Annotated in this window: 48 protein-coding genes and 4 pseudogenes (1 of these 52 running past the window's edge); 28 read left to right on the top strand and 24 right to left on the bottom strand. The window is 51.0% G+C overall.

The window, feature by feature from the left end; all coding sequences use genetic code 11:
- Positions 1-137 precede the first annotated feature (137 nt).
- Entirely contained in the window at positions 138-1,112 is a 975-nt protein-coding gene (locus AAFJ72_RS20870) for a siderophore ABC transporter substrate-binding protein (RefSeq protein ID WP_432775567.1), read from the top strand.
- Positions 1,113-1,246: 134 nt separating this feature from the next.
- Here AAFJ72_RS20870 and AAFJ72_RS20865 read toward each other — a convergent pair whose 3' ends face one another.
- The 3 genes from AAFJ72_RS20865 to AAFJ72_RS20855 all read right to left on the bottom strand — a co-directional run bounded on the left by AAFJ72_RS20865 (position 1,247) and on the right by AAFJ72_RS20855 (position 3,043).
- Entirely contained in the window at positions 1,247-2,128 is an 882-nt protein-coding gene (locus AAFJ72_RS20865; RefSeq protein WP_432775565.1) for an ABC transporter ATP-binding protein, read from the bottom strand.
- Between the two features lie 187 nt (positions 2,129-2,315).
- Complete coding sequence (locus AAFJ72_RS20860; RefSeq protein ID WP_122904737.1) at positions 2,316-2,615, bottom strand: YxcD family protein; 300 nt, start codon at positions 2,613-2,615, stop codon at positions 2,316-2,318.
- Complete coding sequence (locus tag AAFJ72_RS20855; protein WP_432775564.1) at positions 2,603-3,043, bottom strand: hypothetical protein; 441 nt, start codon at positions 3,041-3,043, stop codon at positions 2,603-2,605. The genes AAFJ72_RS20860 and AAFJ72_RS20855 overlap by 13 nt, the downstream gene beginning before the upstream one ends.
- A 202-nt stretch (positions 3,044-3,245) precedes the next feature.
- On the opposite strand from AAFJ72_RS20855, the pseudogene AAFJ72_RS20850 reads away from it, so the two are divergent.
- Positions 3,246-3,551, top strand: a pseudogene (locus AAFJ72_RS20850) (nucleoside hydrolase); the annotation flags it as partial.
- A 6-nt stretch (positions 3,552-3,557) separates the two neighbouring features.
- Here the strand turns inward: AAFJ72_RS20850 and AAFJ72_RS20845 are convergent.
- The 6 genes from AAFJ72_RS20845 to AAFJ72_RS20820 form a co-directional block, all read right to left on the bottom strand.
- Positions 3,558-4,943 carry an MmgE/PrpD family protein gene (locus AAFJ72_RS20845; RefSeq protein WP_432775562.1) on the bottom strand — a complete coding sequence of 462 codons (1,386 nt, stop codon included), beginning with the start codon at positions 4,941-4,943 and terminating at the stop codon, positions 3,558-3,560.
- Between the two features lie 24 nt (positions 4,944-4,967).
- On the bottom strand, positions 4,968-5,720 hold the full coding sequence (locus AAFJ72_RS20840; RefSeq protein WP_122904734.1) for an amino acid ABC transporter ATP-binding protein: 753 nt from the start codon (positions 5,718-5,720) through the stop codon (positions 4,968-4,970).
- 12 nt (positions 5,721-5,732) lie between these two features.
- Entirely contained in the window at positions 5,733-6,404 is a 672-nt protein-coding gene (locus AAFJ72_RS20835) for an amino acid ABC transporter permease (protein WP_122904733.1), read from the bottom strand.
- Between the two features lie 14 nt (positions 6,405-6,418).
- A complete protein-coding gene (locus AAFJ72_RS20830; RefSeq protein ID WP_432775560.1) occupies positions 6,419-7,222 on the bottom strand; it encodes a transporter substrate-binding domain-containing protein in 804 nt (267 codons plus the stop codon).
- A gap of 49 nt (positions 7,223-7,271) precedes the next feature.
- Positions 7,272-7,772, bottom strand: a complete 501-nt coding sequence (locus AAFJ72_RS20825; RefSeq protein WP_432775559.1) for a GNAT family N-acetyltransferase — start codon at positions 7,770-7,772, stop codon at positions 7,272-7,274.
- 78 nt (positions 7,773-7,850) lie between these two features.
- Entirely contained in the window at positions 7,851-9,206 is a 1,356-nt protein-coding gene (locus AAFJ72_RS20820) for an LLM class flavin-dependent oxidoreductase (RefSeq protein WP_432775558.1), read from the bottom strand.
- Positions 9,207-9,489: 283 nt separating this feature from the next.
- On the opposite strand from AAFJ72_RS20820, the gene AAFJ72_RS20815 reads away from it, so the two are divergent.
- The 5 genes from AAFJ72_RS20815 to AAFJ72_RS20795 all read left to right on the top strand — a co-directional run bounded on the left by AAFJ72_RS20815 (position 9,490) and on the right by AAFJ72_RS20795 (position 14,983).
- Positions 9,490-10,845 (top strand): MATE family efflux transporter, encoded by a 1,356-nt coding sequence (locus AAFJ72_RS20815; RefSeq protein ID WP_432775556.1) that lies wholly within the window; start codon positions 9,490-9,492, stop codon positions 10,843-10,845.
- Between the two features lie 190 nt (positions 10,846-11,035).
- A complete protein-coding gene (locus AAFJ72_RS20810; RefSeq protein ID WP_122904728.1) occupies positions 11,036-11,713 on the top strand; it encodes an MgtC/SapB family protein in 678 nt (225 codons plus the stop codon).
- Between the two features lie 347 nt (positions 11,714-12,060).
- Positions 12,061-12,756, top strand: coding sequence for a hypothetical protein (locus tag AAFJ72_RS20805; RefSeq protein WP_432775554.1), 696 nt, complete (start codon positions 12,061-12,063; stop codon positions 12,754-12,756).
- Between the two features lie 18 nt (positions 12,757-12,774).
- Positions 12,775-13,548, top strand: a complete 774-nt coding sequence (locus AAFJ72_RS20800) for a hypothetical protein (protein ID WP_432775552.1) — start codon at positions 12,775-12,777, stop codon at positions 13,546-13,548.
- Positions 13,549-14,149: 601 nt separating this feature from the next.
- The gene (locus AAFJ72_RS20795; protein ID WP_432775551.1) at positions 14,150-14,983 is read left to right on the top strand and encodes a stalk domain-containing protein; all 834 of its coding nucleotides are present in this window, start codon (positions 14,150-14,152) and stop codon (positions 14,981-14,983) included.
- Between the two features lie 399 nt (positions 14,984-15,382).
- On the opposite strand, the gene AAFJ72_RS20790 is transcribed toward AAFJ72_RS20795, so the two are convergent.
- Positions 15,383-16,600 (bottom strand): IS256 family transposase, encoded by a 1,218-nt coding sequence (locus AAFJ72_RS20790; RefSeq protein WP_003842338.1) that lies wholly within the window; start codon positions 16,598-16,600, stop codon positions 15,383-15,385.
- Positions 16,601-16,626: 26 nt separating this feature from the next.
- Positions 16,627-16,977 carry a cell wall hydrolase gene (locus AAFJ72_RS20785; RefSeq protein ID WP_432775550.1) on the bottom strand — a complete coding sequence of 117 codons (351 nt, stop codon included), beginning with the start codon at positions 16,975-16,977 and terminating at the stop codon, positions 16,627-16,629.
- Between the two features lie 412 nt (positions 16,978-17,389).
- Here AAFJ72_RS20785 and fumC point away from each other — a divergent pair, with 412 nt between their 5' ends.
- Both fumC and AAFJ72_RS20775 read left to right on the top strand, forming a co-directional pair.
- Complete coding sequence (fumC, locus tag AAFJ72_RS20780; RefSeq protein WP_432775548.1) at positions 17,390-18,778, top strand: class II fumarate hydratase; 1,389 nt, start codon at positions 17,390-17,392, stop codon at positions 18,776-18,778.
- A gap of 134 nt (positions 18,779-18,912) precedes the next feature.
- Positions 18,913-20,133, top strand: a complete 1,221-nt coding sequence (locus tag AAFJ72_RS20775) for an IS256 family transposase (protein WP_432775547.1) — start codon at positions 18,913-18,915, stop codon at positions 20,131-20,133.
- 247 nt (positions 20,134-20,380) lie between these two features.
- On the opposite strand, the gene AAFJ72_RS20770 is transcribed toward AAFJ72_RS20775, so the two are convergent.
- The gene (locus AAFJ72_RS20770) at positions 20,381-21,214 is read right to left on the bottom strand and encodes a MerR family transcriptional regulator (protein WP_432775546.1); all 834 of its coding nucleotides are present in this window, start codon (positions 21,212-21,214) and stop codon (positions 20,381-20,383) included.
- Between the two features lie 285 nt (positions 21,215-21,499).
- On the opposite strand from AAFJ72_RS20770, the gene AAFJ72_RS20765 reads away from it, so the two are divergent.
- The 5 genes from AAFJ72_RS20765 (at position 21,500) to AAFJ72_RS20745 (ending at position 25,556) form a co-directional block, all read left to right on the top strand.
- Positions 21,500-22,066 (top strand): GNAT family N-acetyltransferase, encoded by a 567-nt coding sequence (locus AAFJ72_RS20765; RefSeq protein ID WP_432775545.1) that lies wholly within the window; start codon positions 21,500-21,502, stop codon positions 22,064-22,066.
- A 124-nt stretch (positions 22,067-22,190) separates the two neighbouring features.
- Positions 22,191-22,874, top strand: a complete 684-nt coding sequence (locus AAFJ72_RS20760) for a response regulator transcription factor (protein ID WP_432775543.1) — start codon at positions 22,191-22,193, stop codon at positions 22,872-22,874.
- A complete protein-coding gene (locus AAFJ72_RS20755; RefSeq protein ID WP_432775542.1) occupies positions 22,864-23,973 on the top strand; it encodes a sensor histidine kinase in 1,110 nt (369 codons plus the stop codon). Before AAFJ72_RS20760 ends, AAFJ72_RS20755 begins: the two co-directional genes overlap by 11 nt.
- Before the next feature lie 109 nt (positions 23,974-24,082).
- Positions 24,083-24,991: a D-alanyl-D-alanine carboxypeptidase family protein gene (locus AAFJ72_RS20750; RefSeq protein ID WP_432775540.1), complete on the top strand. Its 909-nt coding sequence runs from the start codon at positions 24,083-24,085 to the stop codon at positions 24,989-24,991.
- The gene (locus AAFJ72_RS20745; RefSeq protein WP_432775539.1) at positions 24,960-25,556 is read left to right on the top strand and encodes a VanZ family protein; all 597 of its coding nucleotides are present in this window, start codon (positions 24,960-24,962) and stop codon (positions 25,554-25,556) included. Before AAFJ72_RS20750 ends, AAFJ72_RS20745 begins: the two co-directional genes overlap by 32 nt.
- 106 nt (positions 25,557-25,662) lie before the next feature.
- On the opposite strand, the pseudogene AAFJ72_RS20740 reads toward AAFJ72_RS20745, so the two are convergent.
- Positions 25,663-25,785 (bottom strand): annotated as a pseudogene (locus tag AAFJ72_RS20740) (helix-turn-helix domain-containing protein); the annotation flags it as partial.
- 407 nt (positions 25,786-26,192) lie between these two features.
- On the opposite strand from AAFJ72_RS20740, the gene AAFJ72_RS20735 reads away from it, so the two are divergent.
- Complete coding sequence (locus AAFJ72_RS20735) at positions 26,193-27,512, top strand: DUF3238 domain-containing protein (protein WP_432775538.1); 1,320 nt, start codon at positions 26,193-26,195, stop codon at positions 27,510-27,512.
- A 653-nt stretch (positions 27,513-28,165) separates the two neighbouring features.
- On the opposite strand, the pseudogene AAFJ72_RS20730 reads toward AAFJ72_RS20735, so the two are convergent.
- Positions 28,166-28,321, bottom strand: a pseudogene (locus AAFJ72_RS20730) (IS256 family transposase); the annotation flags it as partial.
- Between the two features lie 287 nt (positions 28,322-28,608).
- Positions 28,609-29,064, bottom strand: a pseudogene (locus AAFJ72_RS20725) (IS256 family transposase); the annotation flags it as partial.
- A 286-nt stretch (positions 29,065-29,350) separates the two neighbouring features.
- Between AAFJ72_RS20725 and AAFJ72_RS20720 the strand changes: the two are divergent.
- Positions 29,351-29,644: a hypothetical protein gene (locus AAFJ72_RS20720; protein ID WP_432775537.1), complete on the top strand. Its 294-nt coding sequence runs from the start codon at positions 29,351-29,353 to the stop codon at positions 29,642-29,644.
- A gap of 328 nt (positions 29,645-29,972) precedes the next feature.
- A complete protein-coding gene (gene recQ, locus AAFJ72_RS20715; RefSeq protein WP_432775536.1) occupies positions 29,973-31,748 on the top strand; it encodes a DNA helicase RecQ in 1,776 nt (591 codons plus the stop codon).
- Between the two features lie 110 nt (positions 31,749-31,858).
- On the opposite strand, the gene lplT is transcribed toward recQ, so the two are convergent.
- The 4 genes from lplT to AAFJ72_RS20695 form a co-directional block, all read right to left on the bottom strand.
- Entirely contained in the window at positions 31,859-33,043 is a 1,185-nt protein-coding gene (gene lplT / locus AAFJ72_RS20710; protein ID WP_246005823.1) for a lysophospholipid transporter LplT, read from the bottom strand.
- 7 nt (positions 33,044-33,050) lie between these two features.
- The gene (locus AAFJ72_RS20705; RefSeq protein ID WP_432775535.1) at positions 33,051-35,159 is read right to left on the bottom strand and encodes an AMP-binding protein; all 2,109 of its coding nucleotides are present in this window, start codon (positions 35,157-35,159) and stop codon (positions 33,051-33,053) included.
- Positions 35,160-35,267: 108 nt separating this feature from the next.
- Positions 35,268-35,906 (bottom strand): response regulator transcription factor, encoded by a 639-nt coding sequence (locus AAFJ72_RS20700; protein ID WP_025848057.1) that lies wholly within the window; start codon positions 35,904-35,906, stop codon positions 35,268-35,270.
- A 1-nt stretch (position 35,907) separates the two neighbouring features.
- Entirely contained in the window at positions 35,908-37,296 is a 1,389-nt protein-coding gene (locus tag AAFJ72_RS20695; protein WP_432775533.1) for a sensor histidine kinase, read from the bottom strand.
- 260 nt (positions 37,297-37,556) lie between these two features.
- Between AAFJ72_RS20695 and AAFJ72_RS20690 the strand changes: the two genes are divergently transcribed.
- The 8 genes from AAFJ72_RS20690 to AAFJ72_RS20655 all read left to right on the top strand — a co-directional run bounded on the left by AAFJ72_RS20690 (position 37,557) and on the right by AAFJ72_RS20655 (position 46,813).
- Positions 37,557-39,314, top strand: a complete 1,758-nt coding sequence (locus AAFJ72_RS20690) for a methyl-accepting chemotaxis protein (protein ID WP_432775532.1) — start codon at positions 37,557-37,559, stop codon at positions 39,312-39,314.
- A 171-nt stretch (positions 39,315-39,485) separates the two neighbouring features.
- Positions 39,486-42,167, top strand: coding sequence for a sigma-54-dependent transcriptional regulator (locus AAFJ72_RS20685; RefSeq protein WP_432775531.1), 2,682 nt, complete (start codon positions 39,486-39,488; stop codon positions 42,165-42,167).
- A 205-nt stretch (positions 42,168-42,372) separates the two neighbouring features.
- Positions 42,373-42,675 carry a PTS sugar transporter subunit IIB gene (locus AAFJ72_RS20680; RefSeq protein WP_432775529.1) on the top strand — a complete coding sequence of 101 codons (303 nt, stop codon included), beginning with the start codon at positions 42,373-42,375 and terminating at the stop codon, positions 42,673-42,675.
- 12 nt (positions 42,676-42,687) lie between these two features.
- Entirely contained in the window at positions 42,688-44,031 is a 1,344-nt protein-coding gene (gene celB, locus AAFJ72_RS20675) for a PTS cellobiose transporter subunit IIC (RefSeq protein ID WP_432775528.1), read from the top strand.
- A 22-nt stretch (positions 44,032-44,053) separates the two neighbouring features.
- Positions 44,054-44,800, top strand: a complete 747-nt coding sequence (gene chbG / locus AAFJ72_RS20670) for a chitin disaccharide deacetylase (protein WP_432775526.1) — start codon at positions 44,054-44,056, stop codon at positions 44,798-44,800.
- Positions 44,801-44,812: 12 nt separating this feature from the next.
- Positions 44,813-45,139 (top strand): PTS lactose/cellobiose transporter subunit IIA, encoded by a 327-nt coding sequence (locus tag AAFJ72_RS20665; protein ID WP_122905552.1) that lies wholly within the window; start codon positions 44,813-44,815, stop codon positions 45,137-45,139.
- Positions 45,136-46,458: a 6-phospho-beta-glucosidase gene (locus AAFJ72_RS20660; RefSeq protein WP_432775524.1), complete on the top strand. Its 1,323-nt coding sequence runs from the start codon at positions 45,136-45,138 to the stop codon at positions 46,456-46,458. The genes AAFJ72_RS20665 and AAFJ72_RS20660 overlap by 4 nt, the downstream gene beginning before the upstream one ends.
- An 88-nt stretch (positions 46,459-46,546) precedes the next feature.
- Complete coding sequence (locus tag AAFJ72_RS20655; protein ID WP_432775521.1) at positions 46,547-46,813, top strand: HPr family phosphocarrier protein; 267 nt, start codon at positions 46,547-46,549, stop codon at positions 46,811-46,813.
- Positions 46,814-46,961: 148 nt separating this feature from the next.
- Here the strand turns inward: AAFJ72_RS20655 and AAFJ72_RS20650 are convergent, their stop codons facing one another.
- From AAFJ72_RS20650 to adh, 4 genes are all read right to left on the bottom strand, one after another.
- Positions 46,962-49,142 carry a sensor histidine kinase gene (locus AAFJ72_RS20650; protein ID WP_432775519.1) on the bottom strand — a complete coding sequence of 727 codons (2,181 nt, stop codon included), beginning with the start codon at positions 49,140-49,142 and terminating at the stop codon, positions 46,962-46,964.
- Complete coding sequence (locus AAFJ72_RS20645; RefSeq protein ID WP_122905548.1) at positions 49,120-49,812, bottom strand: response regulator transcription factor; 693 nt, start codon at positions 49,810-49,812, stop codon at positions 49,120-49,122. Before AAFJ72_RS20645 ends, AAFJ72_RS20650 begins: the two co-directional genes overlap by 23 nt.
- Before the next feature lie 160 nt (positions 49,813-49,972).
- Positions 49,973-50,311: a DUF779 domain-containing protein gene (locus AAFJ72_RS20640; RefSeq protein ID WP_122905547.1), complete on the bottom strand. Its 339-nt coding sequence runs from the start codon at positions 50,309-50,311 to the stop codon at positions 49,973-49,975.
- Positions 50,312-50,314: 3 nt separating this feature from the next.
- A complete protein-coding gene (gene adh, locus AAFJ72_RS20635) occupies positions 50,315-51,835 on the bottom strand; it encodes an aldehyde dehydrogenase (protein WP_122905546.1) in 1,521 nt (506 codons plus the stop codon).
- Between the two features lie 266 nt (positions 51,836-52,101).
- Between adh and AAFJ72_RS20630 the strand changes: the two genes are divergently transcribed.
- The 3 genes from AAFJ72_RS20630 to AAFJ72_RS20620 all read left to right on the top strand — a co-directional run bounded on the left by AAFJ72_RS20630 (position 52,102) and on the right by AAFJ72_RS20620 (position 57,498).
- The gene (locus AAFJ72_RS20630) at positions 52,102-53,877 is read left to right on the top strand and encodes a sigma-54-dependent Fis family transcriptional regulator (RefSeq protein ID WP_122905545.1); all 1,776 of its coding nucleotides are present in this window, start codon (positions 52,102-52,104) and stop codon (positions 53,875-53,877) included.
- 207 nt (positions 53,878-54,084) lie between these two features.
- Positions 54,085-55,713, top strand: a complete 1,629-nt coding sequence (locus AAFJ72_RS20625; RefSeq protein WP_432775517.1) for a formate--tetrahydrofolate ligase — start codon at positions 54,085-54,087, stop codon at positions 55,711-55,713.
- Between the two features lie 273 nt (positions 55,714-55,986).
- The gene (locus AAFJ72_RS20620) at positions 55,987-57,498 is read left to right on the top strand and encodes a DEAD/DEAH box helicase (RefSeq protein ID WP_122905542.1); all 1,512 of its coding nucleotides are present in this window, start codon (positions 55,987-55,989) and stop codon (positions 57,496-57,498) included.
- A gap of 132 nt (positions 57,499-57,630) precedes the next feature.
- Here AAFJ72_RS20620 and AAFJ72_RS20615 read toward each other — a convergent pair whose 3' ends face one another.
- Positions 57,631-57,671 carry the end of an IS110 family transposase gene (locus tag AAFJ72_RS20615; RefSeq protein WP_005833250.1) on the bottom strand. 1,192 nt of this gene lie beyond the right edge of the window, so the window shows 41 of its 1,233 coding nt (coding positions 1,193-1,233); its start codon lies beyond the right edge, outside the window; the stop codon is at positions 57,631-57,633.

Raw genomic sequence — 57,671 nt, 5'->3', positions numbered from 1 at the left:
CTACCTGACCTTTCCAGTGTAAAGGATTTTTTTGTTCCCTAGACAACCAAATACCAAAGATTATGTGTATTTTGAATGATGGGAAAAGATTAATGCAACGCTAGTGATATATATTAAAAATTTTAGAGGTGAGAGAAATGAACAAAAAACTCCTTATGCTGTTCATGGCCGTACTGTTGGCAGTCTTTACAGCAGCATGCGGTTCCAATAGTGCTGCTCCTTCCCAAACGCCGGAGGCTTCCAACGGCGCTGCGAATGAATCCGAAGAAATTACCGTCAAACATAAACTGGGCGAGGCCAAACTGAAAAAGAACCCGCAAAACGTAGTCGTCTTTGACTTTGGCGTGCTCGATTCCCTGGACAAACTGGGTATTGAAGTGAAAGGGGTAGCGCAAGCCAACATTCCTCCTTACCTGGAAAAATTCAAAGATGCGAAATACACCAACATCGGCAGCTTGAAAGAGCCTGACTTCGAAAAAATCAACGCGATGAAACCGGATGTCATCTTCATCTCCGGTCGTCAACAAGAGGCGTATGAAGAGCTGAACAAAATTGCCCCAACCATCTTCATGGGGGTAGATACGGCGAAGTACATGGAGTCTTTCACCGAGAACATGAAAACGCTCGGCACCATCTTCGGCAAAGAAGCGCAAGTAGAGGAAGAACTGGCAAAAATCAACGATTCCATCAAGCAACTGAATGAAAAAGCGACTGCAAGCGGCAAAAACGCGCTGATCGTTCTGGTGAACGAAGGCAAGTTGAGCGCTTACGGTCCTGGTTCCCGCTTCGGTATTCTGCATGACGTGTTTGGTTTTGCTGCCGTAGACAAAAACATTGAAGTATCTACACACGGACAAAGCGTATCGGCTGAGTACGTGGTAGAAAAAGACCCTGACTACCTGTTTGTCGTAGACCGTGGCGTAATCAATGGAAACGAGGGTGCTTCTGCTGCGGCAAAAGAAGCGGTGGAAAACGAACTGATGAAAAACACAAAAGCATTCAAAAACGGCAACATCATTTACCTGGATGCAAACTACTGGTACCTGTCCGGTGGCGGATTGGTGTCTACCGCTAACATGGCAGACGAAATCCTGCAAAAAATCAAGTGGTAATCAGCATCGTTGACGGATTGGCGACAGCCTGGGGCATAGCAAGCCTTGGGCTGTCTTTGCTTCTTCGCATAAAAAAGCCATTCTCCATTGGGGCAATCAGGAGAATGGCTTGTGTTATCTTATGAAGGTTTGAACTAACGAGTGCCGACCAGCTTGCGTTCTTCTTCCTGTTCTTGCACCGCCTGGGCGGCTGGTTGAACCGGGCTGGATGCAGGCTGCCTGTTTTCAACCGCATGGCTCAGCTCATAAGGGAGACAAAGCGGTACGCCTGTGCGCGGGTCAGTCAAAATGTCTGCTTCGATATTGAATACTTTGCGCAGCATCTCAGGGGTCATGACTTCTGCAGGAGTGCCTTCTGCCATGACGGTGCCGCGGGAGATCGCCACCATATGCTGGGCGTAGCGGGTGGCGTGGTTCAGATCGTGGACGACCATGACGATCGTGCGTTTTTCTTCCTCGTTCAGCTTTTGCAGCAGCTTGAGCACTTCCAGCTGGTGCGCCATATCGAGGAAGGTCGTCGGCTCATCCAAAAACAGGATGTCGGTTCCTTGCGCAAGTGCCATGGCGATCCAGGCGCGCTGGCGCTGACCGCCGGAGAGCTGATCGACAGGCCGGTCGTAGAAGTCGCTCATGCCCGTCATGGAAATGGCCCACTGAACGATTTCCTTGTCTTCCTTGGTCAGGGAACCGAAGCCTTTTTGATGCGGGAAGCGGCCGTAGGTAACAAGCTCAGACACAGTCAATCCGTCGGGAGCAGTAGGGTTCTGCGGAAGTATCGCCAGCTGCTTGGCGACTTCTTTTGTCGATTGCTGATGGATAGACTTCCCGTCCAAAAATACCTGTCCGCCTGACGGCTTCATGATCCGGGCCAATGTTTTGAGAATCGTCGATTTGCCCGAGCCGTTTGCGCCGACCAGCGCGGTGATTTTGCCGGAAGGGATGCTGATATTCAGGTTTTTGACAATGGAAAGTTCGCCGTAGCCGATGTCCAGATTTTGCGTGTACAAGCGTTGCACAATAGGCCAACTCCTTTGCAGGAAAGTATGTATGGTGTATATGGAAGCAAAAGCAGACAATGAGAATCATTTTCATTAAAGTATATAACGGAATGCAGGCAAATTCAATAGTTGATCGGTACCTGATCGCGTCATTCAGGCATGGAAAAAGCCAATCTGCTCGCAAATGAGCAAATTGGCTTGGCAGTCAGCCTCGGTACGTGACGTGGGCGATGATGCCTTCCTCGTCATCCAGTACCAGCTCGATCCCCGCGGAGTACGGGTTGAGCTGCATCTGTGTTTCCAGATAGAAGCGGATCGCTTCGATCAGGTTGATCTCGATAAACACTTGCTTGCGGCCGTTGGCGTATACTTCGGCGGAAAAGCCGTAGTCTTCGTCCCACATCAGTTCAACCTCTACGTCCTGCGGTTGAATTTGCTTCTTGCTCGCCACATGCAGGCAGATGGCGTTGATGAGCAATTGCTCGGAAAAAGTTATCTTTTCCATGCGTTCAGTTCCTGCTTCTTCGCGCGTTGCGTTTTGAAGTAGACGAAGATTTTGCGGATCAGGACGATCACGGCCACAATCGCCAGCATGTTAATCAGGAAGCCAAAGATCGCGCCCAAAGCTCCCATGTCGCCAAACAGGCTGCCAAACAGCAAGCCGGCCAGTCCACCGACGAGCAGGCCTTTCATGAAGCCGCCGCTGCTTTTGGTTGGAGCAGCAGTTGCTGGTGTATTGGTTGTCGTGCTTTTATTGGTAGAGGCATTTACATTCGAATCGGCTTTGGTTGGCGTTTGCGTGTTCGTTGGAGCTGTATTGGAATTGAACGATTTTTTGCCAGACTTATAGCCTTTTGCATCGGCATGATCTGCGAATCCGCCAGGAGCGAGTACGAGCATGACGGCGACCAAAAGCATGATGAATTTTTTCATGTGATGGGAGTAGCTCCTTTCTATTCATTAAGTTACATATAAGTCTACATGAATATTTGAAGCTTTTCCACCAAACATTCGGTGAACATTGCTGGATGGAAGAAGAAAACAAGACGCAGGCCCTTGACGTCCGGCAGGATTGCGCAGTCCTTTACTAAGGCGTCATGAGTGTTTAAAGTTGTAGAAAGAGGAAAAAACAGGGGGCGATACGCCCATCGGCCGCTACGTGAAGCAAAGCACGTCCGATTACATGGACCGCTCCTTGGAACGCAACGGCGTACGCGCCTGCGCCATGCACGATCCGCTGGCTGTTGCGGTCGCGCTGGACCGCTCGCTGGTAAAGACGCAAAGGCTGTACGTTGATATGGAAACGAGAAGCGAGCTATGTGACGGGCAGACGGTTTGCGACTTTCAGAACCGCCTGAAAAAAGAACCGAACATGAACGTCTGTCTGGATGTAGATACAGAAGCGTTCTTCACGCTTTTTCTCGGGGCATTGAAAGCCTGATGCTGTTCAGCCGAGCAGCGTGAGGAACGGCGTCATATCTGCCTCTGACGCAAGAGAGTCCACCGTGCTCGTCAACCGCTCGGCAAGCGTGGGAGCGGCTGTCAGCACGTCAGCGAGCTTTTGCTGCACCTCTTTTGCTGTGAGCGCATTGCCCGGAGCACCGCGCGGACGATCTACACGCTCGCGATACACTTGTCCGGCTTTTGTCGTGATCTCCACGATGGTAAAACGCCCCTTGGGCACCGCTTCCGGCACAGGCGTAATCTCGCTGTCGTAGGCCCGCTGTACGCGCGGCAAAAAGGCGAGAATGTCCGCGTCAATCGTCGCTGCCGTGAAGCTTTCCAAAGACAGTGAGCGTCTGTGCAAAGCGAGGCTGACCACGTACTCGGCGCTGAAACGCCCTTGCTCGCCCGTGCGCGGCTCTTTCTCGACGAGTGCCGCGTCTCCTTTGGGCGGAAAAATGATGCGAACCGCCGCAAGCTCATCCGGCGTGAAAGTGTGGCGTGCCGCCAGGCGAACCGCCGCGTCCGCAGCGTGATGGGCAGCGGAGCAAAACGGATAAATTTTGAACCAGAGCCCAGGCGAGACGATTCGCCAGGAGGCGCCCCAGTCTTGCAGCAGCACGGAGTTTGCCAGCTCTGGATCTCCGTAGACGGCAAAAAAGCCGTGTTTTCCATCCAGCGCCTGCGAGCTGCCGCCGAAATCTGCTTCCGCCAGTCTGACGGCAAGCAAGGCAGACTGGGCGGCGAGTCCGGCGTGCAGCGGCTTTGTTTCCGTGCCGAATTGCGCGCGCAATCCGCTCGCCTGGGTGGCGGCAAAGCCGATTGCTTTTTGCAACTGTTCGGCAGAAAAGCCTTTGGCGTAGCCTGCCGCAACGGCTGCTGCGATCACTCCGAGCGTAGACGTATTGTGCCAGCCTTTGAGGTAATGGGCGTCCCCAATCGCGCGCCCGAGCCGGGCCATGACCTCGACGCCGATGACGTAAGCGGCGAGAAACCGCTGGCCGCTGACGGAAGAGACGGCGGCAACGGAGAGCAGCGCAGGCAAAATGACTGTGCTGGGATGGCCGCGCACATCGGAATGCACGTCGTCAAAATCGAGCGCGTGCCCGATGTAGCCGTTCAGCAGGGCTGCCGCAAGAAAGCTCGCCTTGCGCTGTTGCCCGATTACAGGCACTTGGGCGCGGCCGCCTTCTGCTTCGGCAATGCTCCACAGCTTCACCAGGCCCGCATCCTCGCGCGCGGCCAAGCTGGCAGCCAGGAAGTCCAGGATTCCCAGCCGCGCTGCATCCATGGCGGCCGCGTCTTTTTCCGGGTGAGAAGAAACGACGAGATCAGCCAGCTCTTTTGTCAGCTGTCTGTCTCGTCCTGTGCTCGCATATACATGTGTCACGGGAGGGCCACTTCCTTTCCTGGCCTACGAAATGAAGGAGGCCGGGGCGCTTATTTGCTGCAAAAACCGCTGCGTGCGCGGGTTTTGCGGGCGGTCAAACAATTCATCGGGGGTTCCTTGCTCGACGATTTTGCCATCCGCCATGAAAATGATGCGGTCGGCTACCTGGCGGGCAAATGCCATCTCATGCGTGACGATCAGCATGGTCGTGCGCTTTTCCGCAATCGCCTTGATGACCTGCAAGACTTCCGCCACCAGCTCGGGGTCGAGCGCGGAGGTCGGCTCATCGAGCAAAATCGCATGCGGGTCGACAGCGAGCGCACGGGCGATGGCAACGCGCTGCTGCTGGCCCCCTGACAAGGTGATCGGGTAGCTGTCGGCTTTGTGCGCCAGACCGACCTGCTCCAGAAGCGCCCTGCCGATTTTGTCCGCTTCGCTTTGCTTCATCTTTTTCGTAATGATGAGCGATTCCGTGACGTTTTGCAGCGCTGTCCGGTTTTTGAACAGGTTGTAGTTTTGAAAAACCATCGCGGTCTGCTGGCGCAGGTGGTGCGCTTGCTTGCGCGAGTATTTCGGTGCGTCCAGTGTGGCCTGCCCGATTTCGATTCGTCCGGCGTCCGGGCTTTCCAGCAGGTTGAGGCAGCGCAAAAGCGTCGATTTTCCTGAGCCGGAAGGTCCGATGATGGCCACGACCTCGCCCTGCGCCACTTCGATGTCGATGCCGTCGAGCACGACCAGATCGTTAAACTGCTTGCGCAGATTCGTTACTTTTATCATGGCAATCCCTCGCTAGTTTTTATATGGCTTGCTCAGTCGTTTTTCCAGCCATTCCTGCAGGAGACTGTAGACAATCGTCAACGCCCAGTACACAATCGCGACGGCAAGGTAGATTTCAAAAAACTTCAATGACGCGGACGCCATCATTTTTCCTTGGGCAAACAGCTCGGCAACCCCGAGCGTAAAAGCCAGGGACGTTTCCTTCACCAGCCCGATAAACGTATTGCCCGAGGCGGGGATCGCGTTGCGCGCCGCTTGCGGAAGAATGATGCGGCGGTACGCCTGGGCCTTGGTCATGCCGACAGCCAGACACGCCTCCAGCTGTCCGTTGTCGACAGAGTCCAGGGCTGCGCGGAAAATCTCCGCCAAATAGGCCGAATTTTTGATGCTCAGGCCAATAATCGCTGCCGTCAAGGCATTCATCGCGCTAAACGACGGGAAAAGCTGCGGCAAGCCGTAGTAGATCAGAAACAGCTGAACGAGCGTAGGCGTGGCGCGAAAAAAGGAAATGTACACGTTGGCAAGCTGATAGAGCACGGGTACCCGGTTTTTCGTGACGAGAGCGAGCAAAAGCCCAATGGCGATGGCGAAAATCATTGCGACGACGGCCATCACCAAAGTGAGCGGCAAATATTTGAGCAAGGTAGGGAAAACCTCTAGCATGTATTTCCCGTCAAAATTCATCGTGCACCCACCGCCTATTTCTGGATTGGCGCCGTAACATCAGCCTTGAAGTATTTTTCCGACAGCTGTTTCAGAGTGCCGTTATCGCGCAGTTCGGTCAGCACCTTGTCAAACTCTGTGCGCAGTTGATCGTGTTTCTCGTCTTTCGGGAACGGGAAGGCCACTTCTTCATACGTGAACGGATCTCCGGCCAGCTTCAGCGGCAGCCCGGTTTTTTCGATCTGCGCCAAAAGTACGCTGCGTCCATTGATGTAGGCGTCGATCCGGCCGTAGGCGACGTCGTTGAGCGTGCCTTCTTGCGTCTCGTAGGTGCGGATGTTGATTTCGTTGTTCGGGTCTTGTTTTTGCAGGTTTTTCGTATGATTCGAGCCGAGTACCGCTCCGACGGTTTTTCCTTTCAGATCGGCGACGGAATGGATGTCGTTGTTGTCGTTTTTCACGATGATTTGTGTCCCGGCGTAGGCGTAGGTCTGGGAAAAGTTGAACTTCTGCTTGCGTTCATCGGTCACGGCTACCTGGTTGGCAACCGTGTCGATTCGGCCTGTTTCGAGATGGCCCATCACGCCGCTGAACTCGGCCAGGTGCCATTCGATTTTATAGCCGAGCTTCGCGGCGATTGTCTCTGCGACTTCGACGTCAAAGCCCTGCAGCTTTTCCCCTTCCTTGTAAGCGAACGGGTAGCTCTGTCCTGTCGCGCCTACGCGTAAAACCTTTTCCTCCTGAGCGCCTGATGCAGCCTGGTCGCCGCCATTGCCGCAGGCGGCAAGCAGCAGGGAGAGGCCGAGTGTAATCGCGAGAATGCCTTTATGTTTTTTCATGTGAATCTCTCCTATCCGTTGTTTTTTAGGGGGTGCTGTGCCGCGTGAGCTAGGGCAGTGGCGTGTGCAGCTCTTTGCGGAAAAAAATCGTTGTGTGGCCGCGCCCGAGATCAACTTCTCCGGCACGGACATAGCCTCTTCGTTCATACATGGCAGACAGCCACGGATGCTTGTCGGCCGTGCCGAGCGATACGGCAGGGGCCTTCAGCGTATCCCGGACGATGCTTTCCTCTACCCATGTCAGCAGGGCGGAGCCGACGCCTTTTTTGCCGATGTCTGGATCGACGGCAAACCACCAGATATGCGGCAGGCCGAACGGTCCGGGTTGTGGCCCCCAAGGCATGCGCAGGGAAACGGTCGCCCGAATCCGTCCGGCTTCCTCCAGAACGTAGCAGGCGTTGTTGTGAATATTTTTCTGGACAAGTGCCAGATCGGCTGTGGCTGCGGCAAAATGAATGCCCAGCTCGCGGATCGGCGCATAGGCTCGCAGCGTCAGGTCAAGCAGTTGTTCTGCATCGTCAGCGGTTGCCAGACGGTAAATGGTTGTCATGTTGTCTCCCTCGCACTTCTCGCGGCAAACGAGTCCAGGCGATGTGTTTGTCGGCATCGGCTGGCCGTTTGCGGCGTTTTAGCTGGATGCGTGTGTCCCGGTGGCTTGCCGCTTCGTATAACGATTGACGGGGCGCTTCAAGCCAAGATGCTCGCGCAGCGTATTACCTTCGTATTCGGTTCGGAACAGTCCGCGCTGCTGGAGAATCGGTACGACCTCATCGACGAACACGTCCAGGCCCTCTGGCAAAAGGGGCGGCATCAGATTGAAGCCGTCGCAACCGCCTTGCAGCAGCCATTCCTCCATCTTGTCCGCCAGCTGCTGTGGCGTTCCGACAAAGATGTGGTGGCCGCGTGAACCGGCGATGTACTGATAAAGCTGGCGAATGGTCAGCTTTTCCCGACGCGCCAGGTTCAGCACCAGCTCCAAGCGGCTTTTTACACTGTTCGTCTCGGGAATGTCGACGTCGGGCAGCGGACCGTCGAGCGGATACGGTGTCAGATCGAACCCCCCGAGATAGCTGGAGAGAATTTTCAACCCGACGGAGGGCAAAATCAGCTCTTGCAGCTCCCGGAATTTGGCCTGTGCGGCTTCCTCCGTGTCGCCGAGAACCGGGAAGATGCCCGGCATGATGTGCACCTCGTCAGGAGAGCGGCCATAGGAAACGACTTTTGCCTTCACGCTTTGGTAAAAAGCTTGGGCGTCCGGCAGGTTGTTTTGCGCCGTGAAAATGACCTCGGCGGTTTTTGCGGCCAGATGCTGACCTGGCTCGGAGGAGCCTGCCTGAATGATAACGGGATGTCCCTGCGGCGGTCGGGCTACGTTTAACGGCCCGCGAACGGAAAAGAACTCGCCGTGATGCTGCAGCTCATGCAGCTTGGCCGGATCGAAAAAAACGCCTGTTTCCTGCTCGCGAATGAGGGCGTCGTCTTCCCAGGAATCCCACAGTCCTTTCACGACCTCGACGAATTCCTCTGCACGCCGATAGCGGAGGCTGTGCTCGGGATGCTTTTCTCCGCTAAAGTTCAAGGCCGTAGATTCGATGGAGGAGGTGACGACATTCCACGCTGCACGACCGTTGCTGATATGATCGAGCGATGCGAACTGGCGGGCGATGTGAAAAGGCTCGCTGTACGTCGTGGACGCTGTGGCGGCCAGGCCGATTTTCGAAGTAACGGCCGACAGGGCGGACAGCAGCGTGAAAGGCTCAAAGCGTGCCAGCACGTTCGGATGGGAGTCCGGGCTGATCGACAGGCTGTCTGCGAGAAACAGCATATCCAGCTTCCCGCGTTCGGCTGTTTTCGCCAATTTTTGAAAGTAGGCGAGGTTCATGCTGCCATCGGTTTGCGCATGAGGGTGACGCCAGGAGGCGACATGATGACCGGTGCCGGCGAGAAAAACGCCGATTTTCAAATGTTTGGGGGCCTGTGCCATGTCCTTCTACGCTCCTTTGGTTGTCGGGTAGGAATTAATCTTATAATTCCAATTTATTTAGTCGGCATTTATAGTTTTACACTATACGCCTCTTTACGCACAATTGTCAATGTATATTAAAAATTAGTAACAGTATGTTTTCTGTCACGCTGCTTCGATTTTCTTATGTGTATACGGTCTTTTTGTGCTAAAGTGCATAGAGAAGCTTTTTGCATTGCTTTTCAAAACGTTTTTACATTATTTTTCACCTAAATATTTCTAATGTAAATGAGGAAGAACAATCATGCATGAGACCTATTCGTTAAAAGAAAAGTGGCGGCAGTTTCTGATGGTGCTGCTGCCGATCTTAATATCGCAGTTGGCGCTGTTCTCCATGACCTTTGCCGATACGATCATGTCCGGGCACGCCAGCCCGACTGACCTGGCCGGGGTGGCAATCGGGGCCAGCCTGTGGACGCCTGTGCAATCCGGCTTGACGGGCATTCTCATGGCGGTGATGCCGATGGTTGCGCAAATGATCGGGGCACAGCGCAAGGACCAGGTGCCGTACACGGTCATGCAGGCGCTGTACCTGGGCGTGGCGATTGCCATCGGGGTGATGATCGTCGGCGGCTTGGTGCTTGACCCGGTATTGAACAGCATGCAGCTCGAAAACGATGTCAGACACATCGCCCGCGGCTTCCTGCATGCGATTGCCATCGGAATTGTGCCTCTGTTCCTCAACACGGTCATTCGCTGCTTTATCGACGCGCTGGGCGAGACGAGAATCACCATGATGATTACCCTGCTCTCGCTGCCGATCAACGTCGTGCTGAACTACGCCCTGATTTTCGGCAACTTCGGCTTGCCGCGCCTGGGCGGGATTGGAGCGGGCTACGCCTCTGCCCTGACCTACTGGTGCATTTTGCTGATTAGCCTGTTTGTCGTGCGGCGCGTGCAGCCCTTCACCGAATTCGGGCTGTTCAGCAAGTTTTACCGCGTTTCCATGAGCGCCTGGAAAGAACTGCTCAAGCTCGGCTTGCCAATCGGCTTTTCGATCTTTTTTGAAGTGAGCATTTTCGCTGCTGTTACCCTGCTCATGAGCGAATACAGCACGATTACGATTGCGGCGCACCAGGCGGCCATGAACTTCGCTTCGTTCATTTACATGGTTCCGCTCAGCATCTCGATGGCTCTGACCATCGTGGTCGGATTCGAAGTAGGAGCGAAGCGGTTTCGCGACGCGAAGCAGTACAGCTATTTGGGCATCGGGATCGCCACTGGACTTGCCTTGCTGTTTGGAGTCGGCTTGCTGGTGTTCAACAGGCAGGTTGCCGGGTTTTATACGTCGGAAATCGAGGTTTTGGAGCTTACGCAGCACTTCCTGATGTACTCGATTCTGTTCCTGATCTCCGATGCGGTAGCAGCTCCGATCCAGGGAATTTTGCGCGGCTACAAGGACGTGACGGTCACGTTTATCGTCGCGCTGGTCTCGTACTGGGTCATCGGGCTGCCGCTCGGGTTCATTCTGGCGCAGTACACTTCACTGGCCGCCTTTGGCTACTGGATCGGACTGATTTCAGGCTTGGCGGCAGGCGCGATCTTCCTGTTTGGCCGCCTCTTGTCCCTGCAAAACCGCATGATACGCAGCACCCAATAACCAAACATTGGCGGGAAATCTCTGGACGAGAGGTTTCCCGTTTGTTGCATGAAGACAGGAGGGCAAGCTTACACTACACTATAGGAAGTCCATGGAAAATTTCTCTCCTATTTTTCAAGGAGAGCGTATATACTTTCTAATAGAGTGATGGAAGAAAAGCTGACATTGAAGGAAAGGGGGAGGAGAGCGCATGACGTATGGTTTTTTGCTGAAGTTGGGGATCGCCATGTTTCTGGGCTTGCTGATCGGGATGGACCGACAGCTCAAACACAAGCCGCTTGGCGTGAAAACAAGCATGGTCATCTCAGTGGCGAGCTGCCTGATTACGATTGTGTCGATTGAATCGGTGCATCGGTTCTCCTTGCCTGGCCACACCAACATGGACCCGTTGCGCCTGGCTGCGCAAATTGTGAGCGGCGTCGGTTTTCTCGGAGCGGGCGTCATTTTGCGCAGAAGCAACGACGTGATCTCCGGCCTGACCACCGCTTCCATGGTCTGGGCTGCCTCTGGACTGGGCATTGCCGTAGGCGCGGGGTATTACTTTGAGGCGGTGACAGCGACCATCCTGATTATTTTGGCGATCAACCTGTTTCCGCTCATTCTCAAATGGATCGGCCCCGAATCATTGCGGCAGCGGGATTTGTCGATCAAGATGGTGGTCGAAGCAAGCGGTGATCTGGACAGCATTTTTAAACAGATCAAGCACATCGACTTGCAGGTGAAACGGGTCAAGGTCAAAGACCTGGACAACGGCCAGCAAAAGCTGGAAATGATGATAACCGCATCGGAAAACACGTATACGACCGACATTTACAGCTTGCTGAAGGCTGTCGATCACGTGGTTTCTGTTGAGGTAGAGAGTAGATAATGGATGATCCCCTTTAGGTAGACGGTGGAAAAACCAAGTTAACGAGCTTGGATGATACACTGATACTTGAAGGGGATTTTGTTTGGCTAAAAGGGTAACTTCATGGGATTTTTGAGGCTATTCCCATTTATGACTTTTCGGTCTAAAAAGAATACGATAACTTAAAAAAGAGGCCTTTGCCTTGACCAGAAGTAATGATTTTGGTGCGCAAATTGGTCACGCCAAAAGTAAAGTTTACAGAATATTAAAATTTTATAAAAATGCATAATGCGACAAATTTTTCTTTTTGATTTTGATAAAATTTAGAAGTAAATACAAAATATGTTTATAATGAGAGGATTGAAAGAATGAAAAAAACTAAACTTCTTTCTTTAGTTTCAGCAACAGCTATTGGAACTTCTCTTGTAGCTTTTGGTGGAATAAATGCCAATGCCAATTCAGATACCATACCAAGTAATATTCAAGGCGCTTACTATTATATCAATGGTATTGAATATGAGGTTCCAAAAAGTCAGATTATAAACTTTATTAGTAACGATACAGTTACTGAATTACCAACTAATCCTCCGGAAAAGTTAAATTCACAAAAAAGTCAAAAGGTAGCTCCTAGAGCAGGATGTAGTGGAGAAGAGGGCTGGGTATTTGACGCAAAAAGAACAGCTAGCGGTTTCAAACTTGGAAATTCCGGTTCAAGGGTAATAAATGACACACCAGATCCTTTGACTGAAGTATCTCTACTTTCTACAGATACGCAAGTGAACGGTAAATTAAGTGGAAAAAGTAAAGTCAATTGGGGTGTAATTGAAGGGGAAGTAGGGTTTGAAATCGGAGGATCCGTTACATGGAAAACGCAGGAGTCAACAACCATTACAGTAAGGCCTGGCTATTGGGGATGGATTGATTACGGTGCATATACAGAGACTTGGGAAGGCGACTACTATTATGTAACGTCCACATGTAATATTAAAGATAGTGCCAAAATAAAAGTAATGGGACCCAAATATAAAGCCAAGATGGCTAGAAGCGAACCTTTTAGGAAGTGATAGGGGTAAGTTTATCCAATGCATATTAAATTACTGTTTCCTTTTTTACTCCCAATTCTTTTTGGTGTCTTGCTAGGTTGTCAAGCGGATACATCAACGAAGAAAAATAAGGAGATAATTATTGAAGATACAAAAGTTCCTGATGGACAATCTAAAGTAACGAAAGATAAAGAAGTGGAGTCAGTTACAGTACATGAGTCACCAAAAAATGTCTCTTTCCCTTCTGAAGCAGTAACATATCAATATAAAGTTACTTTTAAAGATGGGAAAAGTATATTTCCTCAAAAAAATGATGTCATTTTTGAATCGACTCTTGGTGATACCAGTATTGTGGCTATACGTTCCCCTGAAGGAGAAACGAATTATACCGTTTTTCTGTATGAGTACAATAATAATACCGAAAAATGGGTGATTGATGGTTTTTTAAGATTACAAGGTGGTACGGGGTTTAGTAATAAAGAGGGCTTAAATTTGCCAATGGATAAATTTAATGCATTAAATCTCGAAATACCGAAAAAAAACAAAAAAATTTGGGTATTTGCTAATGAAAAAGAGATAGTTACCATTGCCGTATATAATCGCTTTCCTTTTGTTGAAACAAATAATCCTGAAAAAATTACTTTAACCAATAAGAATGAAGCATATGTTTTAAATAACAATTTTTTGTATTATTTGGATTCTGGAAAACTAATAGTTGTATCCGGAAATACTAGTAAGCAAAACATTATTAATCTAGCAAATTCTTTGCCTTCTGTTAATTCTGCCTTTTTCCCTAGCCCTAAAGAAAAGTAAACAAAACAAACACTTGCAATGTTCTCCCAAAAGGCTCTCAGCTTACTTCTGAACAAATTGCAAGTGAGCTACCATTTCTGGTGGTTGGTGTTTTAAAAAAGTCTTGTAATGCCTATTAAAACTCAAAGTAGTTGCACATTTTCACAATGGAGCCAGACCAAAAATCCAGTTATCACCGTGCTAAGGTGTTGCTGGATTTTTATTTTGGAAACTTTCATCAACCAACTGTTCGTATACACTTCTTCCCTTATCCCTGATGCTCGTAACCGCGCTGAACCCGCATGTCGGCTACGAAAACGCTGCAGGCACTTGGGCCTCCAGCAGGGGGAGCCGAGACTGTCCGCCTCCGGAGAAAAAGGAAAACCGCGTCAAAAGCGGCGGATTAATTTCGAGGAAACCAAGCAAAGAGCCGCCCCAAAAATGCATCTAATGAAGTAATGACTTTTTCCACTTTCCCCCTTACAATATTTGAGAAAAAAGGAATTTGATTCGTTGGACATTTCGCAAAATGAGTGGTTCGCTGTGAATGGAGGACGAGGTTGGGCCACAGATTTTCTGTTAGATGTCGCCAGGATCGAGATTGAGTTAAGGAGGCAGCATAATGTTACCTGATAAATCAAAGCTCGTTATTGCTTTATCACTTTTCTTAATCGGTTTCTTTCATTTCTCGATGAATGATAGCAGTGCGTTACAACAAAAAATTTCTATTTATCTAAATGGCGAAGAAGAAACCGATTGGGAGCCTCAATTCCTAAATGGGCGTGTGTATATACCAGTTAGGTTAATGGAATCTTTAGGATCTAAAGTAAGCTGGGATGCCACCAAACAGACAGTTACTATTAACGCTGATATTAAAATGATTGCCTCTATTCCAGAAGAGGATGTTTACTTATATGCTTTAAATAAAGAAAACAACTTCTATAAAGATTTAGTTGTCAGCAGCAAGGGAGTGAAGAAAGTTTACGAATGGAAAACAATTGAAAAGATTACAGATTTGCCTCAATTGTATTATGTGGATTTAAATAACGATCAGAAAAAAGAATTGGTTATTGTTTTAAGTGAAGGTCATGGAACAGGCTTTTCGGTCCAAAACATTCATATTGTGAATCCTGAAAACTTTACCGAATATTCTATAGAAAATCCATTGGATATAGTGAAAAAACATGTTGCAACCAAGATAATATCTGATTCTGAAGTAGAAATAAAAATAGATGGAAAAGTTTCATCCCTAAATTTAAAGAATTCCTCTTTTCCAGAGAGAATTTCTGAAATCAGCTTTGAAAACATCATTAACTATCAGATCTTTGAAAACAAAATAATGGCCATCGTTGGTGTGGAAGGTGCTTATTTGCAGCATATAGGGTATCTAAAGATTGAATATCATTTTAAAGATGGCACGTATAAAATGAAAAATATTTCATTCTCCCAGGATTAACATGGGGAACTGGTTAAACTAATAAGGAGTGCCCCAAACTACCAAGAGTAGTATAGAGGCACTCCCTCCTACTAATTATCTTTATTTATAATTAAAAACCAATGGTTCCCCAACTTAAGGATATCTATTGCATCGGGGGATTTAGGTTTATTAGGCAAGAAATATCGGCGATTACCAATCGGATTTGCCACAGTGCCCATATTCGAAGCGATATGAGGGAATGTAAATTTTTTTGTGTAAATGGGTTTTTAACAGGTGAATGGCTACTTCAACGGCTTTACATGGAGGGGCGGGCATGATAGGCTCGTTAGCCATGCGATGCAGTGATTTACAGGCATCGCCCAATCGCAAAGAATCATGCCCGCAGAGGCTCCATGTCAAGCCGCCCCAACAGCCCCTTTATGCAGATAGTTCCCCTTGCAAGCGGTCTCCGAAATGGATGGCCAGTTGCGATATACATTCTTTCCAGCTTCGAAGGGGCATGGTCCATTTCTTTGAAGCCTCCATGGTTGCCAGATAGATGATTTTCCGTAAGGCATCGTCGGTTGGATACGCCGTTTTTGTTTTGGTGACCTTACGAAGTTGCCGATGATACCCCTCAATAATATTCGTTGTATAAATCATCTTACGGATTTCTGGGGGATAGCTGAAATAGGCGGTCAATTCAAGCCAGTTGCTTTCCCAGGAGCGAATAATGATGGGATACTTCTTCCCCCACTTGTCTTTGAACATAGCAAATGCTGATTCGGCCTCTTCCAGCGTAAGAGCTTGATAGACTTTTTTTAAATCTGCCAAAACGGCCTTTTCTTCCTTGAACGGTACATATTTCATCGAGTTGCGAATCTGGTGAATGACGCACAATTGAATCTGGGTTCTTGGGAACGCTGCGTTGATTGCTTCGGAGAAGCCCGCCAGTCCATCCTTGCAGGCAATCAAGATATCTTCTACACCACGACTTTTCAGATCTGTGCACACATTGAGCCAGAAGCTCGCACTTTCGTGCTCGCCGATCCAGATGCCCAAAATGTCCTTATGACCAGACATCGAAATGCCGAGAACGCTGTAAGCTGCTTTGTTGACGATTCGATTTTCTTGACGGACTTTAAAATGGATGGCATCCAGAAACACGATGGGGTAAACCCGATCCAGCGGTCTGCATTGCCATTCTGCCACCATTGGCATAATCTTGTCGGTCACCTTGCTAACCATCGCAGGAGATACATCGATTCCGTACAGATCCTTCATGTGTTCCTCAATGTCTCGTGTAGACATTCCTTTAGCATAGAGTGCGATAATTTGCTCCTCCAAGCCATTTGTGGTAGTTTCATGCTTCTTCACAATGTGAGGTTCAAATTCGCCGTTACGGTCACGAGGCACACGAATTTCTGTGTTCCCGAACTTTGTCTTTAGCGTCTTTTTACTATACCCATTCCGACTATTTCCTGAATGATCCCCATCGGTACTATGTTTGGTATAGCCCAAATGGGCATCCATTTCAGCTTCAAACAACTGCTGGATGGTGTCACGGAACAAATCTTTCAGCATGGTGTGCACGTCTTCGATGGTACGGCAATCCTTCGCTAACTCCTTGATCGTCATGTCTCTTTTGTCTTGCATAAATGATCATCTCCTTAATGGGAAGTTTAACCATTTACACAAAACTTTTTACGCTCTCCGATATGAAGTGAATCCTTCCATGCTTGCGAATCTAACTTTGGCTTTCGTGCTCTTGACGTTGTCATACCCTCAAATTGACCTCTTTTCAATAATACCTCTTCATATGTTTTTCCATAGGTCTTGCCATTATTATACGCTTTCCTATTTTTGGCAACGTGTGCGACTCCCAGTTTGCCTTCATACTCTTCCCCTTCGGCCTCACTGTAAATCATCCTTGCAAGCAAATCAACGCTATCTCTTCCTTTAAATTCTGTAAAATCCCATTTGTCCTTTTTATCTCCCAAGTCCTCCAACGGTTCTCCATAAGGATATGCCATTTTTCATTTCTCCTTTTTTATTATTGATTTAAGCAACAAATATCTGGCCAGCATTGTCGCTTCACTTATCTAGGAAAAAATCAGAGGTAAAACACAACATTATTTAAAAAATTTTTTTCAGAGAAGGGAGCTATCACTGCCGTTTTCAACGCGAGTGTTGCTGCGCTGAAAGATACCATGCCGATTAAGGAATGTTTCATCATGCAAAGCACGATCCATCAAGTCTCGTATCTTCCCGAAAGTGCTGAATTTATTCCGCATGATACAACTGTTCATATACACTTCTCTCCTTGCCAACAATAATGAAAATCATTATCATTTAAATAAATACAATCTGCTCCTATTTCAAAAGAGAAGAAGTGGACATGATAAAAAAGGAAAAAAGGCAGTCATTCATAGAGGAGGATGCGAGATGAATTTTCGGATCGAAAAAGACACGTTGGGTGAAATGAAAGTGCCTGCGGACAAGCTGTGGGGGGCGCAAACACAGCGCAGCTTCCAAAACTTCGAGATCGGCACGGAGAAAATGCCACTTGAGGTCATTCGCATGTTTGCCATCCTGAAAAGAAGTGCGGCGCTGGCGAATCAAAAGCTGGGCAAGCTGGATGCGGAAAAGGCGGAAGCGATCATAACGGCAGCCGACGAAGTTATCACCGGAAAATGGAATGAACACTTCCCGCTGGTTGTCTGGCAAACCGGAAGCGGCACCCAGTCCAACATGAACGTCAATGAAGTCATCGCTCGCCGCGCCAACCAGTTGCTGGAGGAAAAAGGAAGCAGTGCGCGGATTCACGCCAACGACGATGTAAACAAATCGCAAAGCTCCAACGACACATTCCCGACTGCCATGCACATGGCGGGACTGGTAGCTGTCGAGGATCAAGTGCTGCCTGCTCTGGCGCTGCTCAAGCAGACACTCCAGGAAAAAAGCGAGGCTTACATAGACATCATCAAAATCGGCCGGACGCATTTGCAGGATGCCACTCCGCTGACACTGGGCCAGGAAATCAGCGGTTGGGTGCGCATGCTGGAGAAAACAGAGAAAATGATTCGGGAAAGCAACGAATATTTGCGTGAGCTGGCGATTGGCGGTACGGCCGTTGGTACTGGCATCAACGCCCACCCGCGCTTCGGCGAAATGGTCGCTGCGGAAATCAGCGAAGCGCTCGGCAAAAAATTCGTGACCGCCGCAAACAAATTCCACGCGCTGACCAGCCACGACGAGCTTGTTCACGTGCACGGAGCGTTGAAGGCGCTGGCAGCCGACCTGATGAAAATCGCCAACGACGTCAGATGGCTGGCGAGCGGACCGCGCTGCGGCATCGGCGAAATCGTAATCCCTGCCAACGAGCCGGGCAGCTCGATCATGCCAGGAAAAGTAAACCCGACGCAAAGCGAAGCGATTACGATGGTTGCGTGCCAGGTGATGGGCAACGATGCCGCAATCGGCTTTGCCGCAAGCCAGGGGAACTTTGAGCTGAACGTGTTCAAGCCAGTTATCATCTACAACTTCCTGCAATCGGCGCGACTGCTCGCAGACGCCATGAAGTCGTTCAACGACCACTGCGCTATCGGCATTGAACCAAACCTGTCTGTCATTCAGGAAAACCTGAACAACTCCCTGATGCTCGTAACCGCGATGAACCCGCACATCGGCTACGAAAACGCAGCAGCCGTAGCCAAGCTGGCACACAAAGAGGGCATTACGCTCAAGGAAGCGGCGATCAAGAGCAACCTGCTGACCGAAGAACAATTCGACCAGATCGTGCGCCCGGAGCAGATGATTCATCCGAAGGAATAAAAAAGTAACCCACTCACTGGCATGAGCAGGTGAATATACTGGGAAAAGCCGATGCCAGGGACTGTAAAATATTCTGTGTAAACTCTCAAAACCTATTACAATAAAAGAAAGGTTGGTTTGAGAGGATGACACCTATGGCGAGATTTAGTAAGGAACAAGTGAAGGCGTTTGTGAAGGAAAACAACCTCAAGACGATGGACGATGTGCAGTCGGCACTGAAGGAACTGTTTGCAGAAACGCTGCAGTCGATGCTAGAGGCGGAGCTTGACACGGAACTCGGCTATGAAAAGCACGATGTGAAGCGAAAGAAAACAACAAACAGCCGTAACGGGAAGACAAAGAAGACGGTGACAAGCGAATACGGCGAGGTGGAGATCGCGGTGCCACGTGACCGTAATGGCGAATTTGAGCCCGTTATCGTGAAAAAGCATCAGTCTACCGTTACCGGCATTGAGGACCAAATTATCGCCATGTATGCCAAAGGTGTCAGCACACGGGATATTCAGGACCATCTGAACCATCTGTATGGAATTGACGTTTCTCCTACCATGATCTCCAATGTGACGAATAAGATCGTGCCACTCATCAAAGAATGGCAGAACCGACCGCTACAAAGCATCTATGCGGTTGTATTTATGGACGCCATTCACTACAAAGTCAAGCAAGACGGTGCTATTGTGAACAAAGCGGCTTATATGGTCATTGGCATTGATTTGGACGGCAACAAGGACGTATTAGGCATGTGGATTGGAGAGAATGAATCCTCAAAGTTCTGGCTGAGCGTACTGAACGACTTACGGAACCGTGGGGTTCAGGACATTCTCATCACCTGCGTGGATAACCTAACGGGCTTCTCTCAGGCCATCTCTGCCTGCTATCCGAATACGGAGATCCAAAAGTGCATCATTCATCAAATCCGCAACTCGACCCGTTATGTTTCTTATAAGGATCTTAAGAAAGTGACGGCGGATTTAAAGCCAATCTACAAAGCGGCAACAGAAGAGGCTGCCTTACTGGAATTGGATCGTTTTGAGGAAACATGGGGTAACAAATATCCCCTCATCGTTCGCTCTTGGCGTACCAACTGGGACGAGCTAGCTACTTTTTTCAAGTATCCACCAGAGATTCGTAAATTGATCTATACGACCAATATGATTGAGAGTTACCATCGGCAACTCCGGAAGGTGACGAAGGGCAAGAGCATTTTCCCCACCGATGAAGCCCTGCTCAAAATGCTCTATTTGGCTACCATGGACGTCACCAGGAAGTGGACTGGACGAGTGCAGCACTGGGGGCAAATGCTCCTCCAGCTCTCCGTTTTCTTCCCGGATCGGATCGGCCAATACTTACGCTAGTTTTTTATTCCAAAAGGGTTTACACAAAATACTGGACAGACCCCGATGCCATCCTGTGTTTATCTAGGGTGAAATGTTCATAATCAAACTATTGAAAAGGTATTACATTTTAAACATGTAGTACCTTTTTTGTAGTTGTATGTAATATCTATGGTGTTATACCACTAGAGCGCCCGATTGTTGTTGAGAGAGATTCTAAAAAATGGAAAACGCCTATCTAGCAAGATAGTCGTCAGCATGACAAGCACTAAAGAGGTTGATGACTCGCCTCACGCGGTTTTACTTTCACACTAATTTTTGTAATATAATCTTTTTCCTCTTTTGCTGCAATCGAGTGCAGTAAATATTCCTCATAAATATCACCATCCAACGCCAACTGCTCCTGTTCTAAATAAGTGAGTAGCGTGTGATAGGTCTGTGAGATGTCATCATAAGATCCCTGATGATAAATGATCGCATAGTGTCCAGCTGGCTTCATTTTTGCTGACGGGTCGTCTAGGCGACAAAATAGATAGCTTACGTTTACAGACTCCTTATTTAGAAAATCTTCTTTTGCATACACAATACCGTATGCGGCTGTACTTTTCACCCCAAGCTTTTTTAAAAACCGTGTAGATTGCTCGTAAACTTCCTCCGTTAATACCGACCAATCTATTTTCTCGTCGCTATACACAACAGGTTCGGCTGGTAGTTGTTGCACAAAAACTTTGCCAAATGAGATTTCCTCCATCTCTTTTGTCAAGGTAACTGTTCGTTCCAGGAAAAATTGAATGTCCTGCAATTTTTGGATTTCCCTTGCCACTTTTTCCTGCTGTTGCATTGCCAATTGTTGCAGAGTATAGGTGTTAGGCGCATCAAAATACGTTTTGAGTTCTTTAATCGGTAGCTTAACTGCACGAAGCAATTGAATGGCTACAAATTGATCCAACTGATCGAATGTGTAGTAGCGATAGCCGTTATCAAAAGTGCCTGCTGGTTTAAATAAATCGATTTTATCGTAATACAGAAGCGTATCCTTATTTACTTCAAGTAATTTGGCAAATTCGCCAGTGGAAAATGTTTTTTCGGATATATTTTTCATTTCTTTTCACTTCTTTCTTTACTCTGGAGTTACTTCATACCGTACACTTTTTTTGTGAACATAACACGAAAATATACATCAGGCAAGCAATCGTTCATGTATGGAACGCACGAAGGGTGATGAGGAAGAGGGCCATGGGGATGTTACGGTGTACTTTTGTGGCATTTCGCATATGCCTCCAAAATCATACGTGCTATATGCTGGGGTGAGTGCTTTACTTTGGAGTTTGCTATTTGTAACAGTCGGTCGATTATTTAATTGTTTAAAGAGAAAGGTTGTTTCGAAATGACAAAACAACAAAATGAACAAATTACGTTAGTCCCTCTACCGCAGGAAGAGCTGGCAATATTTAAGGAAGAAATACAAGAGGCATTTATGAAAGGGTTACAAGATAGTTATCCAGAAGCAGAGGATTCAACAAAAATGGGACCAATCCCATCCGATGAGGATTTCGAGCATTCGCTTACTGCAAAAGATTCGGTTGTGCGCCAAATTGTTCTAAATGGCGAAAGAATCGGTGGCGTCGTACTAAATATTAATCCCGACACACAGCGAAACGAAGTGGCTTTCCTGTATATAAAGGCGAATGCACACGGTAAAGGTCTTGGTACAAAAGCATGGAAAGCGATAGAAGCAGCGTTTCCAGAGACGAAGGTTTGGGAGCTGCACACACCGTATTTTGAAAAGCGTAATATTCATTTTTACGTGAATAAATGTGGCTTCAAAATTGTTGAGTTTTATCATAAAGACAACCCTGGACCAAATATCGGAGGGGAACAGCCTGAGCCAGATGAAGAATTTGAATTTTTCCGTTTTGAAAAGGTCATGACGGAAGAAAGTAACGACCTCTAAAATGACGGGACGCTTCCAACAGGCGTTCTTGCAGGATCATTGCAGCGTCACCTCTTTAGATTTTCTTAAAACATTTCTGCTATAGTGGTCAGTAATGACTCAGATTCGTGCGGAGGTGTAGCCAATGAAAATACTAATCGTAGACGACGACAAAGAAATCGTGGACTTGCTCGCTATCTATTTGGGCAACGAAGGCTACGAGATCGAAAAAGCCCACGACGGCGTACAAGCGCTGGAAAAGCTCGCCCAAAAAAACATCGATCTCGTTATTTTGGACGTCATGATGCCGAACCTCGACGGGTTGGAAGTGACCAAACGCATACGAAAAGACTCGACAATCCCCATCCTGATGGCCAGCGCGAAAACGAACGACATGGACAAAATCATGGGGCTGATGACCGGAGCCGACGATTACGTCGCCAAGCCGTTCAATCCGCTGGAGGTGATCGCGCGGGTCAAATCCCTTTTGCGCCGGGCCAATTACACACAACAGCAAAAGCAGGATCACGTCATCGAGGCAGGCCCGCTAATTATCGACAAGCAGAGCCACGTCGTCGAGACGAAGGACGGCGTTCCGATCAAGCTGACCGCCCTGGAATTTTCCGTACTGTTTTTGCTGGCCAGCCACCCGAACCGGGTTTTTTCCTCCGAAGAAATTTTCGACCGCTGCTGGAAAATGGAAAACTACGTCTCCTACAAGACGGTGATGGTGCACATCAGCAATTTGCGCGAAAAGCTGGAGAAGGCGACCAATGGCGAAAAAGTGATCCAGACCGTCTGGGGGGTAGGCTATAAAATTGAAGCTTGATGCCAAAGATTTTTTGCGCATTTTCCTCGACCTGATCCTGAGTCTGGCGCTCTTCTATGCTGTTTTGCAGACGGCTTCCTTTCTCGCCCAAAACTATTTGTACAACATTCGGGAAGTCAAAGAATACGTCTGGTTTTTGCGGCGCAGCTTCGGCATTGAGTCGTTTAAAATCCCGATCATTCTTTTGGGAATCGGGCTGTTTGCCGCCTGGACGTTTGTCCGTATCCGCAAGTACATCGAGCAAAAACAAATGGAGCAGATCATCTCCGAACTGCACTACATCGCCAAAGGGAATTTTCAGCACGTCATCTCCATCCGGCCGAGCGGCAGCCTGGGAAATGTGGTCGACAGCATTCATGCGCTGGTCAAAAGCACGCGCGAAGCGATGGAGGAGGAGCGGCGGCTGGAGCAGTCCAAGGATGAGCTGGTGACGAACGTGTCCCACGATTTGCGCACCCCGCTGACGTCGATTATCGGTTATTTGGGACTGATTGAAGAGCGCAAGTACAAAAACGAAGAGCAGCTCAGGCAGTACGCCCACATCGCCTATGAAAAGGCCAGGCAGATGAACGTGCTGGTCAATGACTTGTTCGAGTACACCAAGGTCCGCAATCGGGGCGCGCATGTGACCCGGACACAGTTTGACCTCGTGGAGCTGGTGGAGCAAGTCTCGGTGGGCTTTCGCATTGCGGCGCAGGAAGCGGGCTTGTGCCTGCATGTAGACACGCCGGACGAAAAAATCGAGATGATCGGCGATACAGACAAGCTCGTCCGCGTGCTGGAAAACTTGCTCTCAAATGCGGTCAAATACGGGCGGGACGGCACGGACATTTTCATTCGCCTATTCGAGCAGCAGGGCGGGGTTGCCATATCTGTTGCCAACAACGGAGCGCCAATTCCAGCCGAATATATCCCCAATCTGTTCGAGCGCTTTTTCCGGGTAGAAGGGTCGCGCTCCAAAGAGACGGGCGGCTCGGGACTGGGACTGGCCATCGCCAAAAGCATCATTGACCTGCACCATGGCAGCATTTCCGTGGACAGCACGCCGGAATGGACGACCTTTACGATCTGGCTTCCTCGTACCTCTCCCTCTTCATAAATCCTTTCCTTTTTCTTTACTTTTCGTTTCCGTTTTTTTGATTTCAAAAGCCTATCCTTGTTGCATGAAGAACGAATGTGTTCATGTGTGATGAGGAGGGCTTGTTTTTATGCGGAGAGGAACACTGCTGCTGCTTCTGCTCGTTGTGGCTGCGGGTTATGCCTGTTGGAGCGACATGAGGCCGGCAGTAGCAGATTTGGTAAACAGAAGAGCTGAGACTGTGCTGGGGAACATAACCGGCAGTGTGGAGGCGCGGGCGGCTGTTTTGCTCGACAGCGAGACAGGCGAAGTGTTGTACGCCCAAAATGCCGATACCCCCTATCCGGTGGCAAGCATGTCGAAAATGATGACCGAGTATTTGCTGCTGGAAGCGATCCGGGAGAAGCGTGTCGCTTGGGACGATGAAGTGCCCGTTTCCGCAAATGCCGCCGGGGCCGGGGGCGCGCGGGTGCAGCTTGAGCCGGGCAGAGCGTACCCGCTTCGCGATTTGTACGAAGCGATGGCGGTCGGCTCCGCAAACAACGCGGCCGTGGCCATCGGTGAATACCTGGCGGGCAGTACGTCTGCTTTTGCCAGACAGATGAACAAAAAGGCAGCCGAGCTGGGGCTTGCGTCCTCGTCTTTTGTCAACGCGACAGGGCTGGATTACGACTACGGGCAAAATGAGATGTCGGCAAGAGACGTAGGCATGCTGGCGCACTATCTGCTTCGCGACTTCCCGGAGATTGTGGAGCTGACTGCCGAGCCTTTTGTGCAGCTTTCTTTCGGGGAACGGGTGGACAACACCAATCTGATGGTGCGCACCGATCACGACGAAATGAACGTGCCAGGGCTGGACGGACTGAAGACAGGGTTTACCGATAAAGCGGGCTACTGTTTTACAGGGACGGCCAGGCAGGGTGACAAGCGTCTGATTTCTGTGGTGATGGGGGCGGCAAACGAAGCGGTCCGCTTTACAGAGACAAAAAAGTTGTTGGAGAGGGGATTTGACATTGCATACAGCGCCGAAAAAAGGTAGGGCATGGACGGTTCCGCTTTTTCTGGGGTACGCCGTTTTCGCGGTGTATTTGTATTTGGTCATAAAAGTACTGTTGTTAAAATTCAGCAGTCTGGATATAGAGCTGTTGCAGATACAATGGCAAATGCTTTCAAACGACCCGACGAGCATCGTGGAGCGGCTGCGCTACCGGGGCAACCTCGTGCCGTTTCATGAAATTCAAAACTACGTGTCACAGATTCGAAACGGCCAGAGTGGGCACAGCTTCGTGAATCTCGTCGGAAACATCGTTGCATTTATGCCCTTTGGCTTGATGCTGCCGCTGTTGTTTGCGAAAAAAGCAGGCTCCGTCGGCAAAGTCGCATGGCTGTCGTTTCTGTTTAGCCTTGGGCTGGAAACGACGCAGCTAGTGCTGAGCTGCGGCACGTTTGACGTCGACGATCTTTTGCTGAATACGGTGGGAGGGATACTCGGGTATGGCGTTTATTTGGTGCTGTGGTTTGTCTTTTGGCGTCATTCATCCGGTGATCGTTCAGCCAGTAGCTTGACATACCGGAAAAAAGCGATGGAGTACAGGGCTGATTAAGCCTGCCGAACGAAAATCATATAGGTTTATTCTACAAGTTTTCTGCCCAACTTAATGCAGCCCATCCAACGTAAGGAATCTGTCTAGTTTGGTGTTGACAGTCCAATTCACCCCGGAGATATCGGCGAATTGTATTTCTAGAATGCCCCGTTAGACGGGCAATTTCACGAATACTCTTGCCTTCTGCCCTCATGGTATGTAACGATATCACTATCCCACTCCTTAGCATGTGTCTCCCTCCGAAAATTAACTTGGTCGTTAATACCGAAGGGGATATATTCGCTAAGGGTGGGTCATTTTCTTTCCGGCGAACCTGGGTCAATTATATCCCGGCGGTGACAGTCCGAGATGTCCCCAAGTGCTTCATAATCCTTCGATAGGTCCATCCTTCCTCCATATGCAGTCTAATGGCTTCTCCCTTTATCTCATGTGAATAAAATGCCCTCCCTAAAATTCATCAGAGAACCTAGGGTGTTTTTCCAATTTCTATATTTAAGTAGTGCGCTTTAAAATGGAGACGGGTTTTACATTTTGGCGGATATTGTCAAAAAATAGGGGAATATATTTGTGGAATTTTAGGTAAAAATTGGTTACTATCTTTAAGTGAAATAAAAGATAAGATAGGGAGGTTCATGTATGTTTCCTAAAAAAAGTAGAATTATGTCATTTGCTTTATCAGCTACATTGTTTTTCGGAGTACTAGGAACTGCTAATGCAGAAAATAAAGGTAATGGCTCAGAGTTCCTGGATATTACAAATGTTTCTCGTTTTGAAAATGCTATAGAGCTTACATGGTCTGGTGATTACGATAAGTATGAGGTCTTTGCAAATGGAGAAAGTATTTACAAAGGAAAAGATAATAAATTTAAACAAGAAGGATTGAAGGCAGATACACCAGTTGAATATTTGGTTGTTGCACTTGATGATAACGATGAAATACTAGATAAAGTAAATGTGGAGGCATATACCTTAGCTGAAAAACAAAATAAAAGGCTTATGGCAAATAAAGATGAGAAGCAACAACTAGATTCGATACGTGTTACTACAATATATAAAAGGGATTCTCTTAAATTTGACTGGGATGATATCGCTGGTATCGAAGAGTATGAAGTCTATAAAGGCAACGAAAAAATTGGGACCATTAAAGGAAGTCAGTACAGTGAAGAAGGTCTAAATGAGGGTCATTATGAATTTGTTGGGAAAATCGAGGTTGATGATAGCAAGAAAGAAATAATCCGGGAAGAAGCAAAGCAACAATTGCAAAGAGAACTAACAGAGGAAGAAGAAGAAGCTTTATTTTATGAATATTATTCAATCATTAAGTCGTTTACACCTAATAGCGAAGAAGGGAAATCAATAGCTAGTAGAGCTGCTCTTGCAGATGATACAGCTTATTCTATTAACCTAAAATATATGACTTTCATTCCAACTCAATATGTTGAAAACCCTTACTATCCAACAGCTGACGCGACTGTGAAATATTTTAACGGAAATTGGAGAGGGTTTAATCCTAACAGTTATGAGTATAAAACTCGAACAGAAGCACAATACATTTTTTCAAGCAAGTCTTTAGATTTTTCAAAATCTGTTGCTAGCTCAAAATTTTACGATAGTGACAAAAAGTTGCAGTATACACGGACTGCAAGTGATACAGGTATTTATCTGTCCGATAAAGGGAGATCAAATACATCGGCAAAATTTGTAGTATATCACAATTGTGAGATTCCATATTATGAAGCCATAACACCTGCGATTGATTATAATTATACGGCAGAGTTGAAAAGTGAAAAAGGTGGTAAAATCGTAGTTTATGGTTCACATGATAAAGCACCTTCGCATGAGCTTTATTATAAAATTAACGGTGGGTCATATCGACCAATCTTTCAACATGAAATAGTTGATTTTAAATATCTCTTTGGTGTTTATCCAAGTTGGTCCTTTAATTTTTCTAATTAAATTGTAAAAGTCTTACCTCTCGCGTAGAGGTGAGACTTTTTAATAAGGAGGTAATTTTATTTGAAAAATATCAATAAATCATTACTTCTTGCTTTGGTGGTAAATGGAGGATTCTTATTGTTCTTGCTGCTTGATCAGGTGTTGAGCAATTGGATAGTTATAGGCTGGATTTTAACTGTGATCGTATTTCTCTATTTTTTGTCTTTTGTCTTGATTTTTATTGAGTTTAGTAGAAAAACTAATAAAGGATATCTCTATTTAGCATTGACTATCAATTTACTTGGATTAATAATGTTTATGATCTATTGGTTTAGACTATAATACTTACGAGACATAAAAGATCATTCTATCTCCCATATTGCAAAGAAAAAGGTGTTAACTGGAGAACAGCTAAACGTGTTTTAATGCGGATAAACCGATCCCGCTAGGCCATGATTTCTTCTGGGTCTGTCAAGATTTTTGTGTAAACTCAATCAACCGATATATGAAAAGGTTTCATCCCCTAATTGGGACATCTTTTTCGAAACCAATCGAGTCAAGGGCGTAAGGCGAAGCGAACCCTTGACGCGTTGGTGGAGAGAAAGATCATCCTTTCGGGGATGAAGCCTTTCATTTTTATTAACGGATGTACGGCTGTACCCGATCTTCAAAAAAATGGAAAGCTGTAAGAGAATCTGGCCCCAGTTCTGGACTCGTCCCGTCAACTTTCGCAGAACATCCATGGTTACGAGATATAACATCTTCAAAAGGGCATCGTCTGTGGGAAACATGGCTTTTTCTTTTGTCACCTTTCGAAGCTGTCGATGATAACTTTCACGTTTGTTGTGAACGCTCACCAAAATGTTGACCACTTTGCTCATCATAAAGTTACCCACCTGACAGTTTGAGCACACGTCATCATTTTCACACCTAATTGCAAATGTTTTTACTGAGCCAAGGATCGTCAAGGGCTTGCGTAGCAAGGGGTTTACCCTTTATCCTTGACGATCCTTGGTGCAGGAAATAAAATGCTACTTTGTGTGAAAAAAAGCATCGTAGGTGGTCAACTCGAAGATGAGCGTTTGCTCCAAAAATGGTCAACTTTTTGATTAGCATTCACATTTGTTGTATAGATCAGCTTTCCAATCTCTGGAGGATATCGAAAGAAGGTGGCAATCTCGTCCCAATTACTCCACCAGGAACGAACCATCAAGGGATATTTACTGCCCCAGGTTTGTTCAAACTGCTCGAGTTCTTCCAACGCGGCTTGCTCCGTTGGAACTTGATAGATGGGTTTTAGCTCGGACGTGATCTTTTTGAGATCCTTATAGGAAACATACTTGATGGAATTTCGGATTTGATGGATGACACATTTCTGAATCTCCGTCTTCGGATAACATGCTGAGATGGCTTCTGTAAAGCCACGAAGGTTATCGACGCTTGTAATAAGAATATCCTGGCCCCCGCGATTTTTCAGTTCGTTGAGTACATGGAGCTAGAATTTTGCCGATTCATTCTCTCCAATCCAGATTCCAAGAACATCTTTATGACCGTCAAGGTCAATTCCAATTACTTTTTTCTTTGTTTTTTTCTGTGACGATGTGTTCAACTCCATCTAGGTCAGTATAGAAAGTTGGTTCATACTCAACTTCCGAGTCCACTTTAACGCCACCATCAGCTATCAATTCCTCTTGCATTTCCTCTGGTAAAGTATCAATTTTTTCAGAAAAAACCATTATCTTAAGTGTTTTTTTTTTGTAAAGGGAATCATTTAAAAAACCTCCTAATGTATGGTATATTAGAATAGTAACAATACTTGTATAAAAGTACCGATATGTGTAAATAAAGGGATAATATAAATGAAAAAGAAAAAACTTATTGTTTACTTGGGCATATTGTTTCTTGTAATGATGGGGTTTTCACTAATATGGAGTATTTATTTTAAGGAGAAGACAGCAGCCGTCGTAAAAGTAAAAGAGGTTAGCAATGACTTCATCGTAATTGAGGATCAACTCAACATGAAAAGAACGATTGATGTCCCGAGGGTTATTACGAAATTAATTAAAGCGAACGAAGAGTATTTTGTAGAGTATGAGTCTAGCTTGATAGGATTGCCGAAACTTGTTTCTATAGAACCCCTAAACGAAAGATGAAACATTTTTATTGGGTTATGTTTTGTCTAAGTCGTTGTGGTTCTGATCGTTCTGGGTAAAGCATGGCCGGCTCTGATGGTTCTGGGATATGCAGTTTTTGTGTTCTATCAGTGACCGTTCTGCCAGAGACTCGACGACGTACCCTGATAAAAGCTATGGCGTACAAGGCTGACCAAGCCTGCCAAACGCAATACAGAACAAGGGCACCTGCAATGGTGCTCTTTTTCATCTGCTGTGCTTCCTCTTGTTTTGTCCCACCACCTGTGTTTACACTAAATAGAATCAATAATCAATTGAACCAATTTATTGAAAGAGAAGGTGATTCTCTTTGCTCCATAAAGCACAGGAAGTTTTGCAAAAATATTTCGGCTACGAATCGTTTCGCGAGGGACAAAAGAAGATTATCGAGAGCCTGCTCGCAGGCCATGACACGATCGGCATCATGCCGACCGGCGGGGGAAAATCCATCTGCTATCAGGTGCCGGCCATGCTGTTCGACGGCGTCACCATCGTTATTTCGCCGCTTATCTCGCTGATGAAGGACCAGGTAGATGTGCTGGTCAACATGGGCATTGCGGCAACGCAGATCAACAGCTCGCTCGACTACAGCGAGGTGCGCGAGCGCTTGCGGATGGCGGCGCGCGGGGAGTACAAGCTGCTTTATATCGCGCCTGAGCGGCTGGAGTCGGAAACGTTTCAAACTTTGATCCGCAATGTGCCGATTTCGTTCGTCGCTGTCGATGAGGCGCACTGTGTCTCGCAGTGGGGCCACGACTTCCGCCCCAGCTATTTGGAGATCGCCCGCTTTTTGCGCACGCTGCCAGAGCGTCCCGTCGTCGCAGCCTTGACCGCGACGGCAACACCGGAAGTTACCGCCGACATCAAGCGCCAGCTTAGCCTGGAGGACGAGCGCCTCTTTATCACTGGCTTTGGCCGGGACAACCTCATTCTGTCGGTGCGCAAAGGGGAAAACCGCCGCGAGTTCATCCAGGCGTATTTGAAAGCCAACAGGCAGCAGTCCGGAATCATCTACGCCGCCACGCGAAAAGACGTCGATGCGCTGCACGCCGACCTCGCGAAGCGCGGCTTTTCCGTGACCAAATACCACGCCGGGCTGTCCGAGGAAGAGCGGGCGGCGAATCAGGAAGCGTTCCTGTTCGATGACGTCCGCACGATGGTCGCGACCAACGCATTCGGAATGGGCATCGACAAGTCCAATGTGCGCTACGTCATTCACTACAACATGCCGAAAAACCTGGAAGCGTACTACCAGGAGGCGGGCCGCGCCGGACGCGATGGCGAGCCGAGCGAGTGCATTTTGCTGTACCAGCCGCAGGACATCCAGACCCAGTCTTTTTTTATCGAGCAAAACCAGCTAACCGACGAACGCAAGGAGCACGAGTACAAAAAGCTGTACGCCATGGTCGACTACTGCCGGACGCCGCGCTGCCTGCAGCAGTACATCGTGCAGTATTTCGGCGAGACGGATGCGCCTGAGTGCGGCCGCTGCCACAACTGCACCGACAACACGGAGCTGACCGACATTACCCTTGAAGCACAAAAAATCTTTTCCTGCGTCAAGCGGATGCGGGAACGCTTCGGCGCAACTCTGGTTGCCCAGGTACTCAAAGGCTCGAAAAACAAAAAGGTCACGCAGTTCCAGTTCGACCAGCTTCCTACCTACGGACTGATGAAGGAGTACAAGGAAAAGGAAATCGCCGACCTGATCCAACTGCTCATTGCCGAAGGATACTTGCAGGTGACAGAAAGCCAGTACCCGATTGTAAAGCTGGGAGCGCGGGCGCTGCCAGTGCTCAAGGGCGAGGAGCGCGTCGTGCAAAAAATATCGCTCCGCCCGGCAGCGCTCGCAGAGGACGACGAGCTGTTCGAGCAGTTGCGTGCGCTGCGCAAGGAAATCTCACAGCGCGAAGGGGTGCCGCCATACGTCATTTTCCACGACAGCACATTGAAGGAAATGAGCAGCCTCTGCCCGACCGACAAGCAGGCGATGCTCAAGATCAAAGGCGTGGGCGAAGCCAAGTTCGAGAAGTACGGCCAACCCTTCCTGGAATGTTTGCAAAACTACGCCGCAGTCAAGCCGTGACGGTCATGGTCACGGCTTTTCGCTGTTGCAGCGGTGTGTCAAAACAAAAGCCGTGACGTTTGACGATCACGCACGGCTTTTGCTCCTTTTTGTCTTCTCTTTTCCCCGCATTAGCCCGCAATTCGCCTGCTGTGCTTCATCAAATACAGCAGGAAAGCCAGCAGCAGCAACCCTTGGGCGACGATGGCGCCGGAGATGGAGGCGCCCAGATAGACGATCAGGTAGTAAATCCCCGACCCGGCAGCCATCAAAAAGTTTTCGACGAAGTTTTGGATCGCAATCGTCTTGCCGGAGCCGACCATCTTTTTCCCTTCGTCCTGCAGGATCGTATTCATCGGAATGATGAACACCCCGCCCATGAACCCGACGAGAAGAAGCAGGCAGATCGCAATGACGGTTACGTGAATCCACGGAAACAGCACGATGATGAGAAACATGCCGAAGCCGTAGCCGACCGAGCGGGTGAACCGGGACAGCGGAATCAACCGTGGCGCAAGAAAAGCGCCGATGATAATCCCGATTGACGTCGTAGCCAGGATCAGCGAGACGGAAAAGCTTTGCGGGTTAATTCCGAGCGCGGCGGGTATCCAGGCCAGCACGGCGACCCGCAGTACAGCCGAGCTCATCCAGAAGGCACCGGTTCCGATCAGGGCAAAGCTCGTTTCCGCCCGGTTCATCAGGTGTTGGAAGTCGATGAAAAAGCGACGTGCTTCCGTCCCGTAACGAATAGCCGAGTTCCCTTTCATGCGCGGGATGAAAAAAGTCATGAAAAGCGACAACAGGTAGAGAGCGAGGCAGATGCTTGAAGAGAACAGCGGCGCTGTCATGGAGGCGATTGCCCCGCCCCCGCCGATTCCGGTCAAGATCGCGACAATGGTGTACGCCTCGATTCGTGCGTTGGCCTGGAACAGCTCCTGTTCATTGTGCGTCAGCTCCGGCAGGATGCCGTATTTGGCAGGCGAGTAGACGACCGCGCCGACTCCCACTGTAAAGTAGCAGAGCATCAGCAGCAAAATGCTGGAGTGATCGATGACAAACAGCAGCACGACACCGAGCGCTTTTATCAGGTTGCCGATCACCAGGACGAACGACTTGGCGTGCTTGTCGGCAAAAGGCCCGACGAGCGGAGCGAGAAAAACGTACGGCAGAAAAAAGGAAATGGAAACGAGTGCGAGCATGGCGGGAGAAAAGCCGTTCTCCCGCAGCAGGTTGGCTATGACAAACAAAATCATGTTGTCGGCAAAGGCCGAGAGAAATTGCGTGAAATACAGGGCTTGCAGCGGTTGCATTCGCATCTTCACATTAGTTTCCTCCACTTTCCGCCAGTTGCTTCAGACTGACATAGTCCGTTTTTCCGCTCCCGAGAAGAGGCAGAGCCTTGATGACCTGCATCGCGCCGGGGATGAGCAGCGGCGAGTATTGCTTTTCCGTCAAATAGGCGCGCAGTTGGCTGAGTTGAACCGTTTCATCTGTAGTGAACAGCAGGATGCGCTCGCCTTTTCGCTGGTCGCTGACCGTGATCGCGGCAAAGCCGGAGTGTCCGAAGCATTGCATCGCCAGTTCTTCCACCAGATTGAGCGACACCATCTCACCGCCGATTTTGGCAAAACGTTTCAGGCGGGACTGAATGCTGAGAAACCCTTCCTTGTCGGCTGTCACCAGATCCCCTGTGCGGTACCATTCTCCCGCGGGCACGAAGCCTTGGCCGTGAATCAGGTAGCCTTTCATGACGTTCGGGCCTTTGACGAGCAGCTCGCCGCCTTCGTCGATGCCTTCGACCGGGTCCAGCCGATAGCGCATGCCCGGCACGATTCGGCCGACTGTTCCCGGCTTGTTGGCGAGCGGTGTGTTGAGCGCGAGGATCGGAGCGGTTTCAGTTGCGCCGTAGCCTTCGAAAATCCGCACGCCGAATTTATCCATCCACAGCTTGCGCACATCGTCTTTCAGCTTTTCCGCTCCTGCAAACACGTACCGCAAGGAGTAGAAGTTGTACGGATGCGCCATCCGCCCGTAGCCAGCCATGAACGTCGAGGTCCCGAACAAAATGGTCGCGTTTTGATCGTACACCAGCTCTGCAATCGCCTTGTAGTGCAGCGGACTCGGATACAGATACACCGGAATGCCTTTGACGACGGGCAAAAGCGTGCCAGCAGTCAGTCCGAAGCTGTGGAACATCGGCAGCGCGTTGAAAAACTTGTCGCGGCTCGTAACGTCGATCATGCTGGTCACTTGCTGGATGTTGGCGTACAGATTGGTGTGCGTCAGCACGACGCCTTTTGGCTTGCTTTCGCTGCCGGATGTGAACAGAATCAGTTCATTGGCACTCGGTACGGCTTTTTTCCTGGTCACATAAGCGGTGAGGGCAGCCAGCTTGTCAAAAGCGGTGGCCGACGCTTTCAAATCTTCCAGGTAAATGATCCGGATGCTCGGCGAAAGGCCCGCGACAATGTGCTCCAGCTTGCCTTTTTCGATGAAGGTGCGCGAGGTCAGGATCGTATCGATATGGGCTGTCTCGCAGCAGTCGAGGAGCGAGCGGATGCCGAGCGAAAAGTTCAGGATGGCAGGTGTTTTCCCGATGCGAAACAGCGCCAGCAACGTCACCAGGTGCCCGACCGAGTTGGGGAGAAAGACGCCGACGACCGTTTTTCCCGCCAAGGGCTGCTGCAGCTTGCTGCCGAGCAGATAGCTGCCGACGAGCAGGGTGCGGTAGTTGATCGCCGAGGTCAAGTCTTTGGCGATCTCCATGTTCGGACCGTTAAGGCGGGCGGCCGCCAGCACTTCGTCGAACAGGTTGACGTTTTGCTTCATCCGGCTTTGGAACAGTTCCTCCTGCAGCGTGCGCAGGACCAGGTCGTTGGCGGCCGACTTTTGTTCACGCATCGAGCGGTTTGCGTCGCGCGGGATGGTGAACGGCGTGCCGACTGTCATGGTGACGGCGGGAAACAGCGAGCGGCGCAGCTTGCCTTTCAAATAAGAGAAGATCGAGCGCTCCAGGCCGTTGATCGCGACCGGGTAGACGGTTGCGCCTGTTCGCATGGCGAGGTAGCCGACGCCGCTGTAAATTTTCATCAGGCCGCCCGTTGTGGTGACGCGGCCTTCCGGGAAAATCACCAGCGTCTCTCCTTTGCGGATGACCCGAAGCATATGGCGGATCGAGTACGGGTTGAGCGGATCAATCGCAATGTGCTTGCGGAAGCGCAGGAAAAAGGCAAACCGCTTGGCCATTCCGGTGTTGACGACAAAGGTAGCACTTTCCGGCAAGCAAAAGGAAAGGAGTACCGCGTCGAGCAAGGAGACGTGGTTCGGAATGATAAGAGACGGTTTTGTCAGGTCGATTCTGTTGACTCCGTGGATGCGGGGCCGAAACCATAGCAGCAAAATCATTTTCAAAAAAGCATGAATGAGGACCATGTAGACCACACCTTTACAACGAAGAATGGTGTTGCTGTATAGCTCTCATTGTAAGGAGTGGGGGGAGTAAAAAAAGTACCAACATTCCTTAGTACCTGGTCATAACACCTAGAACAACTTTTTCTGGCTGGCTTTTGCAGCCGCCTCCTTGCTCGTTTTGACGCCCATTTTTTTCAGGATGCGGTTGATGTGGTTTTTGATGGTCCGCTTGGTGATGTGCAGCGATTGCTCGATTTGCGTCTGCGTCTTTCCCTGGTGGATCAGTTGCAGAATTTCTTTTTCAGCAGGGGAAAGCAGCTTCTGGTTTTCTTCGTTTTTCAGGCGCAAAAATTCGTTGCGGAGAGCAGCCGCTGCTGTCGGGTGAATCGCCGACTGGCTGTTGTGGGCAGCGCGGATGGCGTCGGGAAGTTCCTTGAAGCTGGACTTGCTGATGTAATTGACCGCACCTGCGGAGAAGGACTCGACAATGACATCGTCGGCGGTCAGGGACGTGAGCATGATGATTTTACAGTCTGGCTCAAGCGCAATCAGCTCCATCGCGGTTTCGATTCCGTCGAGATTGTTCTCGGTCAGGTTGATGTCCATCAGGACGACATCGGCTCCTGCTGCCAAAAAGCGCTCGATCGCTTCCGCTTTTGTGCCCGCCTCGCCGACGACGGTGAGGTCTGCTTCTTTGTTCAGGTAGTCGACCAGTCCTTTTCGCCAGACAGGGTCGTCCTCGACGAGAAATACGTTGATCGTCTCCATGTCAGTTCCTCCCTTCTGTTTGGGCAGAGCCTGTGATGACGCGTTTTTTCGGGAAAAACAAAAACACGCTTGTTCCTTTTCCAGGCTCGCTGTATATTTTCAGCATTCCTTGATGCTTTTGCATGACATTATAGCAATAGGAAAGGCCGAGGCCGAAGTTTTGTCCGGTTCGCTTGGTAGAGAAAAAAGGGTCGAGCACATGCGGCAAATTTTCCTTGGAAATGCCTGTACCCGTATCCGCAACGGCAATGACGAGGTGACGGTTGGACAAAAACAGTTGCAGGGTAAGCTTGCCGCCAGACTTCATCGCTTCGATTGCGTTCATGCACAAATTGGTGACGATTTCCCTCAACTGCACGGGATCGCCATACAGGTGAAGGCTCTCATCCAGTTCGCATTCCACCAGCACCTGGTGCTTTTCCAGGTAAGGCTTCAAGTTATGGATGACTTGCTTGATAATTTCACCAGGTGCGCACGGTGACTCGCGCAGCTCGACGTCGCGAAGCTGGTTTTGAATCCGGTTCATCATGTCCAGCATGTGCTGGGAGGATTGCAGGAGGACGAGTGCGTCTTCCCTCAGGTTTGGCTGGTTTGTTTCCTCCGCGTATGATTCGATCCGGTCGGCGTACAGCGAGATTTTGCCCACCTCGTTTTTGATCGTGTGGTTAATGATTTGCGCTCCTGACGTGAGCGCGCGCAGCGTGCTGTCCAGCCGCCTTTTTTCCACGCGGAGCCGGACGCCCAAAAAGCCGTATTTCAAACTGATGGCGACAATCAGAATGAACTGGATCGCGACGACCAGCATATTGTAGCGCCATGCTTCGTAGTCGTTCTGGATGCGCATGATGTAGATGAAGATAAAGACGAAAAACAGCGGAACGATGATTAACAGGTTCGTGAAAAAGCTGTTCTTTTTGACCAGCGGGTCTTTCTCGTTCCGGTACTGTATGATGAGCAGCGTGCAGGCGATCAGAAAAAAGGGAATGACCCACGCCACCATGATCCAGTAATTGAAGGCAAGTACAGGATAAATGGGGGTAATCACGAGCATCAGGGCTGGCAGGCAGAGCGCAGCGAACTGGGTAATCAGCTTTGTCCGGCGGGTGAGAAGCTCCGCCGAATGGACGGCGAACATGAGAAACGAATAAGGCAATCCCGCCTGGCAAATAAAGGAAGATAGGTTGCTTAGAAAAAGCAAAGTCTGCTCGGTCCCGGCATTGATCGTATCTGCCCAGAGCGGGATGAGCGTCTCGTCAATGACCGCAGAGAGGAACCCGCCTCCTCCGACGAATGCAGTGGCGCAGGCCCAACGGATCGACGTGCGTTTCGGGTCCGTGAACAGGACCAATAGACCTAGCGCCCAAATGGTGAATAAGGTGAAAACCATCATGGCAAGCAATCTCCTGTGTCAGTCATGTTACAACCATTATAGCGTACCTGCGCAGCAGGAAACGTAAATGAATCCGATGCCAATAAAAAAGATAGGACTTGAGACGGGTGAATAGTTAAAAAATTGTTGCAGATATGGATATTTTGACTGATCCCATCTGTTCCTGTGGCCCAAAATCGCCTATCATGGTATTCATAACCGTTTTATTAAAAACCGTACATATCTTTTATCATCATGAGGCGGGGAGGAGAGGCAAGCGAATGGCATCCTTTATGAAAAAGCATCTGATTGTTCGGATTTTGTGCGTCATCATCTCCGTTCTGATCCTGGTCGCTGTGGGGAATATCGCTACGCAGATCATGCAGACGAGGGCTGCGGTTGAAGAAGGAATCAACAACTACAATATGCGGATCGCGGAAAGCTACGCTGCACAGATGAAGCCCGAGCTGTATGCTGATTTTTTGCAGCAGCCGACGGAAACAGAGTTGTACTGGGAGCTGCGGCATGAGCTGGATGTGTTCCGCACGCAAATTGGTGCGATTTACGTCTATTTTGTTCGTTTCGATGAGAGTCAGGTGCCGAAAATCATGATTGATGGCCGTCCGCCGAATGATCCCATGGCGTCACCGATCGACGAAGTGACCGATATGCCCCCGGATGCGGTGAAGGCCGTCATGGCTGGCAACAAGGCGAGCTCGCCGATCATCGAAAACCCGGAATACGGGACGTACATCTCCGCTTATGTTCCGGTGAAGGACAGCAGTGGAGCCGTGATCGGGGCGCTCGGTATTGATACCGATGTAGCGGTTTACGAACAGTTGGCTGCCAACGTGCTCTGGGAAAGCGTGCCGATCTACGTGCTGATGTTCGCGGTTATGCTCGTCGCTGTCCTGGTGATTGTCTGGTTTGTACAGCGGGCGCTGCGCCCTCTGCATATCGTCAAGGAGAGCGCGGAAAAGATGGCGCAGGGCGATCTGGCTGCGGCAGGCAGCATTTTGCGTTCCTCGCCGATCAAGTCCCAGGATGAAATCGGCACCGTCTACCAGTCGATGCTTGCGATGTCCGAGCATTTGCACAGCCGGGTGCGCGGGCTGGTCATCAATATGGACAAGACTTCTGACCAACTGGTTGTCTCTTCGAAGGAGCTGGCTGACAGCGCCGACGAAATGCTGGAAGTGGGGCAAAGCGTGAATGAGAGTGTCCAAGTCATTTACGACGGGGCACACGCCCAGAAAAAGAGTGCGGACGACAGTGCGCATGCCATCGAAGAAATCGCGCTCGGCATTGCCCGGATCGCCGAGTCCTCGGCAACGGTATCCGATGCTTCCGTCCAGGCACTGGAGATGGCCCAATCCGGCGATACGGCGATGAAGCGCATGAGCCGGCAGATGCAGGAAATCGCGATCTCAGCGGAACAGACGTATGAAATCGCGAAAACATTGAAAGCGTATTCCCGGCAAATCGAACATGTGCTGGGCACGATTCATGGCTTTACCGAGCAGACGAAAATTCTCGCGCTCAATGCCTCCATCGAAGCGGCCAGAGCAGGGGAGCACGGGCTTGGCTTCACGATTGTGGCCCAGGAGGTGGGCAAGCTGGCGAATGCCTCGGCTTCCTCCGTCCAGCAGATTACCGCCCTTTTGGGCAACATCGGCCAGGAATCGGAAAAAATCAGTGCCAAAATGGAAAGCGTCACGGCCGAAATCCAGGCAGGCGTGGAGCTGTCCGCGGAGGCAGAGCAGTCGTTTTTGCACGCGGTCAAGGCGTTCATGCTGGTCAGTGAGCAGGTTCAGGAAGTGTCTGTCACAACAGAGCAGCTCTCTGCGGGGTCTGAGGAAGTGGCAGCTACCGTGAGCAGCATCGCCAACATCGCTTCTGGGGTAAGCGAGCTGACCGAACAGATTCGGAGCATGACGAACAGGCAACTGGAGATGATGAAGCAGGTGTACGACGCTTCGGCCGTCCTGAATGCCAATACGCTGGACATGCGGCAGGCAATCCAGCAAGTAAACGTATAAAAGAGCAGAAACAGCCATCCTTTGTCCGGCGAAGGGTGGCTGTTTCTTTTTCGGGCAAGTTTTCCAAGAACGGGATGACTCATTCGTATCCATAATATTGTGGAATAAGGAGGTTTTTCCATGGGAGCGTGGAAATGAAAACGAATCAGTTGAGTGGCAGGTGAACAGTGGGTGAAACGAGTCGATTTCATTTACCAGAAGCTGCTTGAGTTCGGTCCCGCCAAAAAAATCAGCGCTGGCGAACTGGCCGAGCTCCTGGGCCTGAGCCGCGCCAATGTCAGTGGAGATTTAAACCGTCTATGGAAGGAAGGCCGCATTGAAAAAGAAGAGGGTCGTCCTACCTTGTTTTATGTCAAGCAAGCGAATGACTCGCTTTACTTGGCGCAAACGGCATTGGACAGGCTGGCGAAGACGAACAAAAGCCTGATTACCCGCATCGAGCAGGCAAAGGCAGCGGTGCTGTACCCGCCGCGCGGCATGCACTGCCTGATTTTGGGCGAAACGGGAGTGGGCAAGTCGTGGTTTGCAGGGATGATTCACGAGTTTGCCGTCGATATTGGCCGGCTGGAAAAGGGAGCGCCTTTTGTCGTTTTTAACTGTGCCGACTACGCCAACAACCCGCAGCTTTTAATCAGCCAACTGTTCGGCGTCAAAAAGGGGGCGTACACCGGAGCGGAGATGGACCGCAAAGGGCTGGTGGAAAAGGCGGACGGCGGGATTCTTTTTCTCGATGAGGTTCACCGCTTGCCAGCAGAAGGGCAGGAAATCTTTTTTACGTTCATGGACAAGGGGACGTTCCGCCGGGTCGGAGAAACAGAGGTGGAGCGTTCCGCGCAGGTACAGATCGTCATGGCAACGACCGAAAACCCGGAATCCAGCCTGCTCAAGACGTTCATGCGCCGCATCCCGATGGTCATCAAGCTGCCTTCCCTGGTGGAGCGGGGAATGGAGGAGCGCTTTGGGCTTGTCATGGAAATTTTTCGCGAAGAAGCGTTTCGGCTCGGACGGGAAATTCAAATATCGTCAAGCGTGGTGCAAGCGTTTCTCTGCTATCATTGTCCGAACAATATCGGCCAGTTGAAGACGGATATTCAACTGACCTGCGCCAGTGCTTATGCCGAGTTTATTTCCTTGAAAAAAAATGTGCTGCACGTCTCCATTCAGGATGTTCCGCATCATGTCAAGCAAGGGCTGCTTTTGGCAAAAGACTACAGACAGGAGCTTGCGGAGCTGATTGGCACCGAGCACAAATGTTTTGTGGTGCAGCCATCCCAGGAGGAAAGCGTCTGGTTCGACAGAGAGTCGGAGAATGCAGCCAACAGCGTGTACGAAAAGATCGAACAAAAAATATACGAGTTGCAAAATCAGGGCGTCAGCGAGGAAGAGCTGGAATACGATATTGAGCATTACTTCACTACGTTTATCAAAGGTGTCCATCAGCGCATCAACAAAGGCGACATGGCACGCATCATCGATCCGGTCATCATTCACCTCGTCGAGGACATCGTGCGTTACGCCGAGGCGAAGCTGGAGAAGATTTTGAGCCAAAAGGTCATTTTCGGCCTGGCGCTGCATATCCAGACGTCCAAGGAGCGGCTGTCGCAAGGAAAGCAAATCGTCCATCCGCACCTCAACAGCGTGCGGCTGAAATACAAAAAGGAGTTCGCCGTAGCGCTGGAGTGTGTGCGCATGATCGAGGAAGCACTGCTGATGGACCTGCCCATTGGCGAAGCGGGCTACCTGACCATGTTTTTCGTGCTGGACGACGAGAGTATGCAAGAGGAACGGGAAACGGTCGGCGTCCTGGTCATCACACACGGCAGCGGGGGAGCGACGGCGATGGTCGACGTGACCAACCGATTGCTGGTCACCGAGTACGCGCGTGCCATCGACCTGCCGCTGGAGGAAGACTCGCTGGTCGTTCTGGAGCAAGCGATCAAGACAGCGCGGGAAATCGGGAGCGCAGCCGGGCTGCTTTTGCTCGTCGATATGGGCTCGCTGCTCGGATTCGGGGAGATCATCGAAAAGGAGCTGGGCATTCCGGTGAAGGTGGTGCCGATGGTGAGCACGCCGCATGTGATCGAGGCGACGCGCAAAGCGATGCTGGGTCATACGCTGGACGACGTATACCGCGATGTCGTCAGCATCTCGATGGGGGTGCGGGAGGAACTGCCCAGGGAGGCGCCAGACAAGGCGGTGCCTGCCTTGACCATCGTAGCGACCTGCCTGTCCGGCGAGGGCAGCGCCCTGTTTTTGAAAAAGCTGCTCGAATCGAAGCTGCGCTACGACGAGAAGCTGCTGGAATTTGTCCCGTTGCAGCTCATGGACAAAGCGCAGGCGAAAAGCAAGCTGAAAAAGCTCAAGCAGGAGCGGACGGTTCTGTGCATCGTGAGCAACTACATGCTGGATCGCGACTTGCGCTGCTACAGCATGGACGATGTGGTGAACGGCGAGGCGCTGTCTGATATTCAGCAACTGATCGATCTGGAAGAGGCCTATGTGAAGATGAAAGAGTCGCTCAAGGAGCATCTGAAAATGGTAAAGGGCCAGGACGTTCTCGACGACGTCAGGACGTGTGTGGCGCGCATGGAGGAGCGGCTTGGCGACAAGCTGCTGTTCGATACGCGAATCGGGGCGTATTTGCACATTTGCTGTCTGGTGGATCGGCTGAAAGCCGGGGAGCATTCTGTAGCCTATACCGACAAGGTGCCGTTTTTGGCGGAAAACCGCAAGCTGTACAGTCTGATTCGCCACGAATTGCAGCCGTTGGCGGACAAATACGACGTGGTCTTCAGTGAGGACGATGTATGTTTCGTCATGAATTTTTTCATACACAACAAAACACTGGCGTAGCTAGTGTTTTACTTTTTGCCAATTTGTCCCTGTTAACAAAACACTGGAGCGCTTACATTCAAACACTGTAGGCCTGCCAGAAATGCGGCTGTCCGGAAAACGCGATAACGATGCGCCTTGTTTTGAAAACGCATACAAAAAGGGTGTTTTGGCACGTGAATTGCTCCAGGAAAAGGGCATAACCAACTGAAGGGAGGAAGCAGGGTTGAATATTTTGCTATGCTGCGCAGCGGGGATGTCAACGAGTCTGCTTGTACAAAAAATGGAGCAGGCGGCACGGGAAAAAGGACTGGAAGCGAAGATTTGGGCGGTGTCGGCAGATGAGGTGAAGCAGCATATTGACCAGGCACAGGTGCTGTTGCTTGGCCCGCAAGTCCGCTACAAGCTGGCGGAAATGAGAAAGGAAGGGGAAGCGAGAGGGATTCCGGTCGATGTGATAAGCCCGGTGGACTACGGCTCGCTGAACGGGAAAAAGGTGCTGGAATTTGCGCTTCGTCTAAAACAGTAGAGGGGGATGCGTATGGCAGGGTTTATTTCTTTTCTGGAAAACCGTGTGATGCCTGTCGCGGGCAGGATCGCGGAGCAGAAGCATTTGCAGGCGATCCGCGACGGAATCATTCTCACCATGCCTTTGCTTATTGTCGGCTCTCTTTTCCTCATCATCGGTTTTATCCCCATCCCTGGTTACAGTGAGTTCATGAGCGGAATCTTCGGCGATCAGTGGCTGACCAAGCTGTTGTATCCGGTGAACGCGACATTTGACATCATGGCGCTCATCGTCAGCTTCGGGGTGGCGTACCGATTGGCGGAAAAGTACAAGGTCGATCCGCTGTCGGCAGGTGCGATTTCGGTCGCTTCCTTTTTGCTCGCGACCCCTTACAAGACGATGTTCACTCCGGAAGGTGCGACGGCAGCGCAAGAAGTAGGCGGAGTTATTCCCGTCGCCTTGATGGGCAGCCAAGGGCTGTTCGTAGCGATGCTTTTGGCTGTGCTGTCCACGGAGATTTACCGCAAAATCATTCAAAAGAAAATCGTCATCACGATGCCAGCCGGGGTTCCGCCTGCTGTCTCCCGTTCTTTTGTGGCGCTGATTCCCGCTTCGGCCGTGCTGCTGGTCGTCTGGCTGCTGCGCATTCTGCTTGAAAACACTTCGTTTGAAAGCATCCACAACATCGTGTCTGACTTGCTGGTCGGTCCGTTGAGCTCGCTCGGCAGCAGTCTGATCGGGGCGATTGTCTGTGTGCTGCTTGTACATTTGCTCTGGGCGATTGGGCTGCACGGGGCAGCGATTGTCGGCGGCATCATGAGCCCGATCTGGCTCACCCTGATGGATCAAAACCGGGCGGCGTTTCAGGCGAATCCGAATGCCGATCTGCCCAACGTGATTACCACCCAGTTTTTTGACCTGTGGATTTATGCGGGCGGTTCCGGTGCGACGTTGGCGCTCGTCGTCATCATGCTGTTTCGGGCGCGCAGCGAGCAGATGAAAAACATCAGCCGGCTCTCCATCGGCCCTGGCCTGTTCAACATCAACGAGCCTGTCACCTTCGGCATGCCGATCGTCATGAACCCGCTTTTGATTATTCCGTTCGTCCTTGCGCCAGTCGTGCTGGTGATTGTCAGCTACTTGGCGATGTCATTGGGCTGGGTGGCAAAGCCGAGCGGTGTCGCTGTACCGTGGACAACGCCTGTCATTATCAGCGGCTATTTGGCTACCGGAGGGAAAATTTCGGGCAGCGTGCTCCAACTGGTAAACTTTGTCATATCGCTGTTGATCTACTATCCGTTTTTCCGTCTGTGGGATAAGCAAAAGCTGGCCGAGGAACAGTCGCATGCCGCTTCCGACCAGGTCGTGAACATGTAATTTTTCAGGGGAGAGGCATGCTATGAAGCTGATTGTGAATGCAGATGACTTCGGGTATTCCAAAGGGGTGAATCTGGGGATCATCGAGGCGCATCGATCCGGCGTCGTCACCTCTGCGACGGTCATGGTCAACATGAACGGGTTCGAGCATGCGGTTATGCTGGCGAAGGAGACGCCGACTCTTGGGATGGGTATCCATCTTGTGCTCACCTGCGGCGCTCCAGTCAGTCAAAACGTGCCGTCGCTAACAGATGAGCATGGGCGGTTCCGCCGCGGACGTGATTATTTAAGCTCGGCATCGCCAAAGGAAGTGGAACGGGAGCTGCGCAGCCAACTGGAAAAGTTTTTGGAAACAGGGCTTTCCCCGACGCATATGGACAGCCATCACCACGTTCATGCCCATGCCGCGATCCTGCCGATTGTGTTGCGTTTGGCAAAGGAATACCGGCTTCCGGTTCGCAACCCGTGGACGTTTTCGCCAGGGGTGCGGGCAGCGCATTCGGACGTACTGACAACAGATGGCTTTTCCGAGCGTTTTTACGGAGACGATCTGACCGCGCAGTCGTTCATCGATGCCGTGGAGGAGCTGGCGGGCTGCGCTGTGGCGGAGATGATGACGCATCCGGCGTATGTGGACGAAGAGGTGCTGACAGGCAGCTCGTACACGCTGCAACGCGCGCGGGAGCTGCAAATCTTGACCGCAAAAGAGATCAAGGAGTACGTGCAAAAACGCCATGTACAGCTGGTGACTTATAAAGAACTCGGATAGGTGGAGATTGACTTGGACCACACAGACGTTATTTTTCAGCTGATTTTACACGGAGGAAACGCGAGAAGTCTGGCGATGGAAGCAATCGCCCTGGCGAAAAACAAAGACATGGCAGGCGCACAAGATGCACTGAGGCGAGCTGGCGAAGAGCTGAGCCAGGCCCACCATCATCAAACGGCTTTTATTCAAAAGGAGATCGCCGGAGAAAAGCCTGAGATCAGCATGCTGTTGATCCACGCGCAGGATCATCTGATGAATGCGATGACGATCAAGGATTTGGCCAGCGAATTTGTCGAGCTGTACAGCCATGTCCATGCAGGGAAGGAGGCAGGAGTATGAACGGAATCAAAATCGTGACAATCGGTGGAGGATCGAGCTATACGCCGGAGTTGGTAGAGGGCTTCATCAAACGGTACGATGAGTTGCCCGTGCGGGAGCTGTGGCTCGTGGACATTCCGGAGGGCGAGAAGAAGCTGCAAATCGTCGGGGCGCTGGCAAAGCGCATGGTGGCAAAGGCAGGGGTCCCAATCGAGGTGCATTTGACGCTGGATCGGCGCAAGGCGCTGGCAGGAGCGGATTTTGTCACGACCCAAATGCGTGTGGGACTGTTGGACGCACGAATCAAGGATGAGCGCATCCCGCTGAAATACGGGGTCATCGGGCAGGAGACGAACGGTCCTGGCGGGCTGTTCAAAGGGTTGCGCACGATTCCGGTCATCATGGATATTTGCCGCGATATGGAGGAGCTGTGCCCGGATGCGTGGCTGATTAACTTCACCAACCCGGCTGGCATGGTGACAGAAGCGGTTCTCCGCTATGCAAACCGCAGCAAGGTCATTGGACTGTGCAATGTGCCGATCGGGATGAAAATGGGCGTCGCGACTATGCTCGGAGTCGATCAGTCGCGGGTCCACATTGATTTTGCCGGACTGAACCACATGGTATTCGGGCTTGCCGTATACGTGGATGGGGACAATGTCACTTCGCACGTAATCGACAAGCTGACGGGCGAGCAATCGGGAATCACGATGCAAAACATTCTCGATCTGGGCTGGGAAAAAGATTTTATCAAGGCGCTGGGGATTCTGCCTTGCCCGTACCACCGCTATTACTATCAGACCCGGACCATGCTTGAGCACGAAATGGAAGAAGCGAGCAAGAACGGCACGCGTGCCGAGGTGGTCAAGCGGTTGGAAGCGGAGCTGTTTGCGCTCTACGAAGATCCCGACCTGGACGTCAAGCCGCCGCAGCTGGAGAAGCGCGGGGGAGCGTACTACAGCGAGGCGGCCTGCAGCCTGATTCACTCTATCTACAATGACCGCCGGGATATTCAGCCGGTGAACGTCCGCAACAATGGCGCGATTGCGAGTATTCCTGACGATTCGGCTGTCGAGGTAAACTGTGTGATTACAAAGGATGGGCCGATTCCGTTGACCGTGGGCGATTTGCCTGTACCTGTGCGCGGGCTTGTGCAGCAGATCAAGTCGTTTGAACGGGTAGCGGCCGAAGCGGCTGTCACGGGCGATTACCACAAGGCACTGCTGGCGATGACAATTAACCCGCTGGTGCCGTCCGATGTGGTAGCAAAGCAAATTCTCGATGAAATGCTGGAAGCGCACAAGGAGTATTTGCCGCAGTTTTTCAAGCGGGTGACGTGAAGGTGGACGGCTGGTGGAATGGCGCAGCAGGCGGTCTTGCCGGTTTTTCACCAAACCCGATGCATCAGGTGGAAAAAGGAGGAATGCAATGGTCCGGTTTCAAGTCGAAATTCATGTAAGTGGCGGCCTTCATGCCCGTCCGGCTTCTGTCCTGGTAAACCTGCTTAATCAATACCGCTCGTCGGTCACTATAATCTACAACGACAAGCGGGCGAATGGCAAAAGCATTCTCAGTGTCATGGCGCTGGGCGTGAAGAACGGGGACGAGATGACGTTTGAGGTGGAGGGCGACGACGAGCAGGAGGCGGCAACAGCTTTGCGGTCGTTGATTGAGCGAAATTTCGCCATTTCGTAGCGTGCAGATTGCAGGAGCAAAACAAAAAGCCAGTGCCCGAACAAAATGGGCATTGGCTTTTCGGCATTGAGGGCATGTTCCTGCATGCGGTTTGCCAGTGCAACGTCGGGGGCGGAAGAGGCCCCGTCACCATGCAGACAGGCAGGCACTAGGCGTTTTTGCGAAACACGACTATCACCTTGAAGTAATCACCGTCAATCTCGATGGAGAGGCGGCCGCCCTGCAGCTCGACGATGCTTTTGGCAATCGCAAGCCCAAGCCCGGAGCCTTCGGTATTGCGCGATTGGTCGGCGCGCTTGAACCGCTCGAACAGCTCTTCGGCATCGAAGTCGATTTCGTAGGCAGAGACGTTTTTGATTGTCATGATGACTTCTCCCGGCTTTTCGTACAGATCGATCAGGACGCGCGTATTGGGCAAGGAGTATTTCAAGGCATTGCCAATCAAATTCTCAAAGACGCGCCACGTTTTTTTGCCGTCAAGCGGTGCCACGATTTTCGGCCGCTCGACGTTGACGCGGAAGGTGAGAGAGGACTGTTCAATTTTTTCGCTGAACTCTGCGATTGCCTGATTGAGCAGGGAGGCCACGTTCACCTGCTCGATGTGCAGTTCAACAGCTCCGCTGGACATTTTCGCCGCTTCAAACAGGTCGTCGATCAGCACCCGCAAGCGGGCCGTTTTGCGGTCGAGTACATCGATATAGCTTTTGATCTCCTCTGCGGTCAGGTTTTCCCGTTTGAGCAGATCGACATAGTTGATGATCGAGGTGAGCGGCGTTTTCAAATCGTGTGAAACATTGGTAATCAGCTCGGATTTCAGGCGCTCGCTCTTCATTTGTTCCTCCAACGCACTCTTGATTCCCAGCTTGATGTTGTTAAGGGAGTGCGCGAGATTGGAGAGGTTTCCTTTGCGAATCTTCTCAATCGTTGCATCCAGGTTTCCGGCAGACATCTCGGAGGCTCCCGACATGATGCGGTTCATGAGTCTCAGACGGCGCAGGACGTAAGGGACGACGGCAGCCAGATAGAACAGGTCGTATACCAAACTGAGGAAGAAGAATTCCTCCGATTTTTTGGCGATGGCGAGCAGACCAAGCGCTACGCTCATGCCAAGGCCAACGGTCAGAATGAACAGCAGGAAGACCTTGAAAAACAGGCTTCGATTGGCGTAGCTTTCCCGCAAGAGTTCCTTTTGCCGGACGAACAGGCTTTTTTGCCATTGCTCGTGAAACGATTCCGGGTGCAGGTACATGTGCCATGCTTCCAGAGCCTGCAGCAGCAGATAGGCAGTGAACAGGGAGACAATTCCCAGTGTAAAGAAATGATCGACTCCGATCGGCAAAAAGAAGAAGCGCATATCGAGAATCATCAGGTACGTAATCCCAATCGGGAAAAGCGCGATAATCCGGAGATCGAGCGGGATGCGCCGCAAAAGCGCCAGACTTTTGACGACAAGCGGATGGCTTTCGGCGCGGTTCAGCTTCAAATACCACAACAACAGCGCAGTCACGAGCAGTGTCACCGTGAGCAGGGCGCATTCTCCGAGCAGCCGACCCCGTTTGGAGTCATAGTAGACGGCATCGGCATGAATCTGGCTGTAGCCTTCCGGTTTTTTCGGAACGTAAAAGACGCCGCTCCATTGACGCAACTGATAAGTACGGTTAATATCGGCAAATTCGCTCTGCTTTTGATAGGAGCTTTCCGGAAAGCGGATCACATAGAGGGTATTTTTGCTCAATTCTGCTTCAGAAGGCTCGTGAGTCATATTCGTGTACACTTTGCCAGTCTTGTTGTCGCGGACATAGTATTTGAATGAGCCGGTTCGCAGCGCAAGGCTGTTTTTTCGCTCTTCGTACTCGGCGTCCTTTTCTGCGACCATCTGTAGGAACTGCTCCTCCCAGTTGGCCGTTTCTTTCTCCAGCGCATTATTCAGTTTGGCTGTCTTTTCTTTCTCGAGCCTGTCAAGCTCCTTCGTATCAGAAGCCCTTCTGGCGTTCTCGATGTCGGGGGCGTATTCACTCTCAATCGCTTCCCTGACGTTGCGCAAGGCATCCTCGCGCTCGCGGTAGAATTGCTCCACAGTCGCTTTGCCCAGCTTTTCCTCCGGTATTTTGCGCTCGTAGCCGGCGAAATCTACATGAACATCTTTTACCAGTTCTACGAATAGCCTGACCTCGTTGGTGAAGTTGCTGCTTTCGAAGTAGCTGTCTTTATTCATATACTGGCGGTTATGGTAAACGTCAACCGCCGTAAGGAGCAGAAGTGATAGACTGACTACCAGAGCGAACAGGGCAGACAGCGTAAAGCGGCTATTTTTCAATTTTGTATCCAATTCCCCATACCACCTTCAAATATTGCGGGTCCTTCGGGTTGATTTCGATTTTTTCCCGAATGCGCCGGACGTGGACGGCCACCGTATTTTCCGCGTTCAAATACGGCTCCCGCCAGACGCGCTCGTAAATTTCCTCGATGGAAAAGACCCGGCCTTTGTTTTCCATCAACAGTTCCAAAATTTTGTACTCTGTGGCCGTCAGCCGCACTTCGTTGCCGTCGACGGTGACGGTTTTCGTGCTTTTGTTAAGCGTCAAGCCGCGGACCTGAATCTCATCTTCGGCCGCTTTGTAGTTGCCCAGGTTGGTGTAGCGACGCAGCTGGGATTTGACCCGGGCCACCAGTTCCAGCGGATGAAAAGGCTTGGTTACATAGTCGTCGGCTCCGATGTTCAAGCCCAAAATTTTGTCCGTATCCTCGGACTTGGCAGACAGCATGATGATCGGGATGTTTTTGTCCTGGCGAATTTTGAAGGTAGCCGTAATCCCGTCCATCTGCGGCATCATGATGTCCAAAATGATGAGGTGAATCTCTTCCCGTTCCAAAACGTCCAGTGCTTCCACACCATTGCTCGCTTTATGCACGATCAACGATTCATTTTTGAGGTAAATTTCAATTGCGTCGCGAATCTCTGCCTCGTCGTCGACTACGAGGACGTGATAAGTTGTCATTGTTTTCCCACCTTGTGAATGCATTCATGCTTATATCTTAACGCCAAGCTTTGACAAAACAGCATAGAAAACTCTTACAAATTTCTTAATATCGCCCGAAAAAAAAAAGAAAGACCGTTTCTGCCGCGGGAAAGGCAGGAACGGTCTGTTTCGTCTGTATTCAACTGTCAGGGAAGACGCGCGAGCGCGTAAGGAAGCGCACTCCCTCCGGCCCTTCGAGCGAGAACATGCCGCCGCGGCCCTCGACTACATCAATAATGAGCTGGGTATGCTTCCAATACTCGTACTGCGCTTTGCCCATGTAAAACGGGCAGCCGCCGATCTCACCCAAAAGCACATCCTGATCGCCGACGAGAAACTCGCCGAGCGGGTAGCACATGGGAGAGCTGCCGTCGCAGCAGCCCCCTGACTGGTGAAACATCAAGTCGCCATGCTTTTCGCGCAGCCGTTCGATCAGCCGCAGGGCAGCATCGGTCGCGATTACTTTTGGCTGGCTCATCGATCAGAAGAAGCCCAGAGCCTGGTCGCTGTAGCTGACCAGCAGGTTTTTGGTTTGCTGGTAGTGAGAAAGCATCATTTTGTGTGTTTCGCGACCGATGCCGGACATTTTGTAACCGCCGAATGCAGCATGCGCAGGGTAAGCGTGGTAGCAGTTGGTCCATACACGGCCCGCCTGGATTTCACGGCCTACACGGTATGCGGTGTTCATGTCGCGGGTCCATACGCCGGAGCCGAGTCCGTACAAGGTATCGTTGGCGATGGCAAGCGCTTCTTCTGTGTCTTTGAAAGTCGTCACGGACACGACTGGACCGAAAATTTCTTCCTGGAAGATGCGCATTTTGTTGTGGCCCTTGAACACGGTCGGCTGGATGTAATAGCCGCCTGCGAGCTCTCCTTCAAGCTGTGCGCGCGCGCCGCCAATCAGGCATTCTGCGCCTTCCTGCTTGCCGATGTCGAGGTAGGAAAGAATTTTTTCGACTTGCTCCAGGGAAGCCTGGGCGCCGATCATTGTTTCTGTATCGAGCGGGTTGCCCTGCTTGATGCTGGCAACGCGCTTCAGGGCGCGCTCCATGAATTGATCGTAAATGCTTTCGTGAATGAGCGCGCGGGACGGGCACGTGCAAACCTCGCCCTGGTTGAGTGCAAACAGCACGAAGCCCTCGATGGCTTTGTTGAAGAACGCGTCGTCTTTTGCACATACGTCCGGGAAGAAGATGTTCGGAGATTTTCCGCCCAGCTCGAGCGTCACCGGAATGATGTTTTGAGAAGCGTATTGCATGATGAGACGGCCGGTTGTCGTCTCACCGGTAAAGGCGATTTTGGCGATGCGGTTGCTGGATGCCAGCGGCTTGCCCGCTTCCAGACCGAAGCCGTTTACGACGTTGACGACGCCTGGAGGCAGCAAATCGCCAATCAGCTCCATCAGTACCATGATCGAAGCAGGGGTTTGCTCGGCAGGCTTGAGCACGACGCAGTTTCCGGCGGCCAGAGCGGGAGCGAGCTTCCATGTCGCCATCAGGAGCGGGAAGTTCCACGGAATGATCTGTCCGACGACTCCGAGCGGCTCGTGGAAATGGTAAGCGACTGTGTCGTTGTCGATCTCGGCCAGCGAGCCTTCCTGCGCGCGAATCGCTCCGGCGAAGTAGCGGAAATGGTCGATCGCGAGCGGAATGTCAGCAGCCAGTGTCTCGCGGATCGGCTTGCCGTTTTCCCATGTCTCGGCAGTCGCCAAAAGCTCCAGGTTCGCTTCCATGCGGTCTGCGATTTGCAGGAGGATGTTGGAGCGTTGTGTCACCGAGGTGCGTCCCCAAGCGGCTTTTGCCTCGTGGGCGGCATCCAGTGCCAGCTCGATGTCTTCTGCCGTCGAACGGGCAACTTCGCAAAAGACCTTGCCGTTTACAGGAGAGATATTTTCAAAATATTCGCCCTTCACCGGCGGTACCCAATTGCCCCCGATGTAGTTGTCGTAGCGAGTCTTGAAAGTCACCTTTGATCCGGCTTGGCCGGGTTGAGCATAGATCATGCGAGCGCCTCCTCTTAAATCATCTTTTTCTTTACAGCCTTTTTCTAAAAGCAAATCCTGTACCAATGGACGGAGGGCTTGAAATGACAGCGTTTTCGCCAACGAAATGCGTCAAAACTGTTCCAAAATGGGGCAAGTGCTGTTCCGTTTTGGAACAGTTTTGAAATTTTTGGGAGCGTCTGACAAATATCTGCTTTTTGCGCGAGGCTTCGCGTTCTTAGTCATGCTATACTGATAGGGAATGATTTTTGAGGGAGGGAAGAGTGTTGTCAACGATTGTCCAGCAATCTTGGAAGCGCTGTCAGGAATCGAACCTCAAAGCTTGGGAGAAAGCCAATGACCAGATCATTTCCAGCAAACGAATCAAAGAAATCATTCAGGAAAATCACCCTCTGATTCAAGAAAGCCTCCCGCTCTTCAACAAGCTTGCTCCATTTTTGCTGTCGACAGAGCACATCGCTTTGCTGGCGGATCGGGATGGCAATATCATTCACACCGTCGGGGACCCTGTGTTTGCCACGCAGGCGCAAAAGGTGCAGCTGCAAATCGGGGCGAACTGGACGGAGGATTACAAAGGAACGAATGCGATAGGAACGGCGCTGATCGCGCAGCAGCCGATTTCCGTGCAGGGGGACCAGCATTACTTTTTGGAGAACCGCTTCCTTTCCTGCTCGGCGGCGCCGATTTTTTCACCGACGGGCGAGCTTCTGGGCGTCGTGGACATCAGTACGCGCAAGGAATACACGCACCCGTTTGCGCTGACGATTGCTTGCATGATTGCGGAAGCCTTGCAAAATCGCTTTCTGTATGCCAGCGCGGAGCGAGTGATTGCCCTGCCCGGCAGTACGGACGCGACAAGCAGTTCGGGAAAAGTGCCGCTCGTAGGTCTCGACAGGGACGAGCGCATCGTGGGCTTGAACGACTTGGCCAAGCAGCGGCTGGGCAAAGCCGCTTTGGGCACGCGGCTGTCCCCCGAGCAGGCGCGCGCCGGACGAGATGTGCAGGATAACCGCCAGCGCTTCTGGGGTACGCAGGCCGCAACAGAGGCTGCTTCCAGAAATTGTGCGGCTGCCCCGAGTCAAAAGCCGCAGCCTGTACTCAAGCCGTTTCCCCGTCTCGCCGGGTCGTGCCCGCTCTTTTTGCAGGCGAAAATGCTCGGGCAAAAGGCGGCGCAGGTCGATTTTCCCGTGCTGATTCTCGGCGAGAGCGGCACAGGAAAAGAGCTGTTCGCGCAGATGATTCACGAGACGGGACCGCGAGCGCAGGAGCCTTTTATCGCGGTGAATTGCAGTGCGATTTCAGAAAATTTAATCGAAAGTGAATTGTTTGGATACGAAAGCGGCGCGTTTACCGGCGCCAATCGCGAAGGGCGAATCGGCAAGTTTGAAGCGGCGAAGAAAGGCACGATCTTTCTGGATGAGATCGGGGACATGTCTTTGCGCGGACAGGCGGCTCTGCTTCGCGTGCTGCAGGAAAAGGTCGTCACGCCTGTAGGCAGCAACCAGTCGCGTCCGATTCATGCGCGAATCATCGCGGCCACGCATCGCAATTTGCCGGAGGAGATCAGGGCGGGGCGTTTTCGTGCGGATTTGTACTATCGGCTCAAAGGTGTTTCCATCCACCTGCCGCCGCTGCGCAAGCGATGCGACATCATCCAGCTTGCCGAGCATTTGTTGCAGCAAATCGCCAAGGACCAGCCTTGCGTCTTGCTCCCGGAGGCAAAAGCGAAGCTTGCGTCCTATTCCTGGCCGGGCAACGTTCGCGAGCTGCAAGGCGTGCTGGTGCAGGCCGCCTTTTTGTCCGACGGCGAGGAAATCGGAGAGGAGCACATCCAGTTGGAAGGCTTGGCGGAAGAAGCGGAGCCCGTGCATGCGGTTCCCTCCTTGCGGGAAAGCGAGCTTGCGGCGATCAGGCGAGCTCTCGATTCGAGCGGAGGAAATGTGAGCAAGGCAGCCAGACTACTGCAAATCGGGCGAAACACCTTGTACCGCAAGATGGCGGAATATCAGCTGACCGTGCCCGTCAACCAGGAGAAGCCGTGATGCGATCAATCAAGCAAGTCCTCGATCCGCACGGCATGTTGAACCCAGAAAAATATTCGACAAATAATCGCAGCCTGCATTTTTGAATCCGCAACAGAATGCGGGTTTTCTTTTTGCCGAAAAGGGGGAGCGCAAGAAAGGAGAACCGACTGTCATGTGGAATGTAGAAGATTGGTAAATAAACATTCGCAAGGCAGGGAGGCAGGCATGAAGTCGATTGTTGAAATTGCCAAAGCAGCAGGTATTGATGAACAGGATCTGGAGCTTTACGGAAAGTTTAAGGCGAAAATCTCTGATGAGCTATGGGACAAGGTAAAAGACCGCCCTGATGGCAAGCTGATTCTCGTTACCGCGATGAATCCCAATCCGGCGGGAGCGGGCAAGACGCTGACCACGATTGGTTTGTCGCAGTCACTCAATCTGCTTGGAAAAAGGACGATTGCAGCGCTCCGGGAGCCGTCCCTGGGCCCGTGCATGGGGATTAAAGGGGGAGCTACGGGCAGCGGCAAGGCGCAAATCCTCCCTGCGGATGAAATCAATCTGCATTTTACTGGCGATATTCACGCGATTACCGCCGCGCACAATTTGCTTGCGGCGATGATTGACAACCATATTTTCCACGGCAATCCGCGGGGGATCAATCCGAAAAAAATCGTCTGGAAGCGGGCGATGGACATGAACGACCGCGCGCTGAGAAACATTGTGGTCGGGCTGGGCGACGGCAATGGCATGACGCGCGAGGATGGCTTCATGATTACAACCGCGTCGGAGATCATGGCGATTTTGTGCCTGAGCGAAAATCTCGACGATTTGCGCGAGCGGCTGAACCATATCATCATCGGCTACGACTTTGAAGACAAGCCTGTGCGAGCAGGGGAGATCCATGCGGTCGAGGCAATGTGCGTTCTGCTCAAGGAAGCGATCAAGCCAAACCTCGTGCAGACGATCGAGGGTACGCCAGTCATCGTTCACGGCGGTCCGTTTGCGAATATCGCGCACGGCTGCAGCAGTGTGATCGGCACGAAAACAGCCTTGAAGCTGGCGGATTACGTTGTTACCGAAGCAGGCTTTGGTGCTGACCTGGGCGCGGAGAAGTTTTTCAACATCAAGTGCAGGAAAGCCGGACTGACTCCGTCGGCAGCGGTCGTGGTCATTACTGTACGTTCCTTGAAGTACAACGCCGGGGTCAAAGTGCCGGATCTGGCCGTAGAGAACCTCGACGCCCTGGAAAAAGGCTTTGCCAATGTGCGCCGCCATCTGGAAAACTTACAGAAGTTTGGCGTGCCGGCGGTTGTGGCGATTAACCATTTTGCGACCGATACACAGGCGGAGATCGATGCCGTCATGGCGCTGTGCCAGGAGGCTGGTGCCGAGGCAGCACTGTCCAAGGCATGGGCGGAAGGCGGAGCGGGCGCAATCGAGCTGGCGGAAAAAGTGACGCGTGCGGCAGAGCGCCCTTCGCAATTCCGCTTTTTGTACGAAGAAGACCGCAGTGTGCAAGAAAAGATTGAGACGGTTGTCAAAGAAATTTATCGCGGTTCGGGTGTAGTCTTTTCGCCGCTCGCGCTGAAAACGATCCAGAAAATAGAGGAAATGGGGCTGTCCCACCTGCCTGTGTGCATGGCGAAGACGCCGTACTCCTTCACCGATCGCGCCGATCAGCTTGGCGCCCCGGTCGATTTTACCATTCAGGTGAGCGAGGTGCGGATTTCGGCAGGAGCAGGCTTCATCGTTGCCCTGACCGGAAGTCTGGTGACGATGCCGGGACTTCCGAAGAAACCGGCGGCCGAATCGCTGTATGTAAACGAACACGGCCACGTGGAAGGACTCAGCTAACCAGCAAAACATGTATGAACGGCTGGCACCGACAACAAGGTGTCAGCTTTTTTGCGATCATGTCGCAATTCGTCTGGAGAAAAAGCACTTGTATTGCAAAAAGCCGTTTGCATTTTTGCAAGATGAGTGGTACGATTACAGCTATGTTCTTTTTAGGGTGCTTATGTACAAACGGAAGATAAAAGGGCATGTTCCGGCTGTAAGGAATAGTGCCCTTTTTTAGTGAGAATTTTATTTATAGACGAAGGTAAAGGAAAAGGAGACTGACGTTCATTGGCTACATTTTATGATTTTGGTTTGCATCATGCGATTGTAAGAGCGCTTGGCAACATGGGATTCGAAGAGGCGACGGCCATTCAGGAGCAAACGGTTCCGGTTGCCCTGCAAGGCCGCGACTTGATCGGACAGGCGCAAACAGGGACAGGAAAAACGGCTGCGTTCGGGATTCCGCTCGTGGAACGGCTCGATGAAAACAGCGGCCACATTCAAGGGGTTGTCCTGACGCCAACCCGTGAGCTGGCTGTGCAGGTAGCAGAGGAAATCAACAAGATCGCCCAGTTCAAAAACATTTCCGCGCTGCCGATCTACGGCGGTCAGGACATTACCCGCCAGATCAAGGCGCTGAAAAAGCGTCCGCAAATTATCGTGGCCACACCGGGCCGCTTTATGGACCATATGCGCAGAAGAACGATTCGCCTCGATGCGATCCAGATTGTCGTACTCGACGAAGCGGATGAAATGCTGAACATGGGCTTCATTGACGATATCAAGGAAATTTTGCAAGAAGTGCCTGAGAATCGTCAAACGCTGCTGTTCTCTGCGACCATGCCGCGAGCGATTCAGGAAATTGCCCAGCAGTTCATGACCGAACCGACACTGATTTCCGTCAAGCCGAAGGAAGTAACGGTACCAAACATTGAACAGCAATATATGGAAGTAGCCGAGAAACAAAAATTCGACGTGCTTTGCCGCTTGCTCGATATTCACTCCCCTGAGCTGGCGATTGTTTTCGGGCGCACCAAGCGTCGCGTGGATGAGCTGTCCGAGGCGCTGACCAAGCGCGGCTACGGCGCGGAAGGAATCCACGGCGATCTGAACCAGGCAAAACGCGACAGCGTGCTGCGCAAGTTCAAGGAAGGCACAATCGAGGTGCTGGTGGCGACAGACGTTGCTGCCCGCGGTCTGGATATTAGCGGCGTCACGCACGTATTCAACTTCGACATTCCGCAAGACTCCGAGAGCTACGTGCACCGCATCGGCCGTACTGGCCGGGCAGGGAAGACGGGTCTGGCAATCACGTTTGTCACTTCCCGGGAAATCGACCATCTGCGGCTGATCGAGCGCGCGACAAACCGCCGCATGGAGCGCCGCTCCGTGCCGACGATGGCGGAAGCGCTGGAAGGCCAGCAACGTTTGACCGTGGAGAAAATTTTGGAGGCGTCCGGCCGCGAAGACTTGAGCGCCTACAAAACGCTGGCAGAGCAGTTGCTGGAGGATATTGATTCTGTGACGCTCGTGTCTGCTGCCCTCAAGCTGCTGACCAAAGAGCCGGATACGACTCCGGTTCGCCTGACCGAAGAAGCGCCTCTGCGCGTAGGCAAGAAAAAGATGTTCCCGAAAGGAAAAGGCGGGTACGGTTTTGGCTCCGGCTTTGGCGGCAAACGTCCCCCTCGCCCGCGCAGCGGAGAGTTCCGTCCGCGCAGCGGCGATTCCCGTCATCGCGGCGGCGAGTCTCGCTCTCGCAGCAGCGAGTCGGCAGGAAGACCGTATAACAAGCAGCGGTAAGCGCTGTGGATAAGAAAAGGGGCATCTCAAAGTCGAAATCTCGGCTTTTTATACGAAAATGCCCCCCCTAAAAAGCAAAAAAAGGGACGGACTACAGTTGGTTGCTAGATATATCCAAAATATGGTATTTACTTACACGACCTCAGTTGGTTCAATCATTACCTTGAACCCTT

It is taken from the genome of Brevibacillus gelatini (assembly GCF_050920745.1).
Classification (GTDB): Bacteria; Bacillota; Bacilli; order Brevibacillales; family Brevibacillaceae; genus Brevibacillus; species Brevibacillus gelatini.
Note: the sequence above shows the minus strand (reverse complement) of the source record. Positions and strands in the feature narration are given on the sequence as shown.

Coding starts and splice junctions, on each gene's coding strand:
- AAFJ72_RS20870 (WP_432775567.1), top strand. CDS start 138: ATGAACAAAAAACTCCTTATGCTGTTCATGGCCGTACTGTTGGCAGTC.
- AAFJ72_RS20860 (WP_122904737.1), bottom strand. CDS start 2,615: ATGGAAAAGATAACTTTTTCCGAGCAATTGCTCATCAACGCCATCTGC.
- AAFJ72_RS20855 (WP_432775564.1), bottom strand. CDS start 3,043: ATGAAAAAATTCATCATGCTTTTGGTCGCCGTCATGCTCGTACTCGCT.
- AAFJ72_RS20840 (WP_122904734.1), bottom strand. CDS start 5,720: ATGATAAAAGTAACGAATCTGCGCAAGCAGTTTAACGATCTGGTCGTG.
- AAFJ72_RS20835 (WP_122904733.1), bottom strand. CDS start 6,404: ATGAATTTTGACGGGAAATACATGCTAGAGGTTTTCCCTACCTTGCTC.
- AAFJ72_RS20830 (WP_432775560.1), bottom strand. CDS start 7,222: ATGAAAAAACATAAAGGCATTCTCGCGATTACACTCGGCCTCTCCCTG.
- AAFJ72_RS20825 (WP_432775559.1), bottom strand. CDS start 7,772: ATGACAACCATTTACCGTCTGGCAACCGCTGACGATGCAGAACAACTG.
- AAFJ72_RS20820 (WP_432775558.1), bottom strand. CDS start 9,206: ATGGCACAGGCCCCCAAACATTTGAAAATCGGCGTTTTTCTCGCCGGC.
- AAFJ72_RS20815 (WP_432775556.1), top strand. CDS start 9,490: ATGCATGAGACCTATTCGTTAAAAGAAAAGTGGCGGCAGTTTCTGATG.
- AAFJ72_RS20810 (WP_122904728.1), top strand. CDS start 11,036: ATGACGTATGGTTTTTTGCTGAAGTTGGGGATCGCCATGTTTCTGGGC.
- AAFJ72_RS20805 (WP_432775554.1), top strand. CDS start 12,061: ATGAAAAAAACTAAACTTCTTTCTTTAGTTTCAGCAACAGCTATTGGA.
- AAFJ72_RS20800 (WP_432775552.1), top strand. CDS start 12,775: ATGCATATTAAATTACTGTTTCCTTTTTTACTCCCAATTCTTTTTGGT.
- AAFJ72_RS20795 (WP_432775551.1), top strand. CDS start 14,150: ATGTTACCTGATAAATCAAAGCTCGTTATTGCTTTATCACTTTTCTTA.
- AAFJ72_RS20790 (WP_003842338.1), bottom strand. CDS start 16,600: ATGCAAGACAAAAGAGACATGACGATCAAGGAGTTAGCGAAGGATTGC.
- AAFJ72_RS20785 (WP_432775550.1), bottom strand. CDS start 16,977: ATGGCATATCCTTATGGAGAACCGTTGGAGGACTTGGGAGATAAAAAG.
- fumC (WP_432775548.1), top strand. CDS start 17,390: ATGAATTTTCGGATCGAAAAAGACACGTTGGGTGAAATGAAAGTGCCT.
- AAFJ72_RS20775 (WP_432775547.1), top strand. CDS start 18,913: ATGGCGAGATTTAGTAAGGAACAAGTGAAGGCGTTTGTGAAGGAAAAC.
- AAFJ72_RS20770 (WP_432775546.1), bottom strand. CDS start 21,214: ATGAAAAATATATCCGAAAAAACATTTTCCACTGGCGAATTTGCCAAA.
- AAFJ72_RS20765 (WP_432775545.1), top strand. CDS start 21,500: ATGACAAAACAACAAAATGAACAAATTACGTTAGTCCCTCTACCGCAG.
- AAFJ72_RS20760 (WP_432775543.1), top strand. CDS start 22,191: ATGAAAATACTAATCGTAGACGACGACAAAGAAATCGTGGACTTGCTC.
- AAFJ72_RS20750 (WP_432775540.1), top strand. CDS start 24,083: ATGCGGAGAGGAACACTGCTGCTGCTTCTGCTCGTTGTGGCTGCGGGT.
- AAFJ72_RS20735 (WP_432775538.1), top strand. CDS start 26,193: ATGTTTCCTAAAAAAAGTAGAATTATGTCATTTGCTTTATCAGCTACA.
- AAFJ72_RS20720 (WP_432775537.1), top strand. CDS start 29,351: ATGAAAAAGAAAAAACTTATTGTTTACTTGGGCATATTGTTTCTTGTA.
- lplT (WP_246005823.1), bottom strand. CDS start 33,043: ATGCGAATGCAACCGCTGCAAGCCCTGTATTTCACGCAATTTCTCTCG.
- AAFJ72_RS20705 (WP_432775535.1), bottom strand. CDS start 35,159: ATGGTCCTCATTCATGCTTTTTTGAAAATGATTTTGCTGCTATGGTTT.
- AAFJ72_RS20700 (WP_025848057.1), bottom strand. CDS start 35,906: ATGGAGACGATCAACGTATTTCTCGTCGAGGACGACCCTGTCTGGCGA.
- AAFJ72_RS20695 (WP_432775533.1), bottom strand. CDS start 37,296: ATGATGGTTTTCACCTTATTCACCATTTGGGCGCTAGGTCTATTGGTC.
- AAFJ72_RS20690 (WP_432775532.1), top strand. CDS start 37,557: ATGGCATCCTTTATGAAAAAGCATCTGATTGTTCGGATTTTGTGCGTC.
- celB (WP_432775528.1), top strand. CDS start 42,688: ATGGCAGGGTTTATTTCTTTTCTGGAAAACCGTGTGATGCCTGTCGCG.
- chbG (WP_432775526.1), top strand. CDS start 44,054: ATGAAGCTGATTGTGAATGCAGATGACTTCGGGTATTCCAAAGGGGTG.
- AAFJ72_RS20660 (WP_432775524.1), top strand. CDS start 45,136: ATGAACGGAATCAAAATCGTGACAATCGGTGGAGGATCGAGCTATACG.
- AAFJ72_RS20655 (WP_432775521.1), top strand. CDS start 46,547: ATGGTCCGGTTTCAAGTCGAAATTCATGTAAGTGGCGGCCTTCATGCC.
- AAFJ72_RS20645 (WP_122905548.1), bottom strand. CDS start 49,812: ATGACAACTTATCACGTCCTCGTAGTCGACGACGAGGCAGAGATTCGC.
- AAFJ72_RS20640 (WP_122905547.1), bottom strand. CDS start 50,311: ATGAGCCAGCCAAAAGTAATCGCGACCGATGCTGCCCTGCGGCTGATC.
- adh (WP_122905546.1), bottom strand. CDS start 51,835: ATGATCTATGCTCAACCCGGCCAAGCCGGATCAAAGGTGACTTTCAAG.
- AAFJ72_RS20625 (WP_432775517.1), top strand. CDS start 54,085: ATGAAGTCGATTGTTGAAATTGCCAAAGCAGCAGGTATTGATGAACAG.